Origin of the sequence: uncultured Psychrosphaera sp., from assembly GCF_947500655.1 — a bacterium.
Lineage (GTDB): Bacteria > Pseudomonadota > Gammaproteobacteria > Enterobacterales > Alteromonadaceae > Psychrosphaera.
The window spans coordinates 1-42,389 of sequence record NZ_CANMSK010000026.1 but is presented as its reverse complement, the minus strand read 5'-3'; the positions used below and the strand labels follow the sequence as shown (position 1 = coordinate 42,389).

The 42,389-nt window shown below is 36.7% G+C and carries 38 protein-coding genes and 2 tRNA genes; 19 read left to right on the top strand and 21 right to left on the bottom strand.

Features of this window, described 5'->3' with window-relative positions:
* Positions 1-239: 239 nt before the first annotated feature.
* Both sbcB and Q0940_RS16455 read right to left on the bottom strand, forming a co-directional pair.
* Complete coding sequence (gene sbcB / locus Q0940_RS16460; RefSeq protein ID WP_299270943.1) at positions 240-1,673, bottom strand: exodeoxyribonuclease I; 1,434 nt, start codon at positions 1,671-1,673, stop codon at positions 240-242.
* A gap of 110 nt (positions 1,674-1,783) precedes the next feature.
* Positions 1,784-2,077 carry a TraR/DksA family transcriptional regulator gene (locus Q0940_RS16455; protein ID WP_299270942.1) on the bottom strand — a complete coding sequence of 98 codons (294 nt, stop codon included), beginning with the start codon at positions 2,075-2,077 and terminating at the stop codon, positions 1,784-1,786.
* 198 nt (positions 2,078-2,275) lie between these two features.
* On the opposite strand from Q0940_RS16455, the gene Q0940_RS16450 reads away from it, so the two are divergent.
* The 4 genes from Q0940_RS16450 to Q0940_RS16435 all read left to right on the top strand — a co-directional run bounded on the left by Q0940_RS16450 (position 2,276) and on the right by Q0940_RS16435 (position 8,322).
* Complete coding sequence (locus Q0940_RS16450) at positions 2,276-3,274, top strand: isoaspartyl peptidase/L-asparaginase (RefSeq protein ID WP_299270940.1); 999 nt, start codon at positions 2,276-2,278, stop codon at positions 3,272-3,274.
* Positions 3,275-3,433: 159 nt separating this feature from the next.
* Positions 3,434-3,628, top strand: coding sequence for a hypothetical protein (locus Q0940_RS16445; protein ID WP_299270938.1), 195 nt, complete (start codon positions 3,434-3,436; stop codon positions 3,626-3,628).
* Between the two features lie 182 nt (positions 3,629-3,810).
* The gene (hrpA, locus tag Q0940_RS16440; protein ID WP_299270945.1) at positions 3,811-7,845 is read left to right on the top strand and encodes an ATP-dependent RNA helicase HrpA; all 4,035 of its coding nucleotides are present in this window, start codon (positions 3,811-3,813) and stop codon (positions 7,843-7,845) included.
* 33 nt (positions 7,846-7,878) lie between these two features.
* A complete protein-coding gene (locus tag Q0940_RS16435; protein WP_299270936.1) occupies positions 7,879-8,322 on the top strand; it encodes a GNAT family N-acetyltransferase in 444 nt (147 codons plus the stop codon).
* Positions 8,323-8,595: 273 nt separating this feature from the next.
* On the opposite strand, the gene Q0940_RS16430 is transcribed toward Q0940_RS16435, so the two are convergent.
* Positions 8,596-11,322, bottom strand: a complete 2,727-nt coding sequence (locus Q0940_RS16430; protein ID WP_299270934.1) for a hypothetical protein — start codon at positions 11,320-11,322, stop codon at positions 8,596-8,598.
* A 301-nt stretch (positions 11,323-11,623) separates the two neighbouring features.
* On the opposite strand from Q0940_RS16430, the gene Q0940_RS16425 reads away from it, so the two are divergent.
* From Q0940_RS16425 to Q0940_RS16415, 3 genes are all read left to right on the top strand, one after another.
* Complete coding sequence (locus tag Q0940_RS16425) at positions 11,624-12,520, top strand: bile acid:sodium symporter family protein (protein WP_299270931.1); 897 nt, start codon at positions 11,624-11,626, stop codon at positions 12,518-12,520.
* A gap of 1,581 nt (positions 12,521-14,101) precedes the next feature.
* Complete coding sequence (locus Q0940_RS16420; RefSeq protein WP_299270929.1) at positions 14,102-16,276, top strand: hypothetical protein; 2,175 nt, start codon at positions 14,102-14,104, stop codon at positions 16,274-16,276.
* A 61-nt stretch (positions 16,277-16,337) separates the two neighbouring features.
* Positions 16,338-16,772, top strand: a complete 435-nt coding sequence (locus Q0940_RS16415; RefSeq protein WP_299270927.1) for a hypothetical protein — start codon at positions 16,338-16,340, stop codon at positions 16,770-16,772.
* Positions 16,773-16,792: 20 nt separating this feature from the next.
* Here Q0940_RS16415 and Q0940_RS16410 read toward each other — a convergent pair whose 3' ends face one another.
* Positions 16,793-17,077, bottom strand: a complete 285-nt coding sequence (locus Q0940_RS16410) for a type II toxin-antitoxin system RelE/ParE family toxin (protein ID WP_299270925.1) — start codon at positions 17,075-17,077, stop codon at positions 16,793-16,795.
* Positions 17,074-17,349 carry a type II toxin-antitoxin system RelB/DinJ family antitoxin gene (locus Q0940_RS16405; protein WP_299270924.1) on the bottom strand — a complete coding sequence of 92 codons (276 nt, stop codon included), beginning with the start codon at positions 17,347-17,349 and terminating at the stop codon, positions 17,074-17,076. Before Q0940_RS16405 ends, Q0940_RS16410 begins: the two co-directional genes overlap by 4 nt.
* Positions 17,350-17,495: 146 nt before the next feature.
* Here Q0940_RS16405 and Q0940_RS16400 point away from each other — a divergent pair, with 146 nt between their 5' ends.
* The 3 genes from Q0940_RS16400 (at position 17,496) to Q0940_RS16390 (ending at position 19,224) form a co-directional block, all read left to right on the top strand.
* Positions 17,496-17,939 (top strand): hypothetical protein, encoded by a 444-nt coding sequence (locus tag Q0940_RS16400; protein WP_299270922.1) that lies wholly within the window; start codon positions 17,496-17,498, stop codon positions 17,937-17,939.
* 269 nt (positions 17,940-18,208) lie between these two features.
* Positions 18,209-18,733: a hypothetical protein gene (locus Q0940_RS16395; protein ID WP_299270920.1), complete on the top strand. Its 525-nt coding sequence runs from the start codon at positions 18,209-18,211 to the stop codon at positions 18,731-18,733.
* 98 nt (positions 18,734-18,831) lie between these two features.
* Entirely contained in the window at positions 18,832-19,224 is a 393-nt protein-coding gene (locus Q0940_RS16390; RefSeq protein WP_299270919.1) for a hypothetical protein, read from the top strand.
* A 154-nt stretch (positions 19,225-19,378) separates the two neighbouring features.
* Here the strand turns inward: Q0940_RS16390 and Q0940_RS16385 are convergent, their stop codons facing one another.
* On the bottom strand, positions 19,379-19,663 hold the full coding sequence (locus Q0940_RS16385; protein WP_299270917.1) for a type II toxin-antitoxin system RelE/ParE family toxin: 285 nt from the start codon (positions 19,661-19,663) through the stop codon (positions 19,379-19,381).
* Positions 19,660-19,935 (bottom strand): damage-inducible protein J, encoded by a 276-nt coding sequence (locus tag Q0940_RS16380; RefSeq protein ID WP_299270915.1) that lies wholly within the window; start codon positions 19,933-19,935, stop codon positions 19,660-19,662. Before Q0940_RS16380 ends, Q0940_RS16385 begins: the two co-directional genes overlap by 4 nt.
* A 487-nt stretch (positions 19,936-20,422) precedes the next feature.
* On the opposite strand from Q0940_RS16380, the gene Q0940_RS16375 reads away from it, so the two are divergent.
* Complete coding sequence (locus tag Q0940_RS16375; protein WP_299270913.1) at positions 20,423-20,974, top strand: heat-shock protein; 552 nt, start codon at positions 20,423-20,425, stop codon at positions 20,972-20,974.
* A 105-nt stretch (positions 20,975-21,079) separates the two neighbouring features.
* Here the strand turns inward: Q0940_RS16375 and Q0940_RS16370 are convergent, their stop codons facing one another.
* Positions 21,080-23,773, bottom strand: a complete 2,694-nt coding sequence (locus Q0940_RS16370; protein ID WP_299270910.1) for a M14 family metallopeptidase — start codon at positions 23,771-23,773, stop codon at positions 21,080-21,082.
* A 332-nt stretch (positions 23,774-24,105) separates the two neighbouring features.
* The gene (locus Q0940_RS16365; RefSeq protein WP_299270909.1) at positions 24,106-25,563 is read right to left on the bottom strand and encodes a hypothetical protein; all 1,458 of its coding nucleotides are present in this window, start codon (positions 25,561-25,563) and stop codon (positions 24,106-24,108) included.
* Between the two features lie 213 nt (positions 25,564-25,776).
* Between Q0940_RS16365 and Q0940_RS16360 the strand changes: the two genes are divergently transcribed.
* From Q0940_RS16360 to Q0940_RS16340, 5 genes are all read left to right on the top strand, one after another.
* Entirely contained in the window at positions 25,777-26,385 is a 609-nt protein-coding gene (locus Q0940_RS16360; RefSeq protein WP_299270907.1) for an outer membrane beta-barrel protein, read from the top strand.
* 127 nt (positions 26,386-26,512) lie between these two features.
* Positions 26,513-27,373 (top strand): DUF1444 family protein, encoded by an 861-nt coding sequence (locus Q0940_RS16355; RefSeq protein WP_299270905.1) that lies wholly within the window; start codon positions 26,513-26,515, stop codon positions 27,371-27,373.
* Positions 27,374-27,592: 219 nt separating this feature from the next.
* Complete coding sequence (locus Q0940_RS16350; RefSeq protein ID WP_299270903.1) at positions 27,593-28,186, top strand: hypothetical protein; 594 nt, start codon at positions 27,593-27,595, stop codon at positions 28,184-28,186.
* A gap of 746 nt (positions 28,187-28,932) precedes the next feature.
* Positions 28,933-29,148 (top strand): DUF2892 domain-containing protein, encoded by a 216-nt coding sequence (locus Q0940_RS16345; protein ID WP_299270901.1) that lies wholly within the window; start codon positions 28,933-28,935, stop codon positions 29,146-29,148.
* Positions 29,149-29,453: 305 nt separating this feature from the next.
* Positions 29,454-30,248: a hypothetical protein gene (locus tag Q0940_RS16340; protein ID WP_299270899.1), complete on the top strand. Its 795-nt coding sequence runs from the start codon at positions 29,454-29,456 to the stop codon at positions 30,246-30,248.
* Positions 30,249-30,442: 194 nt separating this feature from the next.
* Here Q0940_RS16340 and hisA read toward each other — a convergent pair whose 3' ends face one another.
* From hisA to hisG, 6 genes are read right to left on the bottom strand one after another with little or no spacing between them, the layout of a single operon-like run.
* Complete coding sequence (hisA, locus tag Q0940_RS16335; protein ID WP_299270897.1) at positions 30,443-31,219, bottom strand: 1-(5-phosphoribosyl)-5-[(5-phosphoribosylamino)methylideneamino]imidazole-4-carboxamide isomerase; 777 nt, start codon at positions 31,217-31,219, stop codon at positions 30,443-30,445.
* A gap of 3 nt (positions 31,220-31,222) precedes the next feature.
* Positions 31,223-31,903: an imidazole glycerol phosphate synthase subunit HisH gene (gene hisH / locus Q0940_RS16330; protein ID WP_299270895.1), complete on the bottom strand. Its 681-nt coding sequence runs from the start codon at positions 31,901-31,903 to the stop codon at positions 31,223-31,225.
* The gene (gene hisB / locus Q0940_RS16325; RefSeq protein WP_299270893.1) at positions 31,903-32,976 is read right to left on the bottom strand and encodes a bifunctional histidinol-phosphatase/imidazoleglycerol-phosphate dehydratase HisB; all 1,074 of its coding nucleotides are present in this window, start codon (positions 32,974-32,976) and stop codon (positions 31,903-31,905) included. The genes hisH and hisB overlap by 1 nt, the downstream gene beginning before the upstream one ends.
* Positions 32,973-34,091 carry a histidinol-phosphate transaminase gene (gene hisC / locus Q0940_RS16320; protein ID WP_299270891.1) on the bottom strand — a complete coding sequence of 373 codons (1,119 nt, stop codon included), beginning with the start codon at positions 34,089-34,091 and terminating at the stop codon, positions 32,973-32,975. The genes hisB and hisC overlap by 4 nt, the downstream gene beginning before the upstream one ends.
* On the bottom strand, positions 34,084-35,430 hold the full coding sequence (gene hisD / locus Q0940_RS16315) for a histidinol dehydrogenase (RefSeq protein WP_299270889.1): 1,347 nt from the start codon (positions 35,428-35,430) through the stop codon (positions 34,084-34,086). The genes hisC and hisD overlap by 8 nt, the downstream gene beginning before the upstream one ends.
* A gap of 5 nt (positions 35,431-35,435) precedes the next feature.
* Positions 35,436-36,335, bottom strand: coding sequence for an ATP phosphoribosyltransferase (gene hisG, locus Q0940_RS16310; protein WP_299270887.1), 900 nt, complete (start codon positions 36,333-36,335; stop codon positions 35,436-35,438).
* Positions 36,336-36,770: 435 nt separating this feature from the next.
* On the opposite strand from hisG, the gene Q0940_RS16305 reads away from it, so the two are divergent.
* The gene (locus Q0940_RS16305) at positions 36,771-37,082 is read left to right on the top strand and encodes a hypothetical protein (protein WP_299270886.1); all 312 of its coding nucleotides are present in this window, start codon (positions 36,771-36,773) and stop codon (positions 37,080-37,082) included.
* Positions 37,083-37,177: 95 nt separating this feature from the next.
* On the opposite strand, the gene Q0940_RS16300 is transcribed toward Q0940_RS16305, so the two are convergent.
* Positions 37,178-37,513, bottom strand: coding sequence for a DUF962 domain-containing protein (locus Q0940_RS16300; RefSeq protein WP_299270884.1), 336 nt, complete (start codon positions 37,511-37,513; stop codon positions 37,178-37,180).
* An 82-nt stretch (positions 37,514-37,595) separates the two neighbouring features.
* On the bottom strand, positions 37,596-38,234 hold the full coding sequence (locus Q0940_RS16295; RefSeq protein ID WP_363323593.1) for a GNAT family N-acetyltransferase: 639 nt from the start codon (positions 38,232-38,234) through the stop codon (positions 37,596-37,598).
* 145 nt (positions 38,235-38,379) lie between these two features.
* On the opposite strand from Q0940_RS16295, the gene Q0940_RS16290 reads away from it, so the two are divergent.
* Positions 38,380-38,610 carry a DUF2789 domain-containing protein gene (locus tag Q0940_RS16290; RefSeq protein ID WP_299270883.1) on the top strand — a complete coding sequence of 77 codons (231 nt, stop codon included), beginning with the start codon at positions 38,380-38,382 and terminating at the stop codon, positions 38,608-38,610.
* A gap of 116 nt (positions 38,611-38,726) precedes the next feature.
* Here Q0940_RS16290 and Q0940_RS16285 read toward each other — a convergent pair whose 3' ends face one another.
* Entirely contained in the window at positions 38,727-39,335 is a 609-nt protein-coding gene (locus Q0940_RS16285; protein ID WP_299270881.1) for an ABC transporter substrate-binding protein, read from the bottom strand.
* 258 nt (positions 39,336-39,593) lie between these two features.
* On the opposite strand from Q0940_RS16285, the gene Q0940_RS16280 reads away from it, so the two are divergent.
* The gene (locus tag Q0940_RS16280) at positions 39,594-40,379 is read left to right on the top strand and encodes a TatD family hydrolase (protein ID WP_299270879.1); all 786 of its coding nucleotides are present in this window, start codon (positions 39,594-39,596) and stop codon (positions 40,377-40,379) included.
* Positions 40,380-40,496: 117 nt separating this feature from the next.
* Here the strand turns inward: Q0940_RS16280 and Q0940_RS16275 are convergent, their stop codons facing one another.
* The 3 genes from Q0940_RS16275 to Q0940_RS16265 all read right to left on the bottom strand — a co-directional run bounded on the left by Q0940_RS16275 (position 40,497) and on the right by Q0940_RS16265 (position 42,389).
* A complete protein-coding gene (locus Q0940_RS16275) occupies positions 40,497-41,273 on the bottom strand; it encodes an SDR family NAD(P)-dependent oxidoreductase (RefSeq protein ID WP_299270877.1) in 777 nt (258 codons plus the stop codon).
* 881 nt (positions 41,274-42,154) lie between these two features.
* Positions 42,155-42,230 (bottom strand) — tRNA-Val (locus tag Q0940_RS16270).
* A gap of 83 nt (positions 42,231-42,313) precedes the next feature.
* Positions 42,314-42,389, bottom strand: a tRNA-Val gene (locus tag Q0940_RS16265).

Sequence of the window (42,389 nt, the reverse complement as noted above, 5' to 3'; positions counted from 1 at the left end):
ATCCATTTCGAACTCAGTAGTGAAACGCAGTTGCGGCGATGGTAGTGTGGCAGTCGCCATGCGAGAGTAGCTCACCGTCAAGCTCCCATTCTAAACGCTCTAAGCCAATGCTTAGGGCGTTTTTTTATGCCTGGAATTTACCACCCCACCCAGCACAAACGGCTCACCCAGAAAAATGCAGGCATAAAAAAGGCCAAATTAATGGCCTGTTTAATTACAATTTTAGCTGTGTGAAACTATTAAAGCGTTTGTACGTAGTGATATAACGACTTTAATATGGCGGTTTTTTCTGCGTTATCTTGATTCGCTTCCGCATTATTCTCTAAACTCAATTGGAACTCAGTGAATGTTAAGTTAGGTTTGTCTAAACCATTCATTAACTTGTCAGTTCTATACTGTTGCCACCAATTCAATTCTTCTGGTAACAAGCTAGATGTGAAGTAACGAGCTTTATATAGCCTCCACAGTTGTATTAAACGCTGATCTTTAAACTGTGGCTCTAGTTTCCACTGATCTGCGATAGGGTGTGAATGTATGTAATTCATCTGCTGCTTGTCAGCGTCAGAAATAAAGCCGTCGTATAAACGATATTCTGGGTTTGTTTCTTTCTCAAATTCGTTTTCAAATTCAAAAACCTTAGCCAATTTGGTTTTTAATTCAGGATTTTTTTGAATAATGGCTAAATGCTCTAAGCATAATTGTCTATCTATACCTAAACGCTCTGCATTTTCTGGTAATAAGGTTTTTGCTGGTGCTAAAACTGGACATTTATTCAAATGAACCAGTTTTAAACCAATACGTTCTTCACCGTTTAAGTCTTCTGTTTTGGTATATAACTTTTCAGAAATTTCTTCCGCTGTTAATGCTAATAAAGGTGTTGGATCTTTCGTTAAGTCGTAAATCACCACCGCATTTTTATTTTTGTGATGGAACGCGATAGGGGCAACCCAAGATGTACAACCTTGCCAAGGAGAGAACATACCTGTGGTATGAACTAATGGCGCAGAGCGATAAACATCAATCAAATCATTAAGGTTTTTCTTATGACGATGTTCAAACAAGAAGCTATATAGTTTTGGTTGTTTGGTTTTAATTAATTTAGCTAATTCGATGGTGGCGATAACATCAGACAATGCATCATGAGCAGAGCCGTGATCTATGCCATTTGCTTTGGTTAATAATTCTAATCTAAAGCTAGGCTTGCCTTCATCATCCGTTGGCCAATTAATACCTTCTGGCCTAAGTGCATAACAAGCACGAACCATATCAAGAATATCCCAACGTGAGTTACCGTTTTGCCAACTGTAGCTATAAGGGTCATAAAAGTTTCTATATAGTGTGTAACGGATCATTTCATCGTCAAAACGAATATTATTATAACCAACACATGTTGTATTAGGTTTGCTGATCTCTAAATGAATTTTTTTGATGAATTCAGGCTCTATTAAACCGTCTTGCAGTGTTTTTTGTGGCGTAATACCTGTGACCAATGCTGCTTCTGGGTGAGGCAGGTAATCATTGGGGATTTGACAATATTCAACAAGTGGCTCACCTATGATATTTAGGTCTAAGTCGGTTCTTATGCCAGCAAACTGTGAGGGTTTATCTTTTTTGGGATTTACGCCCCAAGATTCAAAGTCGTACCAATATAGAGTTTCTGTTGAGTCAGTCATTATAATTTATCAGTAGATATACAAAATACCGACTTTAAAGGGTTACAAGCGTATCGTCAAAGTGAATCTATGGATTAGTTAATAACAGATTAAAATTAACGCTTAAATGACTATAAGTTAAGATTTTTACAATGGTTACATGTTTTTTCAAAAGGGTTATTGTTCAGTGATTCAATCTCAATTGTTTCTCCGCACTTTTGACATAAACCAAAATTTCCTTGTTCAATATTGCTCATAATGTTTTTCACATTAGCTAACTCAACCTTGGTTTGATGGGCAATAGAGAACAATACATCGTCATTGTCGCTGCTACTATCACCGTCAATAGCTTGCTCAGTTAAAGATGTAAAGTCTTGTTTTATAGATGTTAAACGGGCGGTTAGTTCGTCACGTTTATATTTCATCAGTTGATAGATTTCTTGATAAAGCATATTTTATAATTAAGTAGTTATGTTTTACTTAGAATAGCGAGACTGAATTTTTGTGAATTGATCTGAAATAAGTTTGTGTAGTATCTTTTTAAATTAATTAACGATATAAACATGTAATATCAATTTGTTGAGCTTAATCATTCACTATTTTTTAAAATTTAAAGGTAAGTCATGAAAACAATAAAAAAATTAATATTTACGGCTGTAGTTTTATCTGCACTTAGTGCGTGTTCAGAAGTAAAGACTGAATTTGCAATTGCTATTCATGGCGGTGCTGGCACTATTTTAAAAACTAAGATGACGGATGAAGTAGAAGCTGAATATAAAGCAAAACTACAAGAAGCTCGTGACGCAGGTTATTTAATATTAAAAAATGGTGGAACCAGTCAAGAGGCTGTTGTTGCAGCAATTCAAATTATGGAAGCATCTCCATTATTTAATTCAGGCGTTGGTGCTGTTTACACGTATGAAGGTGAACATGAACTAGATGCTTCAGTTATGGATGGTTCAAATAGACAAGCTGGTGCAGTGGCCGGTGTGAAAACAGTTAAAAGCCCAATTGAACTAGCCGTTGCGGTAATGGAAAAATCTGAACATGTAATGCTAAGTGGTAAAGGTGCAGAAGCTTTTGCAGTTTCGCAAGGTATGATTCCAGTTGATAATAAAATGTTTGATACCGAGCGTAGATTAAAATCATTAAAAAGAGCCAAAGCTAAAATGCAAGTTAGTAAGAACTGGTCAGAATCTGAGGATTTTCGTTTTGGTACTGTTGGTGCAGTTGCATTAGATAAAAACGGGAATTTATTTGCAGGAACGTCAACCGGTGGCATGACAGCTAAACGTTGGGGACGAGTGGGAGACTCACCTATTATTGGCGCAGGAACCTTTGCCGACAACAAAAGTTGTGCTGTTTCTGCAACGGGTCATGGTGAGTTCTTTATTCGTTATAATGTTGCCTCTGATATTTGCGCTAGAGTTGAATACCAACATAAAAGTATTATTGAAGCGGGTGATGAAGTTATTCACGGTGTGTTATTACCCGTAGGAGGCACAGGCGGTGTAATTATTATGGATAGAAATGGTAATATTCATATGCCGTTTAATACCAGTGGAATGTATCGTGCCAGTAAATCTTCTAATGGAGAAGAGTCGGTTGCTATCTTCAAGTGATCGCTTATTTAAACGCCAGCGATTTGAAATCGCTCTTGAAACTTCCTTTTAATAGAGCGTAATATAATAATCTTATTGGATTTTATCTTAAACAGTGTGGGTAAAATCCATGTTATCCTGTCTTACTATAATTGTGAGCTTTAAAATATCTTGGATTTAATGAAAACGAACGAATTAACTCAAAAACTATGTGAAGCTACTTTAGGTAATTCTGAGCATTTATCAGGTTCTAAACCTAAAGACTATCCGGCTGTGGAAGATAATGAACAGTTAATTACTTGTGTTAATAGCCCAACAATTATAAAAGTTCGGGATATGCAATTTCACTCAATTTATGAGTATCCTTGTACTTAATTAAATAGATGTTCTACATAAGCCTTAAACACCAGTTATAGCACTTTGGGTTTAAGGCTTTTTTGTATCTAAAGAAAAGTGATAGAATGTTATCAATGCGTTTCCCATATATTACTTATAGTGTTTAAATTATCGTGTCTGAAACTACAGTGTCTGAATTAAAATCCCCAAACATTAAACAAGTGTTAAAGCAGGACTTACATCCTTTATCTAGCCGACTTCGTCGTATCCAGAAAATTCAAGATATTGATAAACAAGCTAATGCCTTAGAAAAGTTACAAAAAGACATTGATAAATCAATCGCCCTTAGGGAAATCCGCATTGCCGCATTACCTAAAATTGAATATCCAGAACAGCTGCCTGTTAGCCAAAAACACGTTGAAATAAAAAAAGCCATTAGCGAAAACCAAGTTGTGATCATTGCCGGTGAAACAGGCTCAGGTAAAACCACGCAAATACCAAAAATGTGCATGGAATTAGGCCGTGGCATTGAAGGTAAAATTGGTCACACCCAACCAAGACGACTAGCAGCGCGCAGCGTAGCAACCCGAATTTGTGATGAATTAGGTTGTGAAATGGGAACCGCCGTTGGTTACAAAGTTAGATTCTCAGATCACGTAGGTGACAATACTTATGTGAAATTAATGACAGATGGTGTGTTGTTAGCAGAAATGCAACACGACAGATACTTAAACCAGTACGACACTATCATCATAGATGAAGCACACGAACGTAGTTTAAATATAGACTTCATATTAGGTTATTTGCGTGAGCTATTACCTAAACGTCCAGACTTAAAAGTCATTATTACCTCGGCAACCATAGACCCACAAAGCTTTAGTGAACACTTTAAAGGTGCGCCAATTATTGAAGTAACGGGCAGAACCTTTCCGGTTGAAGTGCGTTACAGACCTTTAGATGAAGTGTCATCAGAATATTTAAGCGACGACTCTCGTACTAATTCTCACCAAGACAACGATCAAGTTGCTGCTATTTATGCCGCAGTAGACGAACTTGCCCGTGAAAGCAGCGGTGATATTCTATTGTTTATGAATGGTGAGCGAGAAATACGTGACACCGCCGACGCGTTAGCAAAACGCAATTTACGTAATACCGAAATACTGCCTTTATATGCGCGCTTGTCAGCGACCGAACAAAACCGAATTTTTGCTCCGCATCATAATCGCCGTATTATATTAGCCACAAACGTAGCGGAAACCTCGTTAACCGTACCTGGCATAAAGTATGTAATCGATACAGGTACTGCAAGAATCTCTCGTTACAGCTACAAATCTAAAGTACAACGTTTACCAATTGAGCCAATTTCTCAAGCCAGTGCCAATCAAAGAAAAGGCCGTTGTGGTCGTACAGAAGCGGGTATTTGTATTCGTTTATACAGCGAAGACGATTTTTTATCTCGACCAGAATTTACCGCGCCAGAGATATTAAGAACAAACTTGGCGTCGGTTATTCTACAAATGATGTCCCTTAACTTGGGGGATTTAGAGAACTTCCCGTTTATTCAAAAACCAGACAGTCGTTTTATTAATGACGGTTTACGTTTGTTAGAAGAGCTACAAGCCATTACCGACAATAACGACATCAAAGCCCGAAGCCGTTATAAATTAACAAACTCTGGTAAAAGCCTTAGCCGAATTCCGGTTGATCCAAGACTGGCAAAAATGATTTTCACTGCTGCTAATAGTAACTGTTTGCATGAAATTATTGTGATTGTGGCAGCGCTGAGTATTCAAGATCCAAGAGAGCGACCGTCCGATTTTAAACAAAAATCAGACGAGCTACATAAACGATTTAAAGACAAAGACTCAGACTTTGTCGCGTATTTAAATCTTTGGGATTACTTAATCGCTAAGAAAAATCAAGAGTCTGGCAGCCAGTTTAGAAAGCAGTGTAAACAAGAATTTTTAAACTACATGCGTATTCGCGAATGGCAGGATTTGGTTTATCAAATAGAACAAAGCGTGTCTGAGCTTGGTTTTAATGTAAAAGCCGCTAAAGCGCAAAGCCAAGAAACAAGAGAAGCATCAGCTAATGATAACAGCAGCATTAATAACAACCCCGTTAATAACAGCCATGACGAACTAAATGACATACCTACCATAAGTCGTGATTACCAAGGTATACATCAAGCGTTATTGTCAGGCTTGTTAAGTCATATTGGTCAAAAAGAAATAAAAGACGCAGACAAAAAAGCCAACAAAGATAAACGACCTGGAATGCCAGGATACGAAGGCGCCAGAAACAGTTTATTCCACATATTCCCAGGCTCACATTTATTTAAAACATCTGCCAAATGGGTGATGGCAGCAGAATTGGTAGAAACCTCAAAACTGTTTGCTCGTTACGCAGCTCGTATTCAACCTGAATGGGTTGAGCCGTTGGCACAACATGTTATGACCAAAAACTATTCAGAGCCGCACTGGAGCGAAAAGCAGGGCAGTGTTCAAGCGTTTGAAAAACAAACCTTGTATGGTTTAGTTATTGTGCCAAAACGCCGAGTTAACTTTGACAAAATAGACCCAGTAATAAGCCGCGAGATATTTATCCGTGACGCACTAGTTAATGGTCAGCTTGGACACAAACTCGATTTTTTAACTCACAACAGTGAGTTAATGGAAGACATACAACGTCTTGAAAACAAAGTTAGACGTCGAGACTTGTTGGTTGATGAAGAAGAGCTAATTGGTTTTTACCAAAAGAAGCTACCAAAAAATATAGCCAGCAAAACCGACTTATTAAAATGGATTAAGAAAAACGACCAAGAGCAACTTAAAGCCAAAAAAGAAGACTTTATGTTGGCCGACGGCACTGAGCTTTCTGCTATCTCTTATCCAGATTTTTGGCGACAGGGCAACTTACGTTTGCCACTGGATTACGACTTTGAACCGGGCGAAGAATTTGCTGACGGTATTTCTGTGCGAATTCCTTTACCGCTGTTAAACCAAATAAAAGACACTGAATTTGACTGGCATATTCCAGCATACCGTCACGAATTGATCATGGCGTTAATTAAGTCACTGCCAAAACAATTAAGACGTAATTTTGTGCCTGCGCCAAACTACGCAGATGCGTTATTGCAAAGACTAAAAGAAAAATACACAGATCATACCGTGCCATTTATTGAAGTGATCACAGAAGCGTTATTCAGAATGACCGGCGTGAAGTTAGATAAAGAAGATTGGGTGTTAGACAAGTTAGACAAACACTTAAAAATCAACTTCAGAGTGGTGGACGACAAAGAAAATATTATCGGCCAAGGCTTTAATTTAGATGAGGTAAAAGCGTCGTTACAACAACAAGTTAAAAAGACAATTAAAGCCGTTGCTACCGACGACATTGAAAAAACCGATGTTAAAGATTGGGACTTTGGTGACTTACCAACAAGTTACATGAAAAGCCAAGGTAACTATCAAATTAAAGCATTCCCTGCATTGGTCAAGACAGGCAGCAAAGTTAATGTTGAGCTGTTGGATCATCAAGAAGTCGCAGAGGCGAGTCACTTATCAGGCATAGTGGAGCTTATTTTTAAAACCTTGCCATCACCAATAAAACACTTACAACAAAAACTGCCAAACAAGTCAAAGCTGGTATTGTACTTCAATCCGTTTGGCCAAATAGACCAGTTAATAAGTGACTGTATTCGTGCTGTGATCACCAAAGAAGTCACCGATAATGTACCCCGAACTCAAGATGCATTTAATGCATTACGAGACAAGATCAGAGGCGAGTTAAACGACACTGTTTTTGATGCTGCTATGCAAGTAGAAAAAATATTACTGGTAGGCCATAAGATATCTAAGCAACTTAAAGGCAAGATCAGTTTTGATATGATCCAAGCCAATGCGTATATCAAAGCACATTTAGATTCATTAATTTATAAAGGCTTTGTAAGTGAATGCGGCATAGACCGCTTGCCAGATATTTACAGGTACGTGTTAGCGTTAGAAAAGCGTTTAGAGAAAATTAAAATTGATGCGAATAAAGACCGCATGAATCAAATTGACCTAGATAAAGTGTACGACCTATACGACAAGCTAACGGAAAAATATCCAAAAGAACTACCAATACCAAAAGAAGTCACAGACGTGTACTGGATGATAGAGGAATTACGAGTGTCCTTATTTGCCCAAGGTATTGGCACTAAATATCCAATATCTATTAAACGCATTAAGCAGGCGATTAATGAGTTGGGGTAAAGTGGGATGGCTCGTTATTTTTAAGGTGTGTCTGTGAGTATTCGTAAATATTTAGAGAGTGATTATCAAAGTATTTTAACTATTTATGAAAGCTCTAAACTTGATGAGTTAAAATTTGAGTCTGCTGAGTTTGAGCTATTACCTTTTGAAAAAGATGTTGTACGTTCCACTCAAATATTAGAGTCAGACATCTACATTTATGGTGGTGAAGATGTTATTGGGTTCTGTGCTTATAAAGGCACAGAAATTAGAGCGTTATTTGTTCACCCTAAAGCCAGAGGGAAGGGGGTTGGCATTAAACTACTAGAGTTTATGCTTTCTAATATTGTTGGCTCTGCAACTCTCTATGTTGCATCATCAAATTACCCAGCCATTAAGTTGTACCAAAAATATGGATTTGAAAATACGTCGCAGTTTGAGACAACATATAATGGAACACCTGTTCTTGCGAATAAAATGCAATGCTGTACAAGTTAAGGCTCACAAGAGATTATTTCATTACATAAATAAATTAGAGTGGATGTCCACGTTATATTGGTCATGAATACTTTTGAAGAAATTAATCAAGCACTCGATGATTATCATAATGGGGTATTGACCAGCTCATAATCATTATTAAATTAAGTGCAATAAAATGGATGTTTAAAGCATAAAAAAACGGAGCTATTAAGCTCCGTTTTGTTTTGTACATACACCTTTATAACTAATATAAAGGATTAATTTCCATTTCTAGAATGTACTTTTAATATCTTATTCATCAACGCTAGGTTCATAAATATTTGTACCTAACTGATTTCGATAAGTATTCCATAATTCTGCAGCGGATGTATCAATACTATTACCAAAGAGACTATCAGATACGCCTTCACCTTGAATTGAGAAGTAACGGTCTGAATAATCAAACATGGCAGGCCAGCCCCATTGTTCTTTCGCGTTCATCATTCTTACTGCCAATGATGTAACAACGTAAACATTGCCTGTCACTGTGCGGTATCTAGAACCCCAATCAGCATTTAAGTAGTTTGCTGGGCCATCCCAATAACGAATTCCCCATTCAGCTAAACCGATATCTGCTGTTGTGTAATCCACTTGATCTTCGTCATCATCAGCAACAGTGCGATCTATCTCAGTTTGGCTAACATAAAAAGTTTGCTGATCTTCTGAAAACAATAAATTATTGCCATTTTCAGCATTTACTGCCGCTAACATTCCAGAATGATTAAGCACTAAACCACCAATTAACAGAGGTAATTTACGGCCTTGGTTATGTCCACCACTGTTATACCAATAATAGCCTTCTTTCCCGTTTATTGGACCATTGCCTAACACACCATAAAGATCAATGGCGTATTGTACCGTTGCAATTAACGCAGCTTGTTTTTCAGCATTTGTGTAATCAAGTTGTAGCTGTAACCCAACAATACTTGTTAATTTCCCAAGTTCACGGCCGTATAAAGGCATTGACGATGTTGGATGAACTTCACGTTGCACCCACTCGGTCACATGGTCTAACCAAACGCCTTCAATATAAGGAACATATTCACTAATATCCGGCGTAGTATCCAAACGAGGATATGTACCAAGTACGTTATAGTTTAAATCGTCTAATGTTGCAGGGATGCTTTTATCAGTTCCAACATAAGCAGGACGGAATGAATTAGCTGGTGGCGTTTCACTCAATATTGTTAATATTGCAGCTTGAGTAATGAATGGGCGTTGTTCATCTTCCTCTCTAGAGATTGCTTTTATCACTGAATTTCCAGCAGATAAAACTAATGCTTGTCCTGTATTACCTGGATCAACATTTTTTGTCGCATCGTAAGCCATATCAGTATTAACGACATCTAGATCTCTAAGGCCATCAAAGCCTTGTTCTGCTTCATTTAATGGATTTATTTCAGCACCATTTCTAATGCGTCCATCATCATTAAATGAGTCTGGTGTAATTGATGTAATAACAACGTCTTCACCATTGTTATGAACCCACCACTGACCATCTACAAACTGTCCTGTTTCATAATGCTCTGCAAAATGGAAAGTGATATCACCAGATTTCACACTGTTAGGATCATAAGGTTCAGGAATAGGCTCTGGTTTTTGACATAAACAAGTTGTTAATTGGTCTCGGTACGCGTTCCATAAATTAGCAGCTGAAGTATGGATAGAGTTTCCAGATAAAGCATCGGAAACACCTTCGCCTTCTATTGAGAAATAACGGTCTGAATAAGCGAAAAACGCAGGCCAATTCCACTCTTCTGTTGCATCCATCATCATGACGGCTAATGCAGTCACCACAGAGGCATTACCTGTCCATGTTCTGTATTTAGCACTCCAATCTGCATTAAGAGTACTAGGTTGATCCCAAGCTCTTACAGCCCAACCAGCGGTACCTAAATCGCTTTCAGTATAATCGACTTGAGTTTCACTACTGTTCTCTGCCGTAATTTCAATTTCTTCTTCGGTGACATAAAACGTTTGTTGGTCTTCTTGGAATAATAAGTTGTCGCCAAATTTTGCATCAACTGCATCCAACATACCTTCGTGGTCAAGTACTAGGCCACCAATTAACAAAGGTAATTTACGGCCTTGATTATTAGCGGCATTGTTATACCAGTAGTAATTTTCTTTTTCGCTAATAGGGTCTTGCTGTAACACACCATAAATATCAATGGCATATTGTACCATCGCAACTAATGCATCTTGCTTTTGTGCATCAGTGTAATTAAGTTGTAATTGCATACCAACAAGGCTGGTGATTTTTGAAATTTCACGACCATAGTTTGGCATTGATGCTTCAGGGTGAATATCACCTTGTGTCCATTCTGTATTATGGTCTAACCAAACACCTTCCATATATGGCACATAGGTACTGATATTGGGCGTGCTTTCTAACGGTTCAAATTTACCTAAAACGTCATAATTTAAATCATCCAAAGTAGCAACAATGGTTTTATCAGTGCCAACGTAAGCAGGACGAAATGAATTATCAGCCGGAGTTGAACCAAGTACTGTCAATATTGCAGCTTGGTTAATAAGTGGGCGGCGGGCATTCTCCACTCTAGAAATCGCTTTAACGACTGAATTGCCAGCAGATATAGTTAACATTTCACCAGTAGCACCTGGGTCAACGTTTTTACTAGCGAGATAAATCATATCTGTATTGACGCCAGTTTCATTCAGGCTATCAAATCCTTGCGTACTTTCATTCAGAGGATTAATTTCAGCACCGTTACGTATACGGCCGTCGTCGTTAAAAGAGTCTGGTGTGATAGATGTGATTACGACATCTTCACCATTGTTGTGTACCCACCATTGGCCATCCAAAAATTGGCCCACTGAGTAACTGTTAGCAAAATGGAATGTTACATCACCTGATGTAACGCTAGTAGCAGTGCTAATGACATCATTAGACTCTGCTGTATTACTGCCGACAAGCATTAATAGCCCGATGCAGAAATTAAAATAGCGTTTTATCATAAAAATTCCTATATATTAGTAAGTTGTATTATTGATTAATACGAGGAAGATACTACACATATCAAAAGATCTTTACCAATTGGTTTGGAATCAAGGTAAAACGTGAACTTGCTAGAGTTTGCTTAATGAAGCCGTTATAAAGAATAAAAGAGTAGCTACCTTAATGCCTAATTCTCACTCACTGAGTTTATAGGACTAAAAGTTGACGTTAGAGTGTCTGTCCACGTTATAGCCGTATTGTTAATGGCAAAATAAATACTTAATCTAATTAGTATAAGATTTTAATTTTAAAGGATATTTTATGGGTCAAATATATATTCAATATGAATATTGGTTTGCTGCAATACAGCTTTTCTTCGCGATGTTAGGAATGGGGGCTACGTTAACGTTTAATGATTTTAAAGATGTCGCACGGGAACCTAAGTCGGTTGGTATTGGCGTAGTACTACAATTAGTTATCATTCCATTATTGGCCTTTGGTTTTATTTACTTTACAGATGTATCTGCAGGCGTTGCTATTGGTATCGCTTTATTAGCCGCTATTCCAGGGGGAACAACATCTAATATCTTTACCTATTTAGCGAAAGGCAATGTGCCGCTTTCCATTTCAATTACTGGATTAACAACCCTTGCTTGTTTAATAACAACGCCATTGATTTTGGGGTTATTGATCACAGAGTATTTACCAGACAACTTTAGTATGCCTGCTGATCAAATCATTAGAGACATTACTTTCATTCTGCTTCTTCCTCTCATTATCGGCATGTTGATTTTACGCTACATTAGCAATCACGCCAGTTGGATATCTGCATGGAGCATTCGACTTTCTCTTATTGGCATCATTTTAATTGTGGTTGGCTCTGCTAGTGCAGGGCGTTTAGATATAAACGCTTACGGCACTGATAATATGTTGTTAGTTAGTATCTTTATAATCACGTTACTTTGTTTCACATGGTTAATGTTGAAACTGCTGGGTCTTTCAAACAGTGATAGTACCGCAATAGAAATGGAAGTTATTGTGCGTAATGTTAATTTGGGTGTAATGATAAAGGCATCAATGTTCCCTGTTATTGTTGGAAGTGCCAATACGATTGGCGATATGGTTCTTTTTACCGTTCTACTTTACGGTGCGTTACAAATTATCATTTCTGCCATTGTTATTATGTTAAAGAGGCGAGGGGGGAAGGTTTCGGCTTAATGTTATGGATGATACCTTCATAAGAAGGTATTTTTTAAGATCAAAAGCTAGTTGGCTTTATACATTAAACCCTTAGCTTTTTTCTTATCATAGTTTTTCTGAGCGTTAAGGTTTCGCCCCTCGGCGGTCATCAAATAAACATCCCTGTATTGATGACATCCCTTCATCCATGAAGTGAACTATACCTTTTTCAACAGCCAAAAAACGTAACCGGCTCTTATAATGAAACAGAGCGCCGCCCGTCACCAAATATCTAATCCTCAATCGGGCATCCATGCCCGACCGATTTGAGAAAGGTATTCTCTTATGGATAGAAGTAGTACAGATATTTGAATCGGGAGGTAAAGCAGAGCGAAAAGCACGAACCTGCGGTTCGCTGCTAATCAATTGACTTATATGTTTGTTGAAATTAGAGTGGGTGTCCACGTTAAATAAATATGCACAAAAATTGTGTAATGACATCTATATCAACATTAGGAGGGTAGTATGATTTATATTTTATCTTATGTTTTTAGTGCCGTTCTTGGTTTTTTGGTCACAAAATTTAAATCAAAAAATCAGCTTAAATTTTTATCTATATTTGCAATTACTCCATTTCTTTTTTGCTATTTTCTAATAGAGTATTATAGCTCTCTAACTTATCAAGGAGGAGGAGCTTCGTTTTTAAGTTTAACGTATTTTTTCATAGGAGTACCCTCTACTTTTATACTGGTAGCTTCATACTTTATATGTCGAGCGAAGTAATTTCGTAGTATAATAATTTAAATTGATTATGTTAATAGCTTTAATTGTACTGCTAATACAAGCAATTTAGATGAACGTTAAGGAGCAACCTTAGCGGTGCAGGTTTTCAGTTTTAGCTTTTATCAATAGATAGACAACCTAAGCGAGTACATCCATGGTGGTCATCAATAATACATCCCTGTATTGATGGCATCCCTTCATCCATGAAGTGGCAGGTTGTCAGTTCCCGACACAACCTAAGCGAGTACATCCATGTACTCGACAATACCTTTTGGCAATAGCCAAAAAGGCGAGGGTTTTGTTTTATGTTATGACTGCTACATCGAGTTCAGTTGAACTCTAAGGTTTCGCCTCTCGGCGGTCATCAAATAAACATCCCTGTATTGATGACATCCCTTCATCCATGAAGTGAACTATACCTTTTTCAACAGCCAAAAAGGCACGAGCTTTGTTTTATATTTGATGTATTAACTTTGTTATCGTATTTATATGAACTCTAAGGTTTCGCCTCTCGGCGAGTTACCTTTTTGCAACAGCCCAAAAACGTAACCCAAAAAGGCCGCTTCCAAACAAAATCTAATACTTCATTAAATAGTTATTTTTGTTTATAAAAAAGGATTGGAAAATCGTCCCTGACAACCAATCCTTTCTCAGCATCCATGCTTCGAATTTTATAAAAAATAATATTTAACAAAGTGATTTTGTGAGGAGAGGAAAAGGAAGAGCACGAACCTGAGGTTCGCTGCTAATCAATTGACTTATTTGTTTTTGAAAATTAAAGTGAGTGTTCGCGTTATATTAAAGGAACAGCTTTAATAGCTGATAACAAGGAAACGAATGAAACTTAAATTATCCCTAGAAAATTGCTATGGCATAAATCAGTTAAATAAAGAGTTTAATTTTACAAAATCAGTAGGTAACGATGGTGTAAATTCACTATACGCACCAAACGGCACACTAAAAACGTCACTTGCTAAAACATTTACCGACGTCGCCAATGAAGAAGAAACCAAAGATTTAATCTTTCCTGACCGTGTGACTAAAAGAGATATCACCATTGATAATGTGGCTATCACTCCTGAACAAATAATGGTGATAGAGTCATACAATGAAAGTTATAGCTCTAAGCAACTATCAACCCTTCTAGTAAATGATACGTTGAAAAAACAATATGACACTGCATTAAAAGAAGTTGATGAAAAGCGCACAGCGCTTGTTAAAGCAATAGCAAAGCTAGCTGGTAAAAAAGGCGTTGCTATCAATGCTTTCCCTAAATTAATTTGTGAAATTTTTGATAAGCCCGAAAAAGAATTCTTAGAGTTACTCGTAAAGTTACAGCAGGAAAAACTTCCTGATTACAGTAGGTATACAGATTATAAGTTTGGTGATTTGTTTAACGATAAAGTGTTAGAGGTAATTGCTAAAGGTGACTTTGCAAAAGAATTATCAGATTATGTTGATACGTACGATAAACTTATCGAACAATCAACCGTTTTAACAAAGAGCTTCAATCATCAAAAAGCAGGGACTGTCTCTAAAAGCCTTGGCGATACAGATTTTTTTCAGGCGAAACACAGTGTCAATATCTCAGTAGATGGTGAGCTTAAGTTAGCTAAAAATTTAGAAGAGCTAAATGAGATTTTACAAGCTGAGCAAGATAAAGTACTTAATAGCTATGATCTAAAACAGAAGTTTGCCAAAATAGATAATAAGTTAAATACAAAAGATACAGCTGCATTTCGGAATTTTATTACAGATAACCAAGAGTTACTTACTGACTATAAAGATATTCCACAATTCAAAAAAGTGGTTATTAAAAGTTACTTACAAGCACAACAAAGTTTATGGGATGACTTAGTAATAACATACAAAAGTAACCAAGCAATGGTTGAAAGCATTATTCAACAAGCAAAAGCAGAACAAACTTTATGGGAAACTGTAGTTGATACATTTAATGAGCGCTTTACAGTTCCTTTCAAATTAAGTGTGAAGAATCAAGATGAAGTAATTCTAAATGGCCAAGCACCGAATGTAGAGTATGAATTTAATGATGGTAGAGATAATCCACAGAAAGTTAACGAAGAAAGCTTAATAAAAGTTTTAAGTCAGGGAGAGAAAAGAGCAAGGTATATCCTCAATGTACTATTTGCAATTCAAATAAAAAAAGAACAGCCATCACCTACGTTAATTGTGATTGATGATATTGCTGATTCATTCAATTATAAAAACAAATACGCCATTGTTGAATATCTACAAGAGATTGCTGGAGTAGATAAATTTCATCTATTTTCACTTACTCATAATTTTGACTTCCACCGAATAATCAGTAGCCGAGTAGGTGTTAAACGTAATAACAGATTAATGGCGAACCGTAGTGTTGATAAAACAGAAATCACTCAAGAAAGGTATCAAAACGATGTCTTTTCAGCATGGAAACAAGAGCTATCAAGTAATGTCGGCTATTTACTAGCAAGTATTCCATTTGCAAGAAATATAGCTGATTACTGTGGTCATAAGGCGCACTACACAACGTTAACCTCATTGCTTCACATAAAGCCAGATACTAGCGATATTAAGGTATCTCACCTTCAAAACATCTATAAAGGTATCTTTGCAGATCAACGAGACTTAGTATTACCAAATCAAGAAAATATATTAAAAGATATGATATATGATAAAAGCGAAGAGTTATTGCAAGGTAATACAGATTCAATAGAATTAGAAAATAAGGTGATATTAGCCATCGCTATTCGACTAAAAGCTGAGGAATTTATGATAAGCCAAATTAACGATAGTGAATTCACTTTGGCAATCGCCAAAGATCAAACCAGAAAACTATTCAATAAGTATTGTGAGTTGTTTCCAAGCGAACTAACAACCAAAGCATTGCTTGATCAAGTAAACCTAATGACTCCAGAGAACATTCACCTTAATTCATTTATGTACGAACCCATTTTAGATATGTCTGCTCATAGGCTTTACCAGCTGTATGCTGATATAAAAGATTTATAAGGTTAAAAAAGCAAACGAATAAAACTGATCAGAGTTAATTTAAATGGGATAAAGGATAGTTATGAAGTTAAATGAGACAATTACTGCAATGTTATCGGTAGTCGCAATAATAGTTTCTGTTGTTGCTCTTTATCAAAATAATAAGTCATTAGACTTTGCTGTTGAACTTGAATATAACAACGAAATTCAAAGTTATATAATAACGCAGTTGAATACATTAACTGCATCAGAAATTGTTTCAACAAAGTTAATGTATTGCTTAAGAAAACTAGATGATGTGGAAAGTAAAAAACTCTATTTTCAACTTTATAAAAAATATGATTCTTTATTAGAAGTGCTATCGAGTCGTCTTCGGTTAACTCATAAAATGGGTCAAGAACCAACAAAAGAAAACTTATTTAAACTAAAAAAAATTCACTCTTTAGAACAAGAGGTAGCTAAAGCTATAACATCTTTGATAAAGAGTATAAGTTGTAATAAAACGGATCAGGGTTAAATTAAAAAGGTAGAATTTAGCTAGTGTTGCTTTGCTGGGAACTTTTGTTTTTGGTGTAAAACGCGCATGACTCGGATATTTTTACCGTCAACCAAATAAGATACGATCATAGATACTTCGGGAATAATTAATAATCGTCCTTTAAATAATTCTCTTTTAACGCCCATTAAAGGCTGTTCAAATAAGCTTTCTACTTTTGACTCAATGATTTGGTCTGTTTTCTCAGCCGCTATGGGATTGAAGTGGTATAGGAATTCAAATATATTCTCTCGATCATTTAATGATTGTTCTTCCCAAAGTATCATTTGTTCCTGATCTTCATCTTTCTAGCTTCCATTTGGTTTTTAGCATCATTATGCTCAACAAAGTTAGCTTCACCAGCATCAAGCTTTTCAAATGCAGCGCTTACTTCTTCTAACAACCATGTGTCGTGACTCATAGACTTGCGTTGTTCAGCGGCTAAGCTTTCTGTTAGCTCTCGGCATGCGTCACTTAAAGTACGTCCTTGGCTTTCTGCCATTAATTGCGCTAAACGTTTCGTTTCTTCATCAATTCTAAATTGAATACGAGCATCCATTAGAACTTACCTTAAATCTATGGTGTGTGCACAAACGTTAGCACTGATGTTTGGTTATGACAATTAAAATAAAACGGGTCAGGTTTAATTTAAATAAGTTATAGTGAGTGTACACGTTATTTTCTAGGTAATTTAAGGATGTTTTTGTGTTAAATTTAAGGTTCACTTTATTAGCTGTATTTTTAGTTGGTTGTTCTTCAACAAGTAAGCCAATAATTGTAAAAACTTATAATTCTCCATCAGTGAATAAGGTAGCATTAGTAAAGCCGGTAGCTTTTATTCGAATCGAAGCAATCGATGATGATCATAGCTATGACATATTTCCAAGTGGAGGCTTCACTAATGAGTACGAAATAGAGTTTACCTCAGGTAAGCATAGCTTGCAGGTGAGCTATTTTAATGGAGCTAATAAATCTTTTGGTTCTGTTGAGTTAAGCATAGATGTAGAAAAAGGTAGAAAGTATATTATTAGGTCAATAACAAATCATAGTGATGGTATTTGGCGTCCAGCTTTAGTAGATGTTACAAATAAACCTGAATGTTGGACATTAGATGTAGGTACTCGATTTGGGCCCAAAAACTGTGAGTAATAAAACGGGTCAGTGTCAAATTAAACCAGATAAAAGCCCAGTAGCGTTAGCTATTGGGCTTTGTTGTTTTTAGCTTTTGCTTTGCTTTTCCTCCCGATTTAAAACATCTGTATAAAATATAATAAAACGGGTCAGAGTTAATTTAAATAAATTAGAGTAGGTGTTCATGTTATATTTTAACATCTTATGGATTTAACTATGAAGATGGAGCTGGTTTTATGGAAGTAACTACTACGCCTCTTGATTGTTTTTAACTTAGGGTGATTCTGATGAAACAAGTGTACTTTGAAAGTAATATTTCATTTCCATTAGAAGGTTTTTTTGTTGCTTTTTTAATTGTTTTTTTACTGGTATTTATAAAGATTTCCCCCAAATTTAGAATTTTGTTTTTTAAGGTGGTTTCATTGCCTGAAAAAACAGTAACGCTTATGCTGGCTTTGTTAGCCTTATTTATCTTAATAGGAAAAGTAAGTCATTATAATAAATATAGTGAAGTTACTAATTTAATAGCTAGCGGAAATGTACATTCAATAAGTGGGTGTATTGAGGATTATGAAACTAAGAAAGTAAATAGTAGAGACGAAAGTTTTAAAATTGAAGGTGTTCGATTCAATTATAACGATATAGCTACGAGTGAGTGGTATTTCGCCAATAGACATTTTAATGATGGAGTTATTATTAACGGGCGTTGTTTAAAAGTATCTTACATTAAAAGAAACTCAAAAAATTACATTGTTAAAATAATAAAAAGAAATGAAAGAGACACCCATTCGAATAAAACGGGTCATGGTTAAATTAACTTAATGAAATAAAATGGACAGCCACTTTTATTCATAATCAATGGGGTCAGAACACTTGATTTACCTATAGATTAAATTAGAGAGAGTAAGTTATGGGTAGAGTTGCATATAATGGTGAGAATTGGCTAGATTTAAAAGGGACGCGAAAAGATATTCAGTTTACACCTATATTGGCTGATAATCACTATTTTCATGTTCCAGAGAGGGAAGTGATATTGTGCTTATTTTCTAAATATTGTTATTTTGATCAGTGTCTTGGTGAAATTTTTGATATGGAAGGCATTAAAGTTAATGATATTCCCGTATTTGTTCACCCTGATTACAAAGGGAGTGTTTGTAAGTATCAAAGTAAGGTTGCGTGGGTTCAAGAGTATAATCAGGGTTTTATATCATTTGTAGTTGATTGTAATAGCTTACCTAGTTTTCGAATCAAGCTAGACTTAACTTCAATGAAGTACCTAAAACCTCAATTTGGTGTTAGATAAATCAATGGGGTCAGAACCTGTACGATCCCCACAAATTAAAGTGTCTCAAATAAGTAGGCTCCGCCTGTTAACTGGAGTTGCTTTATTGTGTTAAAAACTGCCGAACAGAATAAAACAGGCCACTGTTAAATTAACTTAAGAAGTTAGAATTGAGCTAGTGTTGCTTTGCTGGGAATTTTTGCTTTTGGTGTAAAACGCGCATGACTTGGATATTTTTACCGTCAACCAAATAAGATATGATCATAGATACTTCGGGAATGATTAATAAGCGTCCTTTAAATAACTCTCTTTTAACGCCCATTAAAGGCTGTTCAAATGAGTTTTCTACTTTTGACTCAATTATTTGGTCTGTTTTCTCAGCCGCTATGGGATTGAAGTGGTATAGGAATTCAAATATCTTTTCTCTATCATTTAATGATTGTTCTTCCCAAAGTATCATTTGTTCCTGATCTTCATCTTTCTAGCTTCCATTTGATTTTTAGCATCATTATGCTCAACAAAGTTAGCTTCACCAGCATCAAACTTTTCAAATGCTGCGTTTACTTCTTCTAACAACCATGTGTCGTGACTCATAGACTTTCGTTGCTCAGCGGCTAAGCTTTCTGTTAACTCTCGGCATGCGTCACTTAAAGTACGCCCTTGGCTTTCTGCCATTAATTGCGCTAAACGTTTCGTTTCTTCATCAACTCTAAATTGAATACGTGCATCCATTAGAACTTACCTTAAATCTATGGTGTGTGTACAAACGTTAGCACTGATGTTTGGTTATGACAACTAAAACAAAACGGGTCAGGGTTAAATTAAACTTAAGAAGGTAGAATTTAGCTAGTGTTGCTTTGTTGGGAATTTTTGCTTTTGGAGAAATAAAAACAAAACGGGTCAGGTTTAAATTAAACCCAAAAACAATCCTGTAAGGTTAGCTAAATAAAAGAGCCTCCCGCTTGTATGTTTAGAGTGCACGCTATCGTTATTTCAAAACTAAGGTTTTATAATAACTTTAAAGAACGGTTGATCTTTGTGCTTACTTAAGTATACTTTTTGTTATTGATGTAGCAGACATGTTATTTACATGACATCACGTAACCTCTATGAGGTCGAGGCTGTGCCCGGTAATGACGTTCTGAATCCAAGATTTATCTTGGCGAAGGCTCCCTAGATGGAGCCTTTGTTATTTCTGGCTAAAGGATAAAGTCGTTGAATGGCAAAAAAGAAACTATTTAATCTTCCTGATTATGAAGTTCAACAATGGAAAAGCTTCAATTTTTCTGATGAAGAATATAATCTTGATCACTTAAATGCTTGCAAACATATATTTACCCATCCTAAACGTAACGAAAGTTATACCCTCTATTTCACCTTCTCACATCATGTATTTACTCGAAGTATAAAACAGACTGAAAACGTTGAGCCTGCGTTTATTTACCCTTATCCATCAGATGAAAGAGTTTTTGATGAGATCCGTTTTGAATTATCTAAGAATTTACCTGAGATAGTTAAAACCTTGCCAGAACAATTCTGTTACCACGGAGGTTATAGTAGGTATTGTAGTTGTAAAATATCTAGAAGCGATGGCTCAGTGGTCGATTATCAAGTTGTTTATAGGGTTTGGAAAGAGCGAGGGAAAATGAGGTTCCATACTGAGAGTGCTTACCCATTAGAAGGTCGTTTGGGGAAAGTAAAAAAAGTTGATTTTTGGGTCATTTGTCATAATTTACTTCGAGGGAAAAAGCTACCTCAACCAGCAAAATAAGTTAATAAGATAAAATGGACAGCCACTTTAATGCGGTGTTCACTTTAAATGTCCTGTGCATTAGGCAACTAATGCACGGGACAGAATTGAATGGCTAATGTGTTGTTAGTTATTTCTGCCACTTTGTGCATGAGCAGCTGCACGGAAAATGGTATTGGTTAATAGCAGGTTCATGCCTTCTAAGTAAGCGCGGTAGGTTGGTGATTGAGTGAAACCAATGACCATGCCTTTACCTTGAGGTTGATGAACCAACAGTGGTTTATAAGCCAGTTGCGCTTTATTTTGTTCCCACAAATAACCGCTTGCTAGCACTTCATCTTTTGCTGCAAACCAAGCTAAATTTTTGCCAGAGTTTAATGTGATTGGCGTGTAAATATCTCTACCGTAGGCAACGGTAACTAACTGTTTGTCTACACCCGCAGTGAGCCAATGTTCTTGATCTACTTCAATATTTGCCAGCACTCCAGCTACATAGTCAGGGGAGGTTTCATCTTCAATAATTGATTTAGCTAAATCGCTTTGAGACTTAAATAACTGTCCTGCTACCTTGTTTTCACTATCATCATCTGAGCTTGGTTTATCTTTGCGGAATGCGTTTTCACGTTTAATGTCTAACAAGCCATATTCAGCATTGGAGGTAAAACGGTTAGCGCTGCCTAAGGCTATTAATGTACCGCCGTTTTGCACCCAACGTTTTAGGTTTTCTGCACCAGACTTGCCTAATGCTCTTTGATAGTTCCCCTCTGGTAAAATAAGAACTTGATAGTCACTTAAATCTGCCCATGCCAGCACTGGTGTACGAATAGCCGTGACAGGGTAGCCAAGTTGACGTTCAATCACAAAACGGGTGTTACCGGCACTTAGCTCAGACGTTGGAGTATCCCAAGCAATTGCAATTTTTGGAGCTATCATGGGAACTGATTTTCCGCTTCCAAAGCTTGGGCCTTCAGTTACCCAGCTGGTGTTAACGCCTTCAACAATAGCGCCAGTCTGTTTGGCTATGTTGTTAATCTTTGTTAGTAAAGTATCGTCATTTAAGCGTGTTTCAATCACTAAGCTGCCAGCTGGATAACTTGACTTACCGTTAAGAACAAAAGCTTCATCGGCACTTTTTAAGTTAATGCCAGCTTGTAATGCTGCGGTTAAAAATCTTGCTGAAGCCATATCGCCCCAAGCTACCAAATAAGCTACGCTAGCATTTGGATTAATAACCTTACCAACTAAGTGTTGTTCTTGATTTACTTTATTGCTGGCAACTTTAATTTGATCATCACAGGTTTGGGTGTCGACATTAAACATTTTAGGCAACGACCAACCCGTTACATCGTAAATTTGATCATTTAAATTGCGAGCTCTTCGTCTTTCTTGCTCTTTAATAAAGTCTTCATCAATATCAACTTGATCAGTAAAGGTTGTTTTAACAAACAAACCGCGTGGCTGTGCAGTATCAATAAAGTAACTACCTGCTTTATAATTTACGCCGCAAGCTTTAAAGTTAGCGGTGGCCTGTTGAACCTCAACGCCATGTTTAGCCATTAATGTTGCTAATCTATGGTTGCCTTCACGGTTTTTGTCGCTTGGCATAATGTACACTCTTTCTTCACTCTTTTTACCTGCTGCAATTGCATTACGCTGATATTGATAAAAGTCAGAAAGTATTTTCTTACGGGCATTGGCTGTACCTTCTGCGGTAGAGATAGCTGCAATAAAGTTTTTTTGAACAGTGTTAAGGTATGTAAGAGTGTCGCCAGTTTTCTTTTCAAATAAATGGCCACGAGAAGAACCTACTTCATAAGTGGAGGCAGACGCACCATAAAATACCGGCCAGCTGTCACCATATCCTGGGTAAAAGGCATCAAAAATCTCACGAGTAAAATAGTCGTGTCCAAATTTATCAAAGTGCTTAGCATGGTTACGACCAATTGCATCCATGTTGTCTATTTGCGTTTTAGTCATAAATGGATTGAACGGTTGTGCCGCTGGAGCAAAATAAAATGACTGATCGCCCCCCATTTCATGCAAATCAATCACTACCTGAGGTTTGTGTTTATTGATGGCACTCACTTTGCCTTGAGTCTCAGGTTGAGTTAGCGCCAGCCAATCTCGGTTCATATCAAAAAAATAATGGTTTACACGTCCTCGTGGCCAAGGCTCGTTATGTTCGGCACTTAATCTGTCGGCACTGTGTTGCATGCCTGCGGTAGCGTAATAACGAGAGACAAAACGCTCGCGTCCATCTGGATTTTGTAACGGGTCAATAAATACTAGCGTGTTGTCGAGGATGTTTTTATTGGTGCTTTGATTCTGCGCTGCCAATAAATGATAAGCGGTAAACATGGCAGCATCTGTTGTACTTATTTCATTGCCATGCACGGCATGTTGTAACCAGACAGACGCAGGAAGATTTTTAATGATCTTATCTGCTTGTTTTTTACTGGTAACTCTTGGGTCCGCTAAAGCTTGAGTTTGGGCGGTAATATCATCTAAGGCTTTTATATTCTCAGCTTTACCAATTACTACATATATTAGCTGTCGTCCTTCCCAGCTGGTGGCGTAGTTAAACAGTTTCATACGATCTGGAGCCGCTTTTTGTAAGGCGTCAAAATAACGACGCATTTCTTGGTGGTTAGCAATGCGTTCGCCAACATCGTAGCCGAGCACTTGCTTAAACGTTGGTATTTTGGCGTCGTACGTTGTACCAGGCCACATAGAGTCGGTATTACTTGTGTTGGCATTAACATGAGCTGTGACGGCCAAAAGGCACATGGACACCGCTATAATTAGTCGATTCGCTATCATTGATATTCCACCTAGAAGGAAATGTAAGTAAAAAGGGTAAGTACAAGAAAGCAACATTACAAAACTATTGGAAGGAAAGAAATAAAAAGCGTTTAGTCACCAGATAATCGAGGTAGTTGATAAAGGTATAATGCAGACACCCATCTGTATTATTGATGTGAACAAATAGTCCTTTCTCAGCATCCATGCTTCGAATTTCATCAAAAACAATATCTAACAAAGTAATTTTGTGATGGAGACTTTAAAGCAAAAACGCGAACCTGCGGTTCGTTGCTACTCAATTGACTTATTTGTTTTTGAAAATTAGAGTGGGTGTCCTTGTTGTATTTAAATTAATCCATCCAAGTAATCGCTAAACCATTTTCTTTTAAAGCAACAAAAAGATTATTGTTTGAATATATCTCTACGACACCGCTTGCTAGAAAATTTGCCATTTCAGCATCTTGAAAGCCTACTGAATTACTATCCCAAGTAATAACAGAGCCATCACTTTTTAAAGCGACATAGTCATCCATATCAGTATAGGGACTAGTAACATAGTGTGAAATTTTATTAATACCTATATCGTTATCATTGATAATGGCTTCATCGGCTTCACTCAAGTTATAATTTCCCCAAGTGAAAAGGCTACCATCTGCTTTTAAAACCGTAAAATCTCGAAAGTAGAATTCATTAGTCGAGTAAATATCTACTATGTCATTACCAAGTATACTTGAAGCGTTTTCTACAAAATCAATGTCTTCTTCAGTTGCATAATAATACTCGGTTTTTGAATTTTTCCAAAAAACAGCTGAGCCATCTGTCTTTAATGCGGCAAAAGCATATTCAAAGGCATATACATTACTAACATCGTTAATTAACTGATCTGCAACCTCTGCAATATCGCCAACAGTTCCCCAAAAAATAACGGAACCATCTGTTTTCACAGCGGCAAAAAATTTATTTGTTGATAAAATATTAACAATATTACTTGATAACTCGTTTGTAACATCACCTGATAATATTGTCTCATTATTGATATAACTGTAGATGCCTTTATCTCCACCATTCTCAGCATTTCCCCAAGTAACGACTGAGCCGTCAGATTTTAAAGCAACAAAAACATTTTCATTAGTATAGATATCAATAACATTTCCACTTAACAAATTAGAAGGGGAGCTACCTCCATAACTACTATCACCCCAAGTAACAACGGAACCATCACTTTTTAATGCAGCGAAAGCATGAAGGGTAGAATATATTTTAGTGACATTATTAGTAAGCTTTGCAGCAACAGAGTCTCTTCCATTTATAGTGCTACCACCACCAGAATTCAAACTTCCCCATGTCACCACTGAACCATCATTTTTTAAAGCCGCAAATGCAGCTGCATTACTATAAATATAGGTAATATTATTTGTTAATTTATCTGCTACAGAAGTCAGAAATATTTCAGAATTATCGTTACTGTTAGAGTTTTCAGCATAAGTATAAAATTCAGCGGTACCACCACTGTCAGAGTCACCCCAAGTAACCACAGAGCCATCGTTTTTAAGGGCAGCGAAAGCTGATTTGGTAGAAAAAATTTGACTAACATTTGTTTTTAACTTGTGACTAACATTAGATATATCACCTCCATAGGAACGCTCACCCCAAGCAACAACTGACCCATCAGTTTTAATTGCCGCAAATGCATAATAATTAGGAGTGATTGTAGCGACATCTCCTATATAGGTGACATGCTCATCTATGCAACTGGATAAAATAAAACAACAAATTATAGCCGTTAGACTTTTTTTTATAATACTCATTTTAATCCTAGGACGTCCTTTTATGGTAAGTGAAGGTACTTTTATTGAGTCACTTTAATATATTATATGAATAATAACAAAACGATAGTGATACATTTTTAGTATATTAACGGCGCTATAATTTGATTTCACTTGACCTTGATTAGCTTTTAACACAAATTACACATGACATATATTCGATATAAAAATATATAACTTTTTTAGGAACATTAAATGAAATTATTACTGACCATCACTACTTTTTTTGTCAGTTGCTTATCTTTAGCAGAAGAAGTTGAACGTAATAATTGGTATGCCGGTTTAGGTATTGGAAACGCTTTTTATACCGATGATAGCTCAGAACGAAGCTCCGTAAGCAAGGATGTTTTTGCAGGCTTTAAACCTAACCGTTATATCTCTATTGAGTTGCAATATACTAATTGGGGTAAATATGACAATGACAACTCAGTTTTAGATCACGTAGAAATAGAATCTGTAGGAGTAACAACTTATGGTATTTTACCTATAGATAATACTGGCGTTGAATTAACTCTAGGTTTAGGTATTCACAATACAATCTATAGTGAAAAGTTTAATGTTGAAGGTAAAACAATAAACACAACAAGTAATGATCCATTTAGCTTGTTTGGCACTGTTGGGATAAATTATACTTATGTAAATACTCCCAATATCACCTATTCTTTCAAGTTGAAAACTCACCAGCTTAGCTTTCATTACGAGTTAAATGATGGCCCTCTTAGTGAAAATGATGGCGTTACGGGTCTAGATTCTTTTGGCAGAACTATTAATTCAATTAACTTTTCTGCTCAATATAATTTTTGACATTTAGCATCATGAATAAAACAGGGCAGGGTTCATTAAAATACTAATCCAGTGAATTTATTAGGGGCGATTTTCGTGAAAGTGGCTGGCTCTCGTATAGCCTTTATCGTGATGTTTTGGAGAAGATATGAAATATTTGTTAATTGTTTTAATTCTTGTTTTTGGGCAAAACTCTTTTGCTAAAGAGTATATTTCAGAAGATGAATTTACTGATAGATATATAGCAGTTGTTCAAAATAAAAGCACAGGCTTATCAATAAAGAAAATAACAAGTTTAAATATTGAATATGAAACAAAGTCAGGCATTCAACAACGTTCAAATTTGCATAATGCATATTTGAAATACAGAGCTAATCCTGAAGATTTGAGCTCTATATTAGATGTATATAGCAATTCTTTGGTTGAGACTGTATTGGAATTATCAAAGGATATTGATAGAAATCGGATATTCCCGGTTATTAAAGACAAAAACTATATTTTACAGATAAGCTCAATGGTGAGAGAAAAACACGAAGATAAAGAAATGCCTTTTCTTTATAAAAAACTTAATGATGTGCTGTATTTGGTTTTTGCTTTAGATACTGAAAGTTCTATGCGCTTTCTTAGCAAAAAAGATCTTATAAAACTCGAATTGGAAGAAACTGACTTACTTCCTTTATCAATAGAAAATCTCAAGCGCGAGTTTGCAGGGCTAAGTGTAAAAGGTGATCCTGCTGGCTTATCTATGTTAATAGCTGATGGTAATTATGAAGCGTCGTTTTTTATTGTGGATAGTCTTTGGGACAAAAAAATATTCCCCGTTCAAGGTGATATCGTACTCCACATGCCTGCAAGAGATACGGTACTCATTACAGGCTCTGAAGATTTAGACGGTTTGAAAAGAGTATCTGAGATTATTAGTGATAATACGAATAACCTTGCCTATCCAATAACAAATGTTGGTTTCATTAGGAAAAATGACGCTTGGGAATTATATAAACCAAAATAGGTATTCGTCCTTATTAACCTTTTAATCGTGATTCTAATTCCCCCTTGGGAGTTTGTTGAAGTTAAAGTAAATACTTCGCGCTCAACTTCGAGACAAATATCGATAGACCGGAGTATTCAAACTAGTGGCTTTTTTAGCTTGAGTGGGCCTTTTGGTGGAAATGTAGGCCCTACTAATGTTCGTTTACTTAGACTAGTTACAAAATAATGGGTATAAAATATGGCACACTCTATTCTGGCTCAATGTAGAGAAAACTTACATGAACAAGGGTTTATTAAACTTGGAGCTTGTCAAGGCGTCGAGGTTTATATCAAAGGCTCAAAAGATGAAATAAATATAGGAGTTACTCTTATAAAGCAACCAAATCAGGCATACCCAACGATCAAGTTTGGAGTATTACATCATTCTGTGATGAGCAACTCTGTAGATATTCCTGCGATAAAAAAAATTGCGGCTATTATGCTCACAACTAGCTCGGTCATTATAGAGGGAAATACGTTCTCTGTATTAAAAAATAATAGTGATAATGAAAAGTTTACAAAAATATTTAAAGACGAACTTCATAAATTTAGCTCTATGGAACAAGATATTTTAAATGATTTTAAAAAGTCTATGGTTTTGCTCATTCGACCTAAGCTATTCTCGGAAGATAACATTGGGGTTATATATTTATACGGACTAATTTATAAAAAATTATGTGGTAATAGCATAAAGCACATTATTGAAGAGTGCAGGTTAAATTTAGATAAAGAGCCGGAAGAATTAAGACAGTTTAATTTTAAAATCGCTCATTGTAGTTTTTTGCAAAAATAAATGACAAATAAAAAGTTAAAGTGAGAAGTTTGGTGACATTTAGAACAAGGACACATATGGACATGTTATACAGTAGATACTTATGGGAGGGGTAAAGGATAATGATTTACGCATATATAGTAATATCAATCCTTCTGTGCTTTGGATTAGTAAAATCTGCTCAAAAAGTTGGCAGCTCTACCAAAAAAGAGTCACTTGTGTTTTTATTGATAATTGCACTGTGTGGTGTGTTTCATTATCGAATGTTTTTGTATGGTGAAGTTGGGCCAATCATCTTAAATAATGGAATGTTGCTTGATGTCAGTTCATTTCTTTTTTTCATATTTATATGTGTTGTTCCTGTTAATACTCTGAGAAAAGCAGCTGAGAATACTAGAGATTAAATAACACAACCAATGGGAGCAGAGTCTGAGCTATCTCCGTAAATAACAAGGACCGGCACTTAAAATGCGATTCTGTGTTCGTTTCTAATTAATTGGCTTATTTGTTTATAAAAAATTAGAGTCGTTTCTTTTGTTGTATTTAAATTAATTCTTCCAAGTAATTGCTAAACCACTCTCCTTATATTAGTAATCTCTAATTCAATATAACTAGAAACTATATTAATTTAGAAAATGCTAATATAAGTTATTTATAAATTAGTAAAATCTAATGTAGTATAGGTCCATTAGATAATTCTAGTGCATGCCGTTTATGGTGTGCTTTATTAATTTTTTGCTATTAGTCTTAGTTATTGGAGTATGAATATGTCGTTAGAAAAAGCGTTAAATGCATTTGCAGGATTTATGATTTTGGTGTCGGTTGCTCTTACTGTTTACGTACACCCTAACTTTATGTGGTTTACGGTATTTATTGGTGCAAACTTATTTCAACAAAGCTTCACAGGCTTTTGCCCAGCATCAATTATTATGAGAAAAGTAATTGGTTTAAAAACAGAAAGAGAAATAGCGCTGGGGAAGTAGTGTTAATTTAATCGTCCTAAGTAATAAAAGACAACACAGAAACAAAAAAGTAGAATCCAATTTACATTAGATTCTGCTTTTTTATGCAAGTAGCTCAACTCGAAACTTACCTACAACTTTAAATTCGCTTCTACTCTGAATTACATAACAAAATCTACTCCGAAATTGATTATCCTCTCAAGATAAAAGAAAATATCTAATGTATTTATATCACATTTGAATCCTTAAAAAAAAAGACTACTTTAATCTTGGTGTGGTTGTTTTTTGACCATTTTGAGATTAAATAAATTAAAAAGGATTTAAAAATGAATAAAAAAATAATGATATTGATACTAACTATTCTTCTTTTTTTTACCTCACAGAAAGTGATTTCAGCAAGTCTTATTCAAGCCTTACCGGCGACTCAAGCTTATTTGGGTAATCATCCGGATGTTGTATTGAAGTCAAAGCTAGGAGGGTGCCATCCAAAAGATAGCTTATATCGTAGCTCTATAAGCTTAACTTTTGATAATAATGGTAATCCAACAAACTCATATCCAGATGTTTTTAGTTGTATTAGTGACGGTGGTAGTTTTCCGGAAGAAGAACTTGTGAAAGTTGATCCTTATGTAAAGCATGAGTTAGCTAAAAAATCTTCTATCGACAAGACTAATACTGAATTTGCAGGTTTTAACTGGGGAGCTGGATTTGCATTTATTGGTATGGACGAAGAATCAATTAAAGATGTATCAATTGAAGATGGTGTAATATCCATAAATCATTCAGGAAAAAAGTCCGGTGTTCTATTGGTTGAAAGTCACTATTATTGGACCTTTTCGAAAGATGATAGCTATGGATTCGGGCCATATGTGGCAATAGGAGTGATAGGAGAGAACGGTGTAAACCCACTTTCAAATTATGGAGGTGGCATAATGTTTGGTGGAAAACAAATCGGCAGTCAATCTTGGAATATTGGATTCGGTGTTTATGTAGATACTGAAACAGTTAGATTACGTGAGCAGTTTACTGATGGCATGATTACAACTATTACAGATCCACAAAGGTTAACATATAAAACGGATGCTACAGGCTGGATGATTATGTTCTCAGCTAACTTTTAGTTAGCATTACAGTAGTTGATTATCAAGTGTTATTCATTCGTATTAGTTCAGGTAGGGGTAATTAATTAAAAAGCAGAACCTAATTTATATTAAGTTCTGCTTTTTTTATGCAAGTAGCCCAATTAAGCTTTTTCTAGCTTACAGCCTTACAGCCTTACAGCCTTACAGCCTTACAGCCTTACAGCCTTACAGCCTTACAGCTCGCTCTTCGCTTCTTCCCAGCTTGTTAACGCCTCAGAAACACTAAACTTACCTTCCAACAATGAACGACCTAATATTACGCCGCTAGGTGTTGCGTTAGCTGTGCCTGAGTTGATCAATGACGGTTTAAGCTGTGTTATGTCATCCAAGCAACTTATGCCGCCAGAGGCTTGCCAGCTGATAGTTGGGAACTGTGCTGCTAATTCTTTGTAAAGCTGTTGGTTTGGTCCTTGTAATGTGCCGTCTTTGTCTATGTCGGTACACAATACATGTTTTAAACCTACCGATAAGAAGTCGTTTACTAGTGGCTCAAGCTCTACGCCTGAGTCTTTTTGCCAGCCGTGCGTGGCTATGCATTTTTTACCCTCTTGATTTATGTTGATATCAAGGGCTAATACGATGGCTTCTGTGCCGTATTTGTTGATCCAGCTTTTAACAAGTTCAGGTTCTTGTACTGCAAGTGAGCCAATTACCACGCGGCTTACGCCTGAGGCTAAAAGCTGTTTTACGTCATCTTCTGTTCTTACACCGCCGCCAGCTTGAAACTGCATACGTTTGCTGTCTGCCATGGCTTTGATTAACGTTAGTTGACGTTTGCTTGTGTCTTTTGCGCCTGTTAAGTCAACTATGTGTAACCATTTAGCGCCTTCGTCGGCGTATTGGTTTACTAGTGTTACCGGGTCTACACTGTATTGGGTTTTTTGGGCGTAATCGCCTTGGTATAAACGGACGACCGCGCCGTCAATTAAATCTATTGCTGGAATGATCATGAGTTACATCCGAATAAAGTTTTGTAATAAGGTTGCGCCTGCGTCACCGCTGCGTTCAGGGTGGAATTGCACACCGTAAAAGTTGTTGTTACCAATCGCCGCAGAAAAGCCTTGGCCGTATTCGCAACTGGCTAAGGTGTATTGTGATATTGGCGCACAAAAACTATGAACAAAGTAGAAGTAACTTCCATCTGCAATACCAGCAAACAATGGATTGTCTTGCTCGACTTTGATCTGGTTCCAACCCATGTGAGGGGAAACCAAATCAGCGGTATCCATGCGTGATACTTCCGTTGGAATAAGTTTTAAACAATCTACGCTTTCGGTAATGTTGCTGGCAATGTGGCTGCCAGGCACTTCGTTAGAAAACTCAGTCATTAATTGCATACCTAAACAAATGCCCAAAACAGGTTTGGTTATTTGCTGAATGGTTTCAACTAATTGCTTTTGTTTAATGTTATTCATGGCAGACGAGGCAGAGCCTACGCCGGGTAAAAATACTTTGTCGGCCGCTAAAATAACTTGAGGATCGTCAGAGACGGTAACCGTTACACCCAAACGTTCAACAGCAAATTTAACCGAAGAAATATTAGCGCAGCCAGTGTCGATAATAACGATCTTTTGTTCGCTTTCTTTTTTACCAAGAGCTGTTTTATCAAGTGCCTCTGTTTTATTAACTGCCATCACAACGCCCCTTTAGTTGACGGTAATACATCGCCTTCTACTTTTATAGCTTGGCGCAATACACGGCCAAATACTTTAAACAGGCTTTCTACTTGGTGATGTGCATTGCCTTTGGTTGTGCTCAAGTGCAAGGTAATCGCCATTGTTTGGGTTAACGAGTAAAAGAAGTGCTCAATCATTTGAGTAGACAATTCACCAACACGTTCTTGGGTAAACTCAGAGTTAAACACTAAAAATGGACGACCAGAAATATCTAATGTTGCTTCTGCTTTGCATTCATCCATAGGAAGGGCAAAACCAAAACGGCCAATACCACGTTTGTCACCAAGGGCTTGTTTTAATGCTTCACCTAAGGCTAGGGCGGTATCTTCTACTGAGTGATGGTCGTCAATGTGCAAGTCACCGTCAGTGGTTAAGTTTAAGTAAAACCCACCGTGTGTGGCGATTTGATCTAACATGTGATCAAAAAATCCCATGCCTGTGTTAATAATTGGCTTTTGGGTAGAGTCTAAATCAACAAATACATTGATGTCAGTTTCAGAGGTAGTACGCACAACTTTAGCGGTACGGCCTTTTGGCGCAAAGCTTTGTTCTATCTTCAACCAGTTGTTGTCAATTGGGTCGTATTTAATACCAACAATACCCATATTTTCAGCCAGTTGAATGTCTGTTTCACGGTCGCCAATGACAAAGGAGTCGGTGAAATCAATTAAGCCTTTTTGTAAGTAATCTTTCACTAAACCTAGGTTTGGTTTACGGCAGCTACAGTTTTCGTGATCAAAGTGCGGACAAATAAGCACATCGTCAAAGGTAACGCCTTGGCTTTCAAATATGTCCATCATCTTGTTATGTGGCGCATCAAAGTCAGCTTGTGGGAATGCATCTGTCCCCAAACCATCTTGATTAGATACCATCACTAATCGGTAACCTTTAGCTTGTAGGCGTGTAAGAACAGGAATAACCATAGGTTCAAAAACTAATTTTTCTAAGGTATCCAGTTGCTTATCAACTTTTGGCTCTTCAACTAACGTGCCGTCACGGTCGATAAATAAGATCTTTTGCTTTGTTGTCATAGTGATTGTTCAACCTTTGAAAATATAGAATTGACCTGTTCCATTTGTTGTTGGTTACCAATAGAAACGCGTATGGTGTTTTTCAACATTAATTGTTTGGACTGATCTCTTAATAATATGTTTTGTTGCTGGAATGTTTGCATGGCCGTTGCAGCAGTTAATTTGCTGTTTAGCTTTAATAATACAAAGTTAGTTTGTGACGGATAGACTTTTTCGACAAACGACCACGTTTTGGCGTTTGTTATAAAACTATCGCGCAGGGCATTAAGCTCTGCCACTTTGCTTTTCATCCAGTTAATGCCATCTGGTGATAATGTTTGCGCTGCAATTTGTGCCACAGGAGCAGAAATTGGGTAGGGCGCAATCACCTTTTTTAAGGCGTCCATTATATTGTTGTTGGTTAAGGTAAAACCACAACGTAATCCCGCTAAACCAAATGCTTTTGATAAGGTACGAAGTACAACGACATTATCGTATTTGTTAATTAATGAGACGCTGGTGGCCTCAGCACAAAACTCGATATAAGCCTCGTCCAATACCACAATGCAATCGTCAGCCGTAGACTCAATAATCTTAATGATGTCCGCTATGTTAACTAAGTCACCCGTTGGGTTATTAGGGCAGCAAATGAAAATTAAGTTAGCTTTTTGTTTATTGGCTAAAATATTGTCTACGTCTAATTGCAAGTTGCTGGTATTTGACGAGGCTTTTTCGAGCAAGGGAATAGTGATAACACCAGTGCCATGTGTTTTAGCACTGATAGCGTACATACCGTAAGTAGGCGGACAAATAATAATGTTGTCATTTGAACTGCAAAAGGTACGAATAAGTAATTCAATGCCTTCGTCTGCACCACGAGTGGCTAACACTTGCTCTGGTAAAACACCGGCATAGTTTGCATAACCTTTGATTAAAGGTTCTGGCTGAAAGTCCGGGTAACGGTTATACATTGACGGGTCAATGGAAACAGTAGGCACATACGGGTTTTCGTTTGCGTTAAGCCAAGTAGTTTCAACCTCTGCGGCATTTGCCATGGAGAATAAACGACGAGCCGACTCATATGGAACCAAATCTTTTAATTCGGTTCTGATTAATTTATTTACTAAATCAGTCATTGTTGTTCTCTTTCAGATCTTCTTTTATTTGATCTTCTTTAATCTGGTCTAGGCGCACTTTCACGGCGAGTCTATGAGCATCTAAGCCTTCGGCTTTAGCAAGTGTCATAATGGCTGGGCCAATATTACTCATGCCTTGTTTTGATACTTCTTGCACGGTGAATTTACGATTAAAGTCAGCCAAGTTTAATGAACTTAATACCTTTGAATAACCATAAGTTGGTAGTACGTGGTTAGTGCCACTGGCGTAATCGCCTGCGCTTTCCGGTGTATAAGCACCAAGGAAAATAGACGCTGCATTATCTAACTCAGGTAATAAGGCTCTAGGGTTTTCTGTTTGTACAATTAAATGCTCAGGTGCATACGAGTTACTGATCTCAATCGACTGCGCTAAGCTGTCGGTTAAAATCAATTGGCTGTTGGCTAAGGCTTTTTTAGCTATGTCCATACGAGGTAATAAGGTTAGCTGTTGCTCAAGTTGAACTTGAACTTGCTCTATTACTGCCTTGTTATCACAAACCAAAATAACCTGTGAGTCTGGGCCGTGTTCTGCTTGCGACAATAAATCTGCCGCAATAAACACAGGATTAGCAAACTCGTCAGCAATCACTAACACTTCAGACGGGCCTGCTGGCATGTCGATAACTGAACCTTGGCTGTCTTGATTCACTTGTTGTTTGGCTTCTGTTACAAAGCTATTGCCTGGCCCAAATATTTTATCTACTGCTGCAATTGAGTCTGTACCGTAAGCTAATGCGGCTACAGCTTGTGCGCCACCCACTCGATATATCTCTGTAATGCCACATAGTTTGGCAGCATATAAAATCTCGGCAGTAATACCGCCGTAGTTATTTTCAGAGGTATCAGGTGGTGTACATAACACCACTCGTTTACAACCAGAAATTTGAGCCGGAACGCCTAACATTAATACCGTAGATGGTAACGGTGCGCTGCCACCTGGGATATAAAGCCCAACGGAACTAATCGCTTTTGTGATCAATTCACAAACCACACCGTCACTGGTTTCAATACTAATATCGTTAGCGATTTGCGCTTTATGAAAAATGACTATGTTGTTATAAGCAAGTTCAATAGCAGCCTTAGTTTCATCGGTTAACAATGAAAGAGACTTAGCATGTTGAGCCGGACTTAACGCAACTTGATCTAACTTAATACCGTCAAACTTTTCAGTCAGCGAAAGAAGAGCGTTATCGCCTTGTTCTCTCACTTGAGCAATCAGTTGCGCTACAGCGTCAGACAAACCTTGTTTGTTATTCATAACAGGGCGTTGTAATGCTCGTTGCTTTTCTTGCTCAGATAATTGTTGCCAAACAATCATGAAAGTTACCCCATCATTTTTTCAATTGGCATAATAAGAATTGAGGTACAACCTAATTGCTTTAATTGTTCCATCGTTTCCCAGAATAGAGTTTCTTTACTTACCACGTGGATAGCAACTTGCTCATCATTACCAGATAGTGGCAATACTGTTGGGTTTTCAGCGCCCGGTAATAAGTCTTTAACTTGCTCTAATTTAGATTTAGGCGCGTGTAACATAATGTATTTAGACTCTTTAGCCTGCATTACGCCGTTTATTCTTGGCAATAACGTATCAACAAGTGCTTGTTTGTCGCCGTCAAGAGGTTCTGATTTTTGAATTAATACCGCTTTTGATTGGAAAATTTCAATCGCTTCATACAAGCCATTCGCTTCTAATGTTGCGCCGGTAGAAACTAGGTCACAAATTGCTTCAGCAATGCCAGCTCGTGGAGCAACTTCAACAGAACCCGTTAACATTACTGGAGACGCATTTACGTTTTTCTCTTTTAAATAACGCTTTAATAATTGCGGGTAAGTTGTTGCAATGCGTTTGCCTTCAAAAGACTCTATACCTTTATAATCAAATTCATTTGGTACAGCGATAGATAAACGACAACCGCCGTATTCCAAACGTTTTAATACTTGGTATTCAGCAGGTTCGTTTGATGATTGACGCTCTAGCATTTTCTCTTCTAGCTCGTTTTCACCAATAAAGCCTAAGTCTGCAATACCGTCCATAACTAAACCTGGGATATCGTCATCACGTACTAATAATAAGTCGATAGGTAAGTTTGTTGAATGTGCGATAAGAAGGCGATCGCGGATTGATAGTTTTACACCAATCGCTTTTAATAATTTAATAGACTCGTCGCTTAATCTACCTTTCTTTTGTATCGCAATTCTTAATCTAGTTGTGTCTGTCATTTTGTTGTCCAATTATTTACTGTTTAAAACGAAAAAAACCCTGAAGATTGGCCTCCAGGGTTTTATATGATTTTTTGCTGGAGGCTTCTATTTTTCAAATAGCCGCCAGCGAAATAAGCTGAAAACTATTCCGATGGAAAATGATGATGCCAGTTAAAATTAGTTTTCATTATTCTTACTTCTTTATATTCTTTAAATTGAGACGCTAAATTAAGTCGAGAGCGTAAATATTGCAACCCTTTTTTTATAACTAAACATAAAAAATTTGAAAAAAAAGAATATTGGTCGATAAATGTACAATTAAGCAAGGTTAACTTAATATTAACCACATAAAGTAGATGGTTTATGGCACAGTAGTCACAAGCAATTTAACAAGGCTATTCAAAAACCGTCTATTCAATAGTTTATTCTGTAGATAGTGAACGGAGAATGATAATGACAGATATTATATACAATGTACTCACTAGGCCAATACCGAGTGATCCAGATAAAATAGACGCTTATCATTTAGCTAAGGTTGCTAAAGATGCGAAAGTGAAACGTATAGAAGATGACGATCCCAATGCTGATCAAGAAAAGCCTAAAAAAAACAATAAGCACAATAAAGGTGAAACTAAAGGGCAATCTAAAGAGCAAGGAAAAGAATCCGACGTTAATGATCATGGAGAACGTGTAAATGAAGATGAGCATGGACGAGGTAAATATAAAGACAAAGATGGTGTTGAACACTTAGACATCTTTGTCTAGTCGTTTATCTGTAACTCTAGAGACTATCAGTGGCTTTTATAAGAGGCTCTTATTTTAGCTCAGTAGCTAAAACAAATAACAGAAACATTGGCGGTTTAAGCGGTGACGCCTGCATCCTTTAATTTTTTGGTTATCTGGCCAGTTAAAAAGTCTTTCAACATAACCCAATCACCAAGCAAACTATAAAATGGATATGTAAACGTAGCAGGGCGGTTCTTCTCTATGAAGAAATGTCCAACCCAAGCAAATCCATAACCAATCACCGGCAATACCCATAACAATTTATATTGGCTGGTACTTATAGCAAAAAACAACACAGACAAAACAAGAAAACTACCAATATAGTGTAAAGCTCTGCATGTTGAATTACTGTGCTCTCTTAAATACGTAGGGTAAAATTCTCTAAAACTACTAATTTTGTTACTTGTCATGTATTTACCTTAAAATCGCTTATGTCTTATATTACTTAATATGAGCATCATTTACACTAAAATATTTATTTAGCTTTAAACACTATTTATTTTTAAACATAAGAGTGCCAGTGACTTTACCCATTTCAATGGTATCTAATTTTTTGTAGTTGTCATCATTAAACAAGGTTAGATTTTTATCTTTGGTAACAAAGATCGCGACGCCTTCACTGATACTATTTTCTTTGATTATGGTATCTACGGCTTTAATTAAGTAACGGCCTAATCCATGTTGCTGGTGGTCTGGGTGTATCGCAATAAAAGTTAATAAATGATAATGCTGGTAAGGGATAGAGGCGGCAACACGTTTTTCTTTTTCAATCATGTTTTGGGTACTTAAAACCCCGGCACTTAACATCATTTTTAAACGCCAATGCCAAAACCTGTCAGGTTCTAATTCTGCTTGAGGTTCTATTAAACAAGCAACACCTAATAAATGCTCACCAGAGAATAAGCCTATCATTGGTTGTTTAGTTTTCCAGAATGCAGCGAGTTCTTCACGGATAGCACCGCGTAATCGTTTGTCGTAATCGGGTTTAGTGTGTTGGAAAATATCTAAAAATACGGGATCATCTTGATAAGATACAAATAGTAATGATGCGGCTAAATTAATGTCTTCAGCATTAAGTAGTATTGCTTTAATGCTGTCGTTTTCCGTCATATTTTGCGTGACATCCATCATATTATACCCTTAGTTATTTTATTGTTTTTATTAAATTAACAAGTGTTGAGTGATTAGCCAACTAAATTTTATATCATATGCAATAATAAGAGTTTATGTTAAAAATAGGCAGCCCCTTAAACTAAACTATAAAAGGTAGAGAGTTATGGATACATCAGTTCACAATATTGCTGCTTTATTTGCACAGCTAGGATTAGACAATAGTAAGGAAGGCATTGAAAATTTTGTAAAAAACAGTGTTATAGCCCCTAACGTTTCAATTGAAAATGCAGAGTTTTGGAATGTTGCTCAAGCGAGTTTTTTAGCAGACTCATTACAAGAGGACTCTGATTGGTCGGAAATAATAGATCAGTTGGATATAATGTTACGTAATTAACTATTTGTTAGATTTGACATGTAAAATATAGAATAAAAAAAACCGGCTGAAATATCAGCCGGCAAACAAACCACATTTGATTCTTACCACTTAAATAGGAGAGGTGTGAATTGAGGTTATTCAGTTAACATATTAGTAACGTATTCAATGCCTTTAGTTCTTAAAGGTGTCGATAACTCTGAACGTTTAGAGTCAATCAAACTAATACCTTCAACAATTAAATCATAAGCTTTCCATTCGCCCGTTTTACTGTTTTTACGTAATTTGAAAATCATGTCGATGGTTGGAGCATCATCTGAAAGTAATTCAGTTTTAATATTGATCATGCTTTTATTACCAATACTTTTATGTGCTTCATATCTAACTGTTTGGTTATTATATTGAGATAGCGCTGAAGAGTATGTTCTCACTAAATTAGCTTTCATCGCATCTACAAAATTACTTCGCTGTTCTCTAGTTGTCTTTTTTAATTGAGTACCTAATACTTTATAAGATGCAAATGTCACATCTATATAAGGCATTAAAGTTGATTCAATAATAGATTGCATATTTGCATCATTTATTTGGTCTTTAGCTTTTGCTTCGCCAACAGAAGTAAACACTTGTTCTCCCACGTTTTTAATCATCGTATAAGGCGACTCTACATCTGTTGATAGAGCGTGGCTTGAAGTGGACAATAAAGTCGTAGCAGTTAAGCTAAATATAAGAGTTAATGATTTTAACATGGAGCCTCCTTCGTTAAATAATATAGTTAAGCAAATAGTTAAGTATTTACTGGGGTTGTGTGTTTTTAAAGTGTGTGAAGTATAAAACCGACCGATCGGTCTGTAAAGTCTAATATGCAAGTTAAGTTATAAGAAAAATCTAAGTCTGCACATCTAGTTCTAAGCTGCAGGCTTTATTTTTAATGGTGGGGCTAGGTTTATAGTGTTAAATAATGGATAATCGTATCAATAGATATTTTCCAATTGGTTATGAATAGTATGCAATTAATAGACTCTCATTGTCATTTAGACAGAATAGATTTAGAAAAAGAACAAATAGAATTTGAACAACTGATCACAAATGCAGCCGCCGCAGATGTTAAACATCTATTGTGTGTGGCTATTTCAATGGATCAATTTCCATCTATGTTTGAAAAAGCCAAAGCGTATAACAACGTGTCATTCTCTTGTGGTGTTCACCCATTACATGTTGGGGAAGACAAAGACTTTAAACTTGAGCAGTTAGCTCAGCTAGCAAGTGAACCTCGAGTGGTTGCAATTGGTGAAACAGGTTTGGATTATTACTATTCAAAAGACACTGTTAAACAACAGCAACATTCATTTGAACATCATATTGATGTGGCTAACACGATGGATAAACCGTTAATTGTCCATACACGTGATGCAAGAAAAGACACTATTGATATTTTAAAAAGTAATCAGGCTGACAAATGCCAAGGTGTATTGCATTGCTTCACTGAAAATTGGGAAATGGCAAAAGCTGCTTTAGATATTAATTTCTATATTTCAATTTCTGGCATAGTAACGTTTAAAAATGCAGTTGAATTACAAGAAGTGGTAAAGAAAATACCATTGGATAGATTGTTAGTTGAGACAGATTCACCATATTTAGCGCCAATGCCGCACCGAGGTAAACAAAATCAACCCGCTTATGTAAAACATGTTGCTGAGTTTATTGCTGGTTTAAAAGGCGTTTCTGTTGAAGAAGTGGCTGAAGTAACAACCAATAACTTTAAACAGTTATTTAAAACCGCTAAGGTATAACCTAAACAGTTAGTTTGAAATGGCCTACATCTATTAAAGAGTAGGCCGTTTCATCTTCACACCTTACAGCCTTAAAACTCTCAAATTCTCAAACCTTCCAGCCCTCAAGCCTTAAAACTATCTTGGCTGCATTCTAATAGCACCATCGAGTCGAATGGTTTCCCCATTGATATAAGCATTGCTAGCGATATGAACGACAAGATCACCAAATTCTTTTGGTAGTCCCATACGTTTAGGGAATTGAATATTATCGACCAAGCTTTCTTGTACTTTGTCAGGCATACCTAATAACAATGGCGTTCCCATAATACCTGGAGCAATTGCGTTTACTCTAATTCCTGCTTTAGCTAAATCACGTGCCATAGGCAAACTTAACGCGATAATACCGCCTTTACTAGCTGCATAAGCTGATTGTCCCATTTGACCTTCGTAACCTGCGACAGAGGCTGTGTTGATAATAACGCCACGCTCTAATGCTTCTCCCATTACTTCATTTTTAGCCATGTAATGCGCTGCAATACGAGCCACGTTAAAGGTACCAATTAAATTAATATTAATGGCCAGTGCAAATTTTGATAAAGGCATTGCCTCGCTTTCACGGTCAAGTACTTTAGCTGCGGGAGCAATACCCGCACAGTTAACACAAATATGAATGGCATTGTAATGTGCAATTACATTTTTAAAGGCTTGCTCCGTTGATTCTTCATTGGTGACATCAACAATTTGGAATATTGCGTTTTCTTCACCTAACTCAGCCACTGCGAGTTTTGCGGCTTCTTCGTTTAAATCAAAAATCGCTACTTTAATACCTTGAGCTACAAGCTGGCTGCAAGTTGCTCGGCCAAGGCCAGATGCTCCGCCAGTCACTACGGCAATTTTATTATTTAAATCCATTGTTTTTCCTATTTGTACTCAATTAATTTCTTAGCCACTTTTTAAGAGGTATCTGACAAATACGAGTTGCTAAACTTTGCCGGCTTATTCATAAATAGAAGTAACTCTAACGTCTCGAATTAAGTATTTCTACGGATACTCTTTACTGTAATCTAAAACTAGGCGACATTTGTAATGCGTCAAAACAAGCTCTGGTTGCTATTTAAGACAAGCCACATATATGTTGTTTCTTCAGCATTTCCTTTTATTGTCAGCCATTGAATTAATGTGCATTAAAAGATTAACAAAGAAAAGAATAGGGCGGTAAATAAAGAATTGGGTTATGTATTGATATTTTTACTGGCTGTAAAGTTGGTATTAAATAACGGTGAACTGGCGCTGCATTAGTGTTAGCGGGCTTGAACCATTTTTTAATAATAGAATTAAATTTGAGATCATCTAATTAATTTGAAAGTGGTGGGCCATGCTGTGTTAACGGGGTCGAACCATTTCGAATGATGTTTTTTTAGAATTTAGAAAGTTGGTAAGTATTGACTAGTTTGAAAGTGGTGGGCGCTGCTCTTGTATAAGCGGGCTCGAACCATTTGAGATAATGTTTTTTAGAATTTATTGACTAGTTTGAAAGTGGTGGGCCATGCTGTGTTAACGGGGTCGAACCATTTCGAATGATGTTTTTTTAGAATTTAGAAAATTGGCAAGTATTGACTAGTTTGAAAGTGGTGGGCGCTGCTCTTGTATAAGCGGGCTCGAACCATTTCGAATAGTATAAAATAGATGATTGGCATTGATTGGTTTGAAAGTAGTGGGCCATGCTGTGTTAGCGGGCTCGAACCATTTGAGATAATAGAGTTAAGTTTGAGAGAATCTAACTAGTTTGAAAGTGGTGGGCGGTACTGGGCTCGAACCAGTGACCCTCGCCTTGTAAGGGCGATGCTCTCCCAGCTGAGCTAACCGCCCACTTTCAGGAGTTCTTTTTAGTTATTTCGGTTACTGTCTCTTGGATAGAGGACTAATAGCCAAAGTAACTATTGTATTTAGATTGGTGGGCGGTACTGGGCTCGAACCAGTGACCCTCGCCTTGTAAGGGCGATGCTCTCCCAGCTGAGCTAACCGCCC

What these genes read in the sequence shown, in the direction of transcription:
- sbcB (WP_299270943.1), bottom strand. Translation starts at nt 1,673, where the DNA reads ATGACTGACTCAACAGAAACTCTATATTGGTACGACTTTGAATCTTGG.
- Q0940_RS16455 (WP_299270942.1), bottom strand. Translation starts at nt 2,077, where the DNA reads ATGAAATATAAACGTGACGAACTAACCGCCCGTTTAACATCTATAAAA.
- Q0940_RS16450 (WP_299270940.1), top strand. Translation starts at nt 2,276, where the DNA reads ATGAAAACAATAAAAAAATTAATATTTACGGCTGTAGTTTTATCTGCA.
- Q0940_RS16445 (WP_299270938.1), top strand. Translation starts at nt 3,434, where the DNA reads ATGAAAACGAACGAATTAACTCAAAAACTATGTGAAGCTACTTTAGGT.
- Q0940_RS16430 (WP_299270934.1), bottom strand. Translation starts at nt 11,322, where the DNA reads ATGATAAAACGCTATTTTAATTTCTGCATCGGGCTATTAATGCTTGTC.
- Q0940_RS16425 (WP_299270931.1), top strand. Translation starts at nt 11,624, where the DNA reads ATGGGTCAAATATATATTCAATATGAATATTGGTTTGCTGCAATACAG.
- Q0940_RS16420 (WP_299270929.1), top strand. Translation starts at nt 14,102, where the DNA reads ATGAAACTTAAATTATCCCTAGAAAATTGCTATGGCATAAATCAGTTA.
- Q0940_RS16415 (WP_299270927.1), top strand. Translation starts at nt 16,338, where the DNA reads ATGAAGTTAAATGAGACAATTACTGCAATGTTATCGGTAGTCGCAATA.
- Q0940_RS16410 (WP_299270925.1), bottom strand. Translation starts at nt 17,077, where the DNA reads ATGATACTTTGGGAAGAACAATCATTAAATGATCGAGAGAATATATTT.
- Q0940_RS16405 (WP_299270924.1), bottom strand. Translation starts at nt 17,349, where the DNA reads ATGGATGCTCGTATTCAATTTAGAATTGATGAAGAAACGAAACGTTTA.
- Q0940_RS16395 (WP_299270920.1), top strand. Translation starts at nt 18,209, where the DNA reads ATGAAACAAGTGTACTTTGAAAGTAATATTTCATTTCCATTAGAAGGT.
- Q0940_RS16390 (WP_299270919.1), top strand. Translation starts at nt 18,832, where the DNA reads ATGGGTAGAGTTGCATATAATGGTGAGAATTGGCTAGATTTAAAAGGG.
- Q0940_RS16385 (WP_299270917.1), bottom strand. Translation starts at nt 19,663, where the DNA reads ATGATACTTTGGGAAGAACAATCATTAAATGATAGAGAAAAGATATTT.
- Q0940_RS16380 (WP_299270915.1), bottom strand. Translation starts at nt 19,935, where the DNA reads ATGGATGCACGTATTCAATTTAGAGTTGATGAAGAAACGAAACGTTTA.
- Q0940_RS16375 (WP_299270913.1), top strand. Translation starts at nt 20,423, where the DNA reads ATGGCAAAAAAGAAACTATTTAATCTTCCTGATTATGAAGTTCAACAA.
- Q0940_RS16370 (WP_299270910.1), bottom strand. Translation starts at nt 23,773, where the DNA reads ATGATAGCGAATCGACTAATTATAGCGGTGTCCATGTGCCTTTTGGCC.
- Q0940_RS16365 (WP_299270909.1), bottom strand. Translation starts at nt 25,563, where the DNA reads ATGAGTATTATAAAAAAAAGTCTAACGGCTATAATTTGTTGTTTTATT.
- Q0940_RS16360 (WP_299270907.1), top strand. Translation starts at nt 25,777, where the DNA reads ATGAAATTATTACTGACCATCACTACTTTTTTTGTCAGTTGCTTATCT.
- Q0940_RS16355 (WP_299270905.1), top strand. Translation starts at nt 26,513, where the DNA reads ATGAAATATTTGTTAATTGTTTTAATTCTTGTTTTTGGGCAAAACTCT.
- Q0940_RS16350 (WP_299270903.1), top strand. Translation starts at nt 27,593, where the DNA reads ATGGCACACTCTATTCTGGCTCAATGTAGAGAAAACTTACATGAACAA.
- Q0940_RS16345 (WP_299270901.1), top strand. Translation starts at nt 28,933, where the DNA reads ATGTCGTTAGAAAAAGCGTTAAATGCATTTGCAGGATTTATGATTTTG.
- Q0940_RS16340 (WP_299270899.1), top strand. Translation starts at nt 29,454, where the DNA reads ATGAATAAAAAAATAATGATATTGATACTAACTATTCTTCTTTTTTTT.
- hisA (WP_299270897.1), bottom strand. Translation starts at nt 31,219, where the DNA reads ATGATCATTCCAGCAATAGATTTAATTGACGGCGCGGTCGTCCGTTTA.
- hisH (WP_299270895.1), bottom strand. Translation starts at nt 31,903, where the DNA reads ATGGCAGTTAATAAAACAGAGGCACTTGATAAAACAGCTCTTGGTAAA.
- hisB (WP_299270893.1), bottom strand. Translation starts at nt 32,976, where the DNA reads ATGACAACAAAGCAAAAGATCTTATTTATCGACCGTGACGGCACGTTA.
- hisC (WP_299270891.1), bottom strand. Translation starts at nt 34,091, where the DNA reads ATGACTGATTTAGTAAATAAATTAATCAGAACCGAATTAAAAGATTTG.
- hisD (WP_299270889.1), bottom strand. Translation starts at nt 35,430, where the DNA reads ATGATTGTTTGGCAACAATTATCTGAGCAAGAAAAGCAACGAGCATTA.
- hisG (WP_299270887.1), bottom strand. Translation starts at nt 36,335, where the DNA reads ATGACAGACACAACTAGATTAAGAATTGCGATACAAAAGAAAGGTAGA.
- Q0940_RS16305 (WP_299270886.1), top strand. Translation starts at nt 36,771, where the DNA reads ATGACAGATATTATATACAATGTACTCACTAGGCCAATACCGAGTGAT.
- Q0940_RS16300 (WP_299270884.1), bottom strand. Translation starts at nt 37,513, where the DNA reads ATGACAAGTAACAAAATTAGTAGTTTTAGAGAATTTTACCCTACGTAT.
- Q0940_RS16295 (WP_363323593.1), bottom strand. Translation starts at nt 38,234, where the DNA reads ATGATGGATGTCACGCAAAATATGACGGAAAACGACAGCATTAAAGCA.
- Q0940_RS16290 (WP_299270883.1), top strand. Translation starts at nt 38,380, where the DNA reads ATGGATACATCAGTTCACAATATTGCTGCTTTATTTGCACAGCTAGGA.
- Q0940_RS16285 (WP_299270881.1), bottom strand. Translation starts at nt 39,335, where the DNA reads ATGTTAAAATCATTAACTCTTATATTTAGCTTAACTGCTACGACTTTA.
- Q0940_RS16280 (WP_299270879.1), top strand. Translation starts at nt 39,594, where the DNA reads ATGCAATTAATAGACTCTCATTGTCATTTAGACAGAATAGATTTAGAA.
- Q0940_RS16275 (WP_299270877.1), bottom strand. Translation starts at nt 41,273, where the DNA reads ATGGATTTAAATAATAAAATTGCCGTAGTGACTGGCGGAGCATCTGGC.